Below are 48,571 nucleotides of genomic sequence, written 5' to 3'. Positions count from 1 at the left end.
ACAGGCAACGACGATACCCGAACCGGCCAGCACGCCCTCAGGCTGCTCTTTCGTCTGGATCTGTCAGCGTTTCTGGGTCAGCGCGCGGCGCTCGAACTCGACGATACGCTGGCGGTAGTGCTCGATGGTCTGGGCAGTCAGCACGCTGCGCTGGTCATCCTTGAGCTCACCGTTCAGTTCGTGGGCCAGCTTGCGTGCCGCGGCGACCATCACATCGAAAGCCTGCTTCGGATGACGCGGGCCCGGCAAGCCGAGGAAGAAGCTCACCGCGCGAGTGCTGAAGTGATCGATGTCGTCCAGGTCGAACACGCCAGGCTTGACTGCGTTGGCCATCGAGAACAGCACCTCGCCGTGACCGGCCATGCTCTCGTGGCGGTGGAAGATGTCCATTTCGCCGAAGCGCAAGCCGCTTTCCAGGATGTTCTGCAACAACGCCGGGCCCTTGAAGCCACCCTCGTCGCGCGAGATCACGCTGATGACCAGCACCTCTTCGGCAGGTGGCAACTCCTTGACGCTGTTGCTGGCAGGCGCTGCGCCGCTGCTACGGTTGTTGTCGGCGGCAAAGTCGTCATCGCTGTCGGCAAACAGGTCGGGCTCGCGCGGCTCTGCGCTCAGGTTCAGGTCACCCTGCTGCACATCGGCAGCCGCATTGGCACGCTTGCCGCGCTTGCTGGCCTTGACCGGCTTGGGCTCACGCTCGCGATCACGCGCAGACGCGCTGAGCGACGGCAGGTCGCTTTCGTCCAGCTCAGGCTCCTTGTGGGTATCGAGCACTCGCGACGGGCCGAGCACCTCGGCACTGCCACCCTCTTCGTCCGGCAGGTTGGAATAACTGCGATCCAGACGGAATTTCAACTTGCCTTTCCCGCCGCGCATGCGGCGCCAGCCGTCGAAAAGAATCCCGGCGATAACAATGATGCCGATGAGGATCAGCCACTCGCGCAGACCGATTTCCATGTAATCCCGTGCCTCTATAAAAATATGCTTGAAAACAAAGGGTTCAAAGCCCTTTAACACGTGGCGCCAACTCTATGTTCTGACAGGCGTTTTACCCACGCAAAAAACGAGTGACATTAAGCTAGCACGACCAAAGACAACTTTACACCGTCTGTCGCACACGGCGGGGCATTTCGCTGCAGAATGTGCCCCTATCGTCGTGCATCAAGCGTCGACCATGGCCATGGCCGCCTCCACATCAACCGCAACAAGGCGTGAACAACCTGGTTCATGCATGGTCACCCCCATCAATTGGTCCGCCATCTCCATGGCAATCTTGTTATGGGTGATGTAGATGAACTGCACGCTTTCACTCATTTCCTTGACCAGACGCGCGTAGCGCCCGACGTTGGCATCGTCCAGCGGCGCATCGACCTCGTCGAGCATGCAGAACGGTGCGGGGTTCAACTTGAAGATGGCAAACACCAGCGCCAAGGCGGTCAGTGCCTTCTCGCCGCCGGACAGCAAATGGATGGTGCTGTTCTTCTTGCCCGGTGGGCGCGCCATGATCGTCACCCCTGTATCGAGTAAATCTTCGCCCGTCAGTTCCAGATAAGCGCTGCCACCCCCGAAAACTTTTGGGAAAAGTGCCTGTAATCCGGCATTTATCTGATCAAAGGTATCCTTGAAGCGGTTGCGGGTTTCCTTGTCGATCTTGCGGATGACGTTTTCGAGGGTCTCCAGCGCTTCGACCAGGTCGGCGTCCTGGGCGTCCAGGTAACGTTTGCGCTCGGACTGCTGCTCGTATTCTTCGATGGCCGCCAGGTTGATCGCCCCCAGGCGCTGGATGCGCGCTTCAAGCTGTTCCAGCTCCTGCTCGGTGCCCTGCTCGCTGGCCTCGGCTTCCAGGGTGGCGAGCACACCTTGCAGGTCATAGCCGTCGGCCAGCAACTGTTCCTGCAAGGTCTTGCGCCGCACATCCAGGCCCTGGCACTCCAGGCGCAGCTGCTCCAGTTGACCACGCAGCAGCTGGGCCTGCTGCTCGGCCTGGGTGCGGCGTTTTTCGGCATCGCGCAGTTCGCGGTCAGCTTCGTCCATGTGCAGGCGAGCCAGGCGCATTTCCTCGTCGACGCTCATGCGCCGCTCCAGCAGCTCCTCCAGCTTCAGACGCAGTTCTTCCTGCGGGGCTTCACCCTCCTCCAGGTTCAGGCTCAGTTGTTCCTGGCGTTCGGTCAGGCGCGCAGCTTGCTGCTCCAGACGCTCCAGCGCCTGGCGGGTAGAGTCGTGCTGGGCACGCAGCGACCCCAGACGCACCGCCAGCTGGTGAGCGTGGTCCTTGTGCTGGCGGGCCTCCTGACGCACCCGGTCAAGGCTTTCGCGCAGGGTGTCGCGGCGGGCCATCAACTGTTCGCGCTGCTCGGTGTCCTGGGCCATGAGCTCCAAAGCCTCTTGCAGCAGCAGGCGTGCTTCGCCCAGTTGCTCGTGTTCCAGGGCGCGCTGTTCTTCCAGCTCGCTCAGCTCTTCCTGCAGGCGGCGGCGTCGCAGCTCGACCTGCTCGGCGCGCGCGCGGCTGGCCGAAAGACTGGCCTTCAGCTCGCCGTGCAGGCGGTTTTCATCCTGGGTGCGGCGGCGCAACTGTTCGCGCTGCTCCTCCAGGTCCAGTTGCTGCTCGCGCAGGGCCTGCAACTGTTGATCGAGTTGCTCCAGCGCCGCTTCCTGTTCCAGTTGTTCCTGGCCCAGGCGTTCGATTTCCTGGCCACGCGCCAGCACGCCGCCTTCGGCCTCGCCACCTCGGCGTACCCGCAGAAAGTGCCGGCCGACCCAGTAGCCATCGCGACTGACCAGGCTCTGCCCTTCGCCGAGCGATCCGCGCTGCTCCAGTGCCTGAGCCAGGTCTTCCACAGGCCTGACCTGGCCCAGCCAGGGCGCCAGGTCGATACGGCCCTCGACCTTCTCCAGCAAGCTGCCGGTCAACGTCGCCCCCGCGCCGACGGCCAGCAGCAAGCGCAGCTCACCCTGTTCCAGGCCGGCAAAATCGAGGTCGTTGAAATCGTCCACCAGCACAGCCTGCAGATCGGCGCCAAGCACCGTCTCTACCGCCAGCTCCCAACCCGGCTCCACCCGCAAGCCCTCGGCCAGCCGCGGCTGTTGCTCCAGCCCTTGGCCGTGCAGCCATTGCGCAGCACCTGCGCCCGGCTCCAGGGCGGCCTGCTGCAAGGCTTCAAGCGAGGCCAGGCGCCCACCCAGGCGCTGCAGGTCGCCCTGTGCCTGCTGTTGCGTCTGGGTGGCCTGCTGCAGTTGCTCGCGCGCGCTTTCCAGGCGCTCGATCACCTGCTCTTCGGAGAGCTGCAGTTCTTCCAGCAGCATTTCGCTGCTGGCCAGTTGCTCGGCCAGTTCGAGCATGGCGGCATCCTGCGGGTCGCTGCCCAGTTGCTCGCGCTCCTCGACCAACTTGCGCTGGCGCTCGGCCTGGCGCTCAAGGCTGGTTTCCAGCTGCTGCAGGCGCGCCTGCTGCACTTCGGCCTGACGGCGCGGTTCGGCGGAGCGGCTGTTGAAGCTGTCCCACTGTTCCTGCCAGCCGTGCATGCCCAGCTCGGCCTCTTCAAGCGCGGCAGCGGCTTCCTCGGCAGCAGCCAGGGTCATTTCCTGCTCGGGTTCGAGCATGGCCAGCTCTTCGCCCAAAGTCGCCAGCAGGGTACGGTCGTGCCCCAGGTGCGATTCGGTTTCCAGGCGTGTGCGCTCGGCTTCCTTGAAGTCGTCCTGCAACTGCCGCAGGCGCTGCTGGCCGTGCTGAATGCTCTGCTCGACCCGGGCGATGTCACCGGCCACCGAGTAGAAACGGCCCTGCACCTGGTTGAAGCGTTCGGACAGTTCGTGATGACCGTCGCGCAGGCGTTCGATACTGGCATCGGCATTGCGCTGCTCGGCCACCAGTGCCTCGTGAGAAACGCCCTGATCGCCGATCACCGATTCGCGCTGGCGTACTTGTTCGTCCAGGTCTCGCCAGCGCAAGGCAGACAGGCGCGCTTTCATCTGCCGCTCCTGAGCCTTGTACTCGCGGTACTTTTCGGCCGCCTGGGCCTGGCGATGCAGACGCTCCAGCTGGCGCTCGAGCTCTTCGCGCAGGTCGGTCAGGCGCGCCAGGTTTTCCTGGGTGCGGCGGATGCGGTTCTCGGTTTCGCGGCGGCGCTCCTTGTATTTGGAAATGCCAGCCGCTTCCTCGATGAAGTTGCGCAGCTCCTCGGGCTTGGCCTCGATCAGCTTGGAGATCATGCCCTGCTCGATGATCGAGTAGCTGCGCGGCCCCAGCCCCGTCCCGAGGAAAATATCCGTGATGTCACGCCGTCGGCACTTGGTGCCGTTGAGGTAATAGCTGTTCTGCCCGTCGCGGGTAACCTTGCGGCGGATCGAAATCTCGGCGTAGGCGGCATACTCGCCGACCAGGGTGGTTTCGCTGTTGTCGAACACCAGTTCGATACTGGCCTGACTGACCGGCTTGCGGCCACTGGAGCCGTTGAAGATGACGTCGGTCATCGACTCGCCGCGCAGGTTCTTCGCCGAACTCTCGCCCATCACCCAACGCACCGCGTCGATGATATTGGACTTGCCGCAGCCGTTTGGCCCAACCACCGCCGCCATGTTGCTGGGGAAGTTGACCGTGGTCGGGTCGACGAACGACTTGAACCCGGCCAGGCGAATGCACTTCAGGCGCATCGGTCAGCCTCTGGCCAGTGCCGCCAGCACCAGTTCGCAGCTGCGCTGGCCATAGGCGGTGAGCACCTCGCGAATGCGCGGCAGGTCACGCGAGACCACGGCTTCGAGCAAGCGGGCGAACAGGTCGAGATAGTCGATCATGTTGGCCTGGCGCTGGTCCAGCGACAGGTAATAGGCACGGCTCATGGCCGGCTGCAGGTTTTCCACGGTTTCCTGCAGGAACGGGTTGTCGGCGAACGGATAGGCCGCACGCATGACCGCAAAACTGTCGGCGACGAAGGTCTTGATGTCGAGCTGGTCATGGGCACGCTGCAGCCGCTGCTGGATTTCCAGAAACGGGCGCAGGTCGGCTTCGGTGCGCCATTTTTGCGCAACCGCATTGCCCAGCAGGATGTAAAACTCGCCCATCAGTGAGCACAGGCTGCGAACGCTGCGTTCGTCCAGCTGGGTCACATGGGCGCCCCGGCGCGGCAGGATCGCCACCAGATGGCGGCGCTCGAGGATCAGCAGTGCTTCGCGCACCGAGCCGCGGCTGACGTTGAGCGCCTGGGTAACTTTCTGCTCCTGGATACGTTCGCCTGGCGCCAGCTCGCCGCGGATGATGCGTTCGGCCAGGTAATCGGCAATCTGCTCGGAGAGGCTGTCCGGGGCCTTGAACGTCATGGTTTTCCTTCAAAATCATTGAACTGGGCACAAGGGGCGAATTGTAGCGTACTTGGGCGGTAATCGCGCAGAGGGGCCAGGTGGTTTATTTGACCTGTCAGACAGCCTCGCGCCCGGCGCGATCTATGCTTGTAATAGAGGCAGTGTGTGCGGCTGGGCATGGACATGTGCATTTTCTTGACCCTTGAGTCAGAAAAATATTGACCTGCTAGACAGGTCTTGCTTAGAGTCCGCCCAACAACAATAAAACCATTGCGAGGCCTTCCCCGTGATCCAGTTTCTCGTCAACCAGGAGCTGCGTAGTGAGCACGCCCTGGACCCTAACATGACGGTGCTGCAGTACCTGCGCGAGCACCTGGGCAAAATCGGCACCAAGGAGGGCTGCGCCAGTGGAGACTGCGGCGCTTGCACCGTGGTGGTCGGCGAACTGATCCAGGACGACCTGGGTAACGACAGCCTGCGCTACCGCAGCCTCAATTCGTGCCTGACCTTTGTGTCGTCGCTGCACGGCAAGCAACTGATCAGCGTCGAGGGGCTCAAACAACAGGGCCAACTGCACAGCGTTCAACAAGCGATGGCAGACTGCCACGGATCGCAATGCGGCTTCTGCACGCCCGGCTTCGTCATGTCACTGTTTGCCCTGCAAAAGAACAGCAGCGGCCCCGACCTGCATCAGGCCCAGGAAGCCCTGGCTGGCAACCTGTGCCGCTGCACCGGTTACCGGCCGATCCTCGACGCCGCCGAGCAGAGCTGCCACCAGCCCTGCCGCGACCAGTTCGATACCCAGCAGGCGCAAACCATCAGCCGCCTCAAGGCCATTGCCCCGACCCAGACCGGCGAGCTGAACAGCGGCGACAAGCGCTGCCTGGTGCCGCTGACCGTGGCGGATCTGGCCGACCTGTACAGCTCGCACCCCGAAGCGCGACTGCTGGCCGGTGGTACCGACCTGGCGCTGGAAGTCACCCAGTTCCACAAGACCTTGCCGGTGATGATCTACGTCGGCCATGTGGCAGAACTCAAGCGCATCGAGAAAACCGCCAGCCACCTGGAGATCGGCGCCGCCACGCCACTGACTGACTGCTACGCCGCGCTGAACGAGGAGTACCCTGACTTCGGGGCACTGCTGCACCGCTTTGCCTCGCTGCAGATCCGCAACCAGGGCACCCTCGGCGGCAACATCGGCAACGCCTCGCCAATCGGCGACTCGCCACCCCTGCTGATCGCCCTGGACGCGCAGGTGGTGCTGCGCCAGGGTGAACGCCAACGGGTTATGCCGCTGGAAGACTACTTCATCGACTACCGCATCACGGCTCGCCAGGACAGCGAGTTCATCGAGAAGATCATCGTGCCGCGCGCCACCAGTGACTGGACGTTCCGCGCCTATAAAGTGTCCAAGCGCCTGGACGATGACATCTCCGCCGTGTGCGCAGCCTTCAACCTGAGCATCGAAGACGGTGTGGTCAGCGGTGTGCGTATCGCCTTCGGCGGCATGGCGGCGATTCCCAAGCGCGCCCGCGCCTGTGAGGCGGCGCTGCGCGGCAAGCCGTGGGACCAGGCTGCCATCGAGCGCGCCTGCCAGGCCCTGGCCGAGGACTTCACCCCGCTAAGCGACTTCCGCGCCAGCAAGGAATACCGCCTGCTGACCGCGCAGAACCTGCTGCGCAAGTATTTCATCGAACAGCAAACACCGTACATCGAAACCCGGGTGACCGCTTATGTCTAACCATCACGTAGCCAAGAGCCAGGCCGAGATGGCCGAACTGTTCAGCCAGGACCTGACCACCGGGGTCGGCCGCAGCGTCAAGCACGACAGCGCCGACAAGCATGTATCGGGGGAGGCGCTGTACATTGACGATCGCCTGGAATTCCCTAACCAGTTGCATGTATATGCGCGTACCGCCGACCGCGCCCATGCGCGCATCCTGCGCATCGACACCACGCCGTGCTATGCCTTCGAGGGTGTGCGTATCGCCATCACCCACGAAGACATCCCCGGCCTGAAGGACATCGGCCCGGTGGTGGCCGGCGACCCGCTGCTGGCCATCGACAAGGTAGAGTTCTTCGGCCAGCCGGTGCTCGCTGTCGCTGCCCGCGATCTTGAAACCGCACGCAAAGCGGCCATGGCCGCCATCGTCGAGTACGAAGACCTGGAACCGGTGCTGGACGTGGTCGAGGCGCTGCGCAAGAAGCACTTCGTGCTCGATAGCCACACCCATCAGCGCGGCGATTCGGCTGCCGCCCTGGCCAGCGCCCCGCATCGCATTCAGGGCACCCTGCACATCGGCGGCCAGGAGCACTTCTACCTGGAAACGCAGATTTCCTCGGTCATGCCTACCGAAGACGGCGGCATGATCGTCTACTGCTCCACCCAGAACCCCACCGAAGTGCAGAAACTGGTCGCCGAAGTACTCGACGTGCCGATGAACAAGGTGGTGCTGGACATGCGCCGCATGGGCGGCGGTTTTGGCGGCAAGGAAACCCAGGCCGCCAGCCCGGCATGCTTGTGCGCGGTAATTGCGCGCCTGACCGGCCAGCCAACCAAGATGCGCCTGCCCCGGGTCGAAGACATGACCATGACCGGCAAGCGCCACCCGTTCTACGTCGAGTATGACGTGGGCTTCGACGACAACGGCCGGCTGCACGGTATCAATTTCGACCTGGCTGGCAACTGTGGCTATTCGCCCGACCTCTCCGGTTCGATCGTCGACCGTGCCATGTTCCACTCCGACAACGCTTACTACCTGGGCGATGCCACCGTCCACGGCCACCGCTGCAAGACCAACACCGCCTCCAACACCGCCTACCGCGGCTTTGGCGGCCCACAGGGCATGGTCGCCATCGAGCAGGTGATGGACCATATTGCCCGTCATCTGGGCCGCGACCCGCTGGCCGTGCGCAAGGCCAACTATTACGGCAAGACCGAACGCAACGTCACCCACTACTACCAGACCGTCGAGCACAACATGCTCGAAGAGATGACCGCCGAGCTGGAGGCCAGCAGCGACTACGCCGAGCGACGCGAGTCGATCCGCCGCTTCAACGCCAACAGTCCGATCCTGAAGAAAGGCCTGGCACTGACACCGGTCAAGTTCGGCATTTCGTTCACCGCCACCTTCCTCAACCAGGCCGGTGCACTGATCCATATCTACACCGACGGCAGCATTCACCTGAACCACGGCGGCACCGAAATGGGCCAGGGCCTGAACACCAAGGTGGCCCAGGTGGTGGCGCAGATCTTCCAGGTGGATTTCAGCCGCATCCAGATCACCGCTACCAACACCGACAAGGTGCCTAACACCTCGCCTACGGCTGCTTCCAGCGGCGCCGACCTGAACGGCAAGGCGGCGCAGAACGCGGCTGAAATCCTCAAGCGCCGCCTGACCGAGTTTGCCGCACGGCACTATCAGGTGACCGAGGAAGACGTCGAATTTCGCAACGGCCATGTGCGGGTGCGCGACCAGATCGTCAGCTTCGAGCAACTGGTGCAGCAGGCCTACTTCGCCCAGGTGTCGCTGTCCAGCACCGGGTTCTACCGCACGCCGAAGATCTTCTACGACCGCAGCCAGGCCCGCGGCCGGCCGTTCTACTACTTCGCCTTTGGCGCTGCCTGCGTGGAAGTGATCGTCGATACGCTGACCGGCGAATACAAGATGTTGCGCGCCGACATCCTGCATGACGTGGGTGATTCGCTGAACCCTGCGATCGACATCGGCCAGGTGGAGGGCGGTTTCATCCAGGGCATGGGCTGGCTGACCACCGAAGAGCTGGTGTGGAACGCCAAAGGCAAGCTGATGACCAACGGCCCGGCCAGCTACAAGATCCCGGCCGTGGCCGACATGCCACTGGACCTGCGAGTGAAGCTGGTGGAGAACCGCAAGAACCCGGAAGACACCGTGTTCCACTCCAAAGCCGTGGGCGAGCCCCCGTTCATGCTCGGCATTGCTGCCTGGTGTGCAATCAAGGATGCCGTGGCCAGCCTGGCTGATTACCGCGCGCAGCCGCAGGTGGATGCGCCGGCAACGCCAGAGCGGGTGCTGTGGGGCTGCGAGCAGATGCGCAAGGCAGTGGCTGAAACACAGTCGCGCGAACGGGAACTGGAAACCATCACCCCCTGACAACGCAAGGCCCTTGTAGGAGCGGGTTTACCCGCGAATGCGATATCAGCTCCAGCGCTACATTCGCGGGTAAACCCGCTCCTACCAGGGTCGGCAGCATGGCTTAGAGAGGTTGCATCATGCACCAATGGATCAACGCCCTCGCCGACCACCAGTCCCGTGGAGAAGCCTGCGTGCTGGTGACCATCATCGAAGAGCGCGGCTCTACCCCGCGCAACGCAGGCTCGAAGATGGTGGTCAGCGCCAGCGGCCTGTTCGACACCATCGGCGGCGGCCACCTGGAATACAAGGCGTTGCACATCGCCCGGCAAATGCTCGAAGAGCAGCGCACCACCCCGCACCTGGAGCGCTTCAGCCTCGGTGCCAGCCTGGGCCAGTGTTGCGGCGGCGCCACCGTGCTGCTGTTCGAGCCGATGGCCGCGGTGCAGGCGCAGATCGCCGTGTTCGGCGCGGGCCATGTCGGCAGGGCTCTGGTACCCTTGCTCGCCGCGCTCCCCTGCCGGGTGCGCTGGATCGACTCGCGTGAACAGGAATTCCCCGAACTCATCCCCAATGGGGTGACCAAGGTCGTCAGTGAGGAACCGGTCGACGAAATCGCAGACCTGCCGCCCGGCAGCTACTGCATCGTCATGACCCACAACCACCAGCTCGACCTGGAACTGACTGCCGCCATTCTCAAGCGCAACGATTTCACCTGGTTCGGCCTGATCGGCTCGAAGACCAAACGGGTCAAGTTCGAGCACCGCCTGCGCGAACGAGGCTTCGACGAGGCCGTGATGGCACGCATGCGCTGCCCGATGGGCCTGGCCGAGGTCAAAGGCAAGCTGCCCATCGAGATCGCCGTGTCCATCGCCGGTGAAATCATTGCCACTTACAACGCCTGCTTCGGCCAGCACGACGCTGCCGCCAATGCTGGCCCCATTGCCCAGTTGCTGCCGCCCTCCCGGCGCAGCCAAGCCATTTGACGAGTGTGTTATGACCGTTACCCGCAAAGCCTACCGTGCCGCCATCCTGCACAGCATTGCCGACCCGGCCGAGGTGGGCCTGGAGGCTTCCCATGAATACTACGAAGACGGCCTGCTGGTGGTCGACGATGGCCGCATCAGCGCCGTGGGGCACGCCAGTGAACTGCTGCCGACGCTGGATGCCGGCATCCCGGTCGAGCACTACCAGGACGCGCTGATCACCCCGGGCTTCATCGATACCCACATCCACTTCCCGCAGACCGGCATGATCGGTTCCTACGGCGAGCAGCTGCTGGATTGGCTCAATACCTACACCTTCCCCTGCGAAAAACAGTTCGCCGACAAAGGCCACGCCGACCAGGTGGCGAAGATCTTCCTCAAGGAACTGCTGCGCAACGGCACCACCACTGCGCTGGTATTCGGCAGCGTGCACCCGGAGTCGGTGAATGCCCTGTTCGAAGAGGCTGAACGCCTGGACCTGCGCCTGATCGCCGGCAAGGTGATGATGGACCGCAACGCGCCGGACTACCTGACCGACACCGCCGAATCGGGCTATGCCGAAAGCAAGGCACTGATCGAGCGCTGGCATGGCAAGGGCCGCCTGCATTATGCCGTTACCCCGCGGTTCGCCCCAACCAGCACGCCGGAACAATTGACCCTGGCCGGCCAATTGCTCAAGGAGCACCCGGGCGTGTACATGCACACGCACCTGTCGGAAAACCTCAAGGAAATCGACTGGGTCAAGTCGCTGTTCCCCGAGCAGAAGGGTTATCTGGACGTCTACGATCACTTCGAGCTGCTGGGCGAGCGCTCGGTGTTTGCCCACGGCGTGCACCTGTGCGACGAAGAGTGCCAACGCCTGGCCGAAACCGGCTCGGCCGTGGCCTTCTGCCCCACCTCCAACCTGTTCCTCGGCAGCGGCCTGTTCAACCTGCCCCAGGCCGAGCGGTTCGGGGTCAACGTGGGCCTGGGTACCGACGTTGGCGCCGGCACCAGCTTCTCTCTGCTGAACACCCTGAACGAGGCATACAAGGTGATGCAGCTGCAAGGCGCGCGCCTGCATCCGTACAAATCGCTGTACCTGGCCACCCTCGGCGGCGCCCGCGCACTACGCCTGGACGACCGTATCGGTAGCCTGCGCCCGGGCAACGATGCCGACTTCGTGGTGCTGGACTACAAGGCCACGCCACTGCTGGACTACCGCATCCAGCAGTCCAACAGCATCGAAGAAACCTTGTTCGTGCTCACCACCCTGGGCGATGACCGTACCGTACGTGAAACCTACGCCGCCGGGCGCTGCGTGCACCAGCGTTAAGGTTCTTTCGCCAGGCCCCGATACAGCGCGCCGCCGATAGCAGCACCGATCAGCGGCGCCACCCAGAACAGCCACAGCTGCTGCAGGGCCCAGCCACCGACGAACAAGGCCGGCCCCGTGCTTCGCGCGGGGTTGACCGAGGTATTGGTCACCGGGATCGAGATCAGGTGGATCAGGGTCAGGGCCAGGCCGATGGCGATGGGTGCAAAACCTGCCGGTGCGCGGGCGTCGGTCGCCCCCATGATGACCACCAGGAACATCGCCGTCATCACCACTTCACTGACAAAGCCCGCACCCAGCGTATAGCCACCGGGCGAGTGGTCGGCGTAGCCGTTTGAAGCCAACCCCGCAGACAGCTCGAAACCGGCCTTGCCGCTGGCGATGAGGTAGATCACACCGGCCGCCAGAATGGCACCGATCACCTGGGCGATCACATAAGGCAGCAGCTCTTTTGCCGGGAAGCGCCCGCCCACCACCAGCCCGAACGACACGGCAGGGTTTAGATGGCAACCAGAAATATGGCCGATGGCGAAGGCCATGGTCAGTACGGTGAGGCCGAAGGCGAAGGCGACACCGAGCACACCGATGCCGAGAGGGGAACTGGCTGCGAGTACCGCACTGCCACAGCCACCAAGGACCAGCCAGAAGGTGCCGATCAGTTCGGCCCCCATGCGTTTACCCAGGGACATGCTCATGAATCCATTCCTCAAGAAGTTGAACGCAACGAATGCGCAAGCCCAACTGCTTGATGAAGGTTTGCTCACAAGAATTTAGCAGACCTTTGGGTTATGGCCAGTAGTGGCTGGAAGGGCTGCCTTGCAGCCCGTCGATCACGCAGGCAAACGATCAACCCTTGACGGAAACCTTGGGTTTTTTCAACAGATGCGAGAACACGGCATGCAAATCGTCCGAGGCGCTCTCCTCGTCCAGGTTCAGCTTGCTGTCGATGTGGTCCATGTGATGCATCATCAGGCTCACCGCCTGTTCGGCATCGCGTGCCTCGATGGCATCGATGAGCTGCATGTGTTCATCGTAAGAGCAGTGGGAGCGGTTGCCGCTTTCGTACTGGGCAATGATCAGCGAAGTCTGCGAGACCAGGCTGCGCTGGAAACTCACCAGCGGTGCATTGCCCGCCGCTTCGGCCAGCTTGAGGTGGAACTCACCGGAAAGGCGGATACCGGCACCCCGGTCACCGCGCGAGAAGCTGTCGCGCTCTTCGCGCACCATCTGCCGCAGCTCGTTGAGCTGCTCGGGGGTGGCATGCTGCACCGCCAGCTCGGTGATGGCGCGTTCGACCATGCGCCGCGAGAAGAACACCTGGCGCGCCTCTTCGACGGTCGGGCTGGCCACCACCGCGCCGCGGTTCGGTCGCAGCAGCACCACGCTTTCGTGGGCCAGGCGCGACAAGGCGCGGCGGATGATGGTGCGGCTGACGCCAAAGATCTCGCCCAGCGCTTCCTCGCTCAACTTGGTGCCCGGAGCCAGACGCTGCTCGAGGATCGCCTCGAAAATATGCGCGTAGACGATGTCGTCCTGGGTACCGCTGCGGCCGGCCTTGCCGACTCGTGCAGGTTTCTTCAGAGGTTGCAGCTGTTCGTTCATGGGCTCTCGAGGCACGAAGAGAAAGTATGGCGCCATTGTACACAGGCTGAGGCGATTCCGCAGGGGGCGTTTTACCTATATAGCCGTTGTACGACACATTGCGCATACAAAACATAAAACATTATTTGCTTTATTTGTACACAAAAGCATAATCCACCGAGCAACTTCTTGACCCATAAGTCAACAAACGGTCAGACGTCTGCCTTCCCGCGGAGCCGCCAAGTGCATCGCTCAGGAAACTGGCTCCATAACAACAAGAACGACTTGAGGAGTACTCGCTGTGGAAAGCCGCAAATCCGAAGCCCCTACGCTGGATCTTGCCCCACCGCTCGAAACGAGCTGGCTGGAGCGGATTTTCAAACTCAAGCAACACGGCAGCACCGTCAGAACCGAAATGATCGCTGGGGTGACCACCTTCATCACCATGGCCTACATCATCTTCGTCAACCCCAACATCATGGCCGACGCCGGCATCGACCATGGTGCCGCTTTCGTCGCCACCTGCATCGCCGCCGCGCTGGGCTGCCTGCTGATGGGCCTGTACGCCAACTGGCCGGTGGGCCTGGCGCCGGGCATGGGGCTCAATGCCTTCTTTACCTACACCGTGGTCGGCACCATGGGCTACAACTGGGAAACGGCGCTGGGGGCGGTATTCGTCTCGGGCGTGTTGTTCATGTTCCTGACCTTGTCGAAAGTGCGCGAATGGCTGCTCAACAGCATTCCGGTCAGCCTGCGCCATGCCATGGGGGCCGGCGTCGGATTGTTTCTCGGGCTGATCGGCCTGAAGACTGCAGGCATCATCGTCGACAGCCCTGCCACCCTGATCAAGCTGGGCTCGCTGCATGAGCCGGGGCCGCTGCTGGCGGCCGTGTGCTTCCTGCTGATCGCCATCCTCAGCTACAAGCGGGTATTCGGCGCGATCCTGATCAGCATCATGGGTGTCACCCTGGCCGGCTGGGGCCTGGGCCTGGTCAAATTTGGCGGGGTGATGTCGATGCCGCCGAGCCTGGCGCCCACCTGGATGGCCATGGACGTGGCTGGCGTGTTCAACGTCAGCATGATCAGCGTGGTGCTGGCGTTCCTCTTCGTGCACATGTTCGACACTGCCGGCACCCTGATGGGCGTCGCGCAACGGGCCAACCTGGTGGCGCCGGACGGGCGGATCGAGAACCTGTCGAAGGCGTTGAAGGCTGACAGTGCCTCGAGTGTGTTCGGCGCGGTGGTCGGTGTACCACCGGTGACCAGCTATGTGGAGAGTGCAGCGGGGGTTGCCGCAGGTGGCCGAACTGGCCTGACGGCTGTGGTGGTAGGCCTGCTGTTCATCGCCGCGATGTTCTTCGCACCGCTGGCCGGGATGATTCCGGCCTATGCGACAGCAGGTGCACTGATCTATGTTGCAATGCTGATGATGGGCAGCATGGCGCATATCCATTGGGATGAGGCCACCGACAGCATTCCGGCGATCGTCACGGTGATCATGATGCCGCTGACGTTCTCGGTCGCCGATGGTATTGCCCTGGGCTTCATCAGCTATGTGGCATTGAAGGCGGGTACCGGCAAGTACAAGGAAATCTCGGCCAGCCTGTGGGTGCTGTGCGCGATCTTCATTGCCAAGTTCGTGTTCCTCTGACCGAGGGCGCTTCTACCCCGGGGGTGGACAGTTGGATACAGCCCGTCGTAGGAGCGGGTTCACCCGCGAAGAGGCCGGCCCTGCCGGCCAATCCCCACCCGCCGTTCACCGTTGCTGCCGCCACCGTATTCGCGGGTAAACCCGCTCCTACCACGGGGGTGGACAGTTGGATACAGCCCGCCGTAGGAGCGGGTTCACCCGCGAAGAGGCCGGCCCTGCTGGCCAATCTCCACCCGCCGTTCACCGTTGCTGCCGCCACCGTATTCGCGGGTAAACCCGCTCCTACAACGGTGGACAGTTGGATACAGCCCGCCGTAGGAGCGGGTTCACCCGCGAAGAGGCCGGCCCTGCTGGCCAATCTCCACCCGCCGTTCACCGTTGCTGCCACCACCGCATTCGCGGGTAAACCCGCTCCTACCACGGGGTGGACAGTTGGATACAGCCCGTCGTAGGAGCGGGTTCACCCGCGAAGAGGCCGGCCCTGCTGACCAATCCCCACCCGCCGTTCACCGTTGCCGCCACCACCGTATTCGCGGGTAAACCCGCTCCTACCACGGGGGTGGACAGTTGGATACAGCCCGTCGTAGGAGCGGGTTCACCCGCGAAGAGGCCGGCACAGGCAACGCAAAAAACAGCAGACGAAAAAAAGCCCGCCAGTGTGAGAGCGGGCCAAAGGACCTACGAAGATTCTTCTAGCGACCAACTAGCTTCCACGATAGGTCGAATAGCTGTACGGCGAAATCAGCAGCGGCACGTGGTAGTGCTCCTGCGACTCGTCGATGCCAAAGCGCAGCACGACAACATCCAGAAACGCCTGGGCCGGCAATTGCACGCCACGGGCGCGGTAGTAATCCCCAGCGCTGAACTGCAACTGGTAAACGCCAGTGCGGTAATCGTCCCCCTGCAGCAGCGGCGCGTCGACGCGGCCATCGCTGTTGGTCAGGGCGGTGTTCACCAGCTCCAGTTGCTGGCCTTCGACGCGGTACAGCTCGACCTTGATCGAGCTACCCGGGCAGCCATGCGCGGCATCCAGTACGTGTGTGGTCAAACGTCCCATTGCGTGTCGCCTCTTGTTCAATCTGTGGGCAAAAAATACTCAGCCATCGCACCAGCTTAGCGCCTGCGGCAGGCGGGAATGACGTTATTAAGACATTCCATCCAAGGATTGTACACAATTTTTTGATCCCCTCTGTCACACCCTCCATTTGCTGCCCATAAACGACCCATCGGTCGCAAATACACGCACCATAACGATGCCAACCTCATTAGCTGACCAAACAGGCAGGTTTCTTGCACTGTATTTCCAGGTCGCTGCGAGGCGACAAAAGGGAAGAAATGCGGAAAAACAGGCTTACAAAAGATTTCAGAAGTTGTATACAATCAGCCCATCCGGTGGTGCGACATACCGACGCGGCCCGCCCACCCCCCGCACTAACGCACAAGAAGGAAGACTGCAGTGAGCGCTGATTACCCTCGCGACCTGATCGGTTACGGCAACAACCCTCCTCACCCGCAATGGCCGGGCAACGCCCGCATCGCGCTGTCTTTCGTCCTCAATTACGAGGAAGGTGGCGAACGCAACATCCTGCACGGTGACAAGGAATCCGAAGCCTTCCTGTCCGAGATGGTCGCTGCCCAACCCCTGCAGGGCCAGCGCAACATGAGCATGGAGTCGCTGTATGAATACGGCAGCCGTGCCGGTGTATGGCGCCTGCTGAAGCTGTTCAAGGACAGCGGCGTGCCACTCACCATCTTCGCCGTGGCCATGGCCGCCCAGCGCCACCCCGACGTGATCCGCGCCATGGTCGAAGCCGGCCACGAGATCTGCAGCCATGGCTACCGCTGGATCGACTACCAGAACATGGACGAGGCCCAGGAGCGCGAGCACATGCTCGAAGCCATCCGTATCCTCACCGAACTCACCGGCGAGCGCCCGCTGGGCTGGTACACCGGCCGTACCGGCCCGAACACCCGCCGCCTGGTGATGGAGGAAGGTGGTTTCCTCTATGACAGCGACACCTACGACGACGACCTGCCCTACTGGGAGCCGAACAACCCCACCGGCAAACCGCACCTGGTGATCCCCTACACCCTGGACACCAACGACATGCGCTTCACCCAGGTACAGGGCTTCAACTGCGGCGAGCAGTTCTTCCAGTACCTGAAAGACGCCTTTGATGTGCTGTACGCCGAAGGCGCCGAAGCACCGAAAATGCTTTCCATCGGCCTGCATTGCCGCCTGGTCGGCCGCCCGGCACGCCTGGCTGCACTCAAGCGCTTCGTCGATTACGCAAAAAGTCATGACCAGGTCTGGTTCGCCCGTCGCGTGGATATCGCCCGCCACTGGCACGCCACCCACCCGTACAAGAATGAGAACGCCTGATGACCGCCTTCAATACCCTCAAACCATCCACCCTGGACCGTGACGCCTTCGTCAAGGCCTTCGCCGACATCTACGAGCACTCGCCGTGGGTTGCCGAAAAAGCCTACGACCTGGGCCAACTGGGCGAGCTGGACGAGATCGAGGCGCTGCACCAGCGCATGAGCGACATCCTGCTCAGCGCCAACCACGCCGACCAGCTGGCGCTGATCAACGCTCACCCGGACCTGGCCGGCAAGGCCGCCATCCAGGGCGAGCTGACCGAATCGAGCACCAACGAACAGGCCGGCGCCGGCATTCACCAGTGCACCGCCGAGGAGTTCGCCCGTTTCACCGAGCTGAACGATGCGTATAAAGCCAAGTTTCAGTTCCCGTTCATCATGGCGGTGAAGGGCAGCAACCGGCACCAGATTCTCGCCGCCTTTGAAAAGCGCATCCACAACGATGCCGATACCGAATTCAAGGAAGCCCTGGCGCAGATCAACCTGATCGCCCTGTTCCGCCTGCTGCAGCTGTAAGCAACAGCCGAACCTTATTCAGAAAACGAACAATAGAAGAGATAAACGCATGCGCACCCTGATGATCGAGCCCTTGACCAAAGAAGCCTTCGCCCAGTTCGGAGACGTGATCGAAACCGACGGCAGCGACCACTTCATGATCAACAACGGCTCGACCATGCGCTTTCACAAGCTCGCCACGGTCGAAACCGCCGAGCCTGAAGACAAGGCGATCATCAGCATCTTCCGCGCCGACGCGCAGGACATGCCGCTGACCGTGCGCATGCTGGAACGCCATCCGCTGGGCAGCCAGGCTTTCATCCCGCTGCTCGGCAACCCCTTTCTGATCGTGGTCGCGCCCGTTGGCGATGCACCTGTATCAGGCTTGGTCCGAGCCTTCCGCAGTAATGGCAGGCAGGGCGTTAATTACCATCGCGGCGTCTGGCACCACCCGGTGCTGACGATCGAAAAGCGGGATGATTTCCTGGTGGTTGATCGCAGTGGTTCTGGCAACAACTGCGATGAGCATTACTTCACCGAGGAACAGATGCTGATCCTCAATCCCCACCAATAAGAAAAGGTCAGTCATCTTCTCGGTGACTGGCAGAGGTACATACTGTGGAAGCACACCTTCACGAATGGCTGAACCTGAGCATTCGCTGGGTTCACATGATCACCGGCGTCGCCTGGATCGGTGCATCGTTCTACTTCGTCTGGCTGGAGAACCACCTGAACCGAAGCAACCCGCGCGATGGGTTGTCAGGTGATCTCTGGGCGATTCACGGCGGTGGTATCTACCACCTGGAGAAATACAAGCTCGCCCCCCCGAAAATGCCCGAGAACCTGCACTGGTTCAAATGGGAAGCCTACTTCACCTGGATGTCCGGTATCGCCCTGCTGTGCGTGGTGTTCTACTGGAACCCGACCCTGTACCTGCTGGCACCTGGCAGCACCCTGAGCGGTGCCGAAGGCGTGGCCATCGGTATCGGTTCGCTGATCGCGGGCTGGTTCATCTACGACTTCCTGTGCGACTCGCCCCTGGGCAAGAAGCCAGCGCTGCTCGGTGCTGTGCTGTTCGTGCTGATCATCGCTGCCTGCTGGGGCTTCAGCCTGGTGTTCAGCGGCCGTGGCGCCTACCTGCACACCGGCGCGATCATCGGCACCATCATGGTCGGTAACGTGTTCCGCATCATCATGCCGGCCCAACGCCAGCTGGTGGCGGCGATCGAGAACAACCAGACGCCCGACCCGGTCCTGCCGGCCAAGGGCCTGCTGCGCTCGCGTCACAACAACTACTTCACCCTGCCGGTGCTGTTCATCATGATCAGCAACCATTTCCCGAGCACCTACGGTAGCCAGTACAACTGGCTGATCCTGGCCGGTATCGCAGTAGCCGCGGTTCTGATCCGCCACTACTTCAACACCCGCCACGACAGCAACAAGTACGCCTGGACCCTGCCCGTCGGCGCTCTGGCGATGATCTGCCTGGCTTACGTTACCGGCCCGAAACCGATGGCCGTAAGCCCTGAGCAAGCCGCAGCGAAGATCGAGTACCAACCGCTGCCGGCAACTGCGGTAGGCGGCAAGACGGCTGCCGAGCAGCGTGCCGAGGACGCCGCCAAGGCTGCCGAAGCACCCGCCGCACCTGCGCAAGCACCGGCCCAGGCCGCTGCCCAGGCCGGAGGTGGCGAATTCGACAAGATCCACAATGTCATCCAGGAACGCTGCACCGTGTGCCACTCGTCCAAGCCGACCAGCCCACTGTTCAGCACCGCCCCTGCCGGCGTGATGTTCGACACTCCGCAGCAGATCCAGGCCCAGGCCGCGCGCATTCAGGCGCAAGCGGTTGCCAGCCAGATCATGCCGCTGGGCAACATCACCCAGATGACAACCGAAGAGCGCAAGCTCGTCGGCGAATGGATCGCCAAAGGCGCCCAGGTCAACTGACAGCACCTCGCCAGGCAACCCGCCCCCAAGGGAATCACCTTCCCCTGTAGGAGCGGGCTTGCCCGCGAAGAGGCCGATAGCCCCAGCCTCAAGCTCCATGTGTTACGCAACAAGCAAGCATCGAGCGTGCAGGCATGAAGCCTGCCGCTTGGATCCGAGAATAAAAACAAAACTCGAGGTGCTGCATGTCCGAGTCACGCAAGGCGTATATCCCCATTGCGCCGCCGCGCGAACCCTTGCCCCTGTTCCAACTGATCCTGGTTGGCCTGCAACACGTTCTGCTGATGTACGGTGGCGCGATCGCCGTGCCGTTGATCATTGGCCAGGCCGCCGGGTTGTCCCGTGAAGAAGTCGCTTTCCTGATCAACGCCGACCTGCTGGTCGCTGGCGTCGCTACCATCATCCAGTCGTTCGGTATCGGCCCGGTGGGCATCCGCATGCCGGTGATGATGGGTGCCAGTTTCGCTGCCGTCGGTAGCATGGTGGCCATGGCCGGCATGCCCGGCGTGGGCCTGCAGGGGATCTTCGGCGCGACCATCGCTGCCGGGTTCTTCGGCATGCTGATCGCGCCGTTCATGTCCAAGGTTGTCCGCTTCTTCCCACCGCTGGTCACCGGTACGGTGATCACCTCGATTGGCCTGTCGCTGTTCCCGGTGGCTGTCAACTGGGCCGGTGGCGGCCATGAAGCAGAAACGTTCGGCTCGCCGATCTACCTGCTGGTGGCCGGCCTGGTACTGGCCGTGATCCTGCTGATCAACCGCTTCATGCGCGGTTTCTGGGTCAACGTGTCGGTACTGGTGGGCATGGGCCTTGGCTACATCCTGGCCGGCTCCATCGGCATGGTCGACCTGTCGGGCCTGAATGAAGCACCGTGGTTGCAGGTGGTCACCCCACTGCACTTCGGCATGCCGACTTTCAGCCTGGCGCCGATCCTGTCCATGTGCCTGGTAGTGGTGATCATCTTCGTCGAGTCCACCGGCATGTTCCTGGCCTTGGGCAAGGTGACTGATCGTGAAGTAACCCCTGGCATGCTGCGTCGCGGCCTGCTGTGCGATGCCGGTGCGTCGTTCATTGCGGGCTTCTTCAACACCTTCACCCACTCCTCGTTCGCCCAGAACATCGGCCTGGTGCAAATGACCGGGGTGCGCTGCCGCTACGTCACCATCGTGGCCGGTGCACTGCTGATCCTGCTCAGCCTGCTGCCCAAGGCGGCCTTCCTGATTGCCTCGATCCCGCCCGCAGTACTGGGCGGCGCGTCCATCGCCATGTTCGGCATGGTCACTGCCACCGGGATCAAGATTCTTCAGGAGGCGGACATCGGCGACCGCCGCAACCAGCTGTTGGTTGCCGTGAGCGTCGGCTTCGGGTTGATCCCCGTGGTGCGTCCGGAGTTCTTTGCCCAGATGCCACAGTGGATGGAGCCCATCACCCACAGCGGTATCGCCATGGCCACGGTCTGTGCCCTGGTGTTGAACGTACTGTTCAACATCCTTGGCGGTGCCGACCGCGCAATGCACAACGACGTCTGTCACCAGCATTGAGCCAAGGGGGGCGGTGCATGGCTGCCCCTCGTTCACCTCTGCAGTAACCGCTACGCCGTCGACCCGCCGGAATGGGTCGCCCGGGGCGCCTGCGCGCCAAAAAAACGCCAACAAAAACAATAAGTCCGGGAATCACAACATGAAGCGCATCACCACGTCCCTGTTGTTGGGCAGCAGCCTGCTGGCCACCCTACCCTCGCACGCAGGCGAATGGCTGCAATGGCACGGCGAAAGCCTGACCTACCTGTACGGCAAGGACTTCAAGGTCAACCCTGATATCCAGCAGACCATCACCTTCGAGCACGCCAACAAATGGAAGTACGGCGACACCTTCATGTTCGTCGACAAGATCTTCTACAACGGCAAGGCCGACCCCGGCAAAGGTGTGACCACCTACTACGGCGAGTTCAGCCCACGCCTGTCATTGGGCAAGATCTTCGACCGCAAGCTTGCCTTCGGTCCGATCAAGGACGTGCTGCTGGCCATGACCTACGAGCGCGGTGAAGGCGACAACGAGGCCTACCTGATCGGCCCCGGCTTCGACTTGAACATCCCCGGCTTCAACTATTTCACCCTCAATTTCTACGTGCGTAACACCGAAGGCAGCCGCCCCGGTGACAACGTCTGGCAGATTACCCCCGGCTGGTCTTACACCCTCCCCGTAGGCCGGTCAGACATTCTGATCGACGGTTACATGGACTGGGTTACCGACAACGACCAGACCCGTCGTGGCACCTATCACGCCAACCTGCACTTCAACCCGCAGGTCAAATACGACCTGGGCAAGGCGCTGAACCTGGGCGCCAAGCAGCTCTACGTCGGCTTTGAATACAGCTACTGGAAAGACAAGTACGGCATTGACAGCCGTGGCAACCTGGACAGCAACCAAAGCGTCGCCAGTGCGCTGATCAAGGTGCACTTCTAGGAAGTTGACCAAACGCACAAGTTTGAATCACCCCGCTCCAGGACGGAGCACTTGAGGCGCGGCGCGCAAGCCAGTAATCTGCGCGCCCCCTCGATCAGGGCAGAACGGATTCTGCCTGCGTTTACTGACCGCTCAGTCAATGAATTCGGGCGGTTGGCCAACGTGTTGCCAGCCTGAAATACCCTTTTCATCCGTTCAGAACGAAGTCGAGCAGGAAGGTTTTGCCAACCCGGAAAAGTTGGCCCAACCCTTGCCAAACAGCTGTGGCCTATCGAAAAAAGCTGACTCAAAAGACAAAAAAAGCGCCGACACCGAGCGCTGACAACAGATCAATCAAGGGAGCGACACTCGCAATGCGTACTATCAAGAGCCTGATCCTTGCCGGCGGCCTGCTGGCCTGCGGCACCACCTTCGGCGGCGACCTGCTGCAATGGCAGAACAACAGCCTGACCTACCTGTGGGGCAAGAACTTCAAGGTCAACCCGGCGATTCAGCAAACCGTCACCTTCGAGCACGCCGATGGCTGGAAGTACGGCGACAACTTCATTTTCGTCGACAAGATCTTCTACCAGGGCCAGAAAGACGCCGGCAACGGCCCGAACACCTACTACGGTGAGATCAGCCCACGCCTGTCGTTCGGCAAGATTTTCGACCAGAAGATCGAGTTTGGCCCGGTCAAGGACGTGCTGCTGGCAATGACCTACGAGTTTGGCGAGGGTGACACCGAGTCCTACCTGATCGGCCCGGGCTTCGACCTGGCCATCCCGGGCTTCGACTACTTCCAGCTGAACTTCTACAACCGCACCACCGACGGCAGCCGCGCCGGCGACAACGTGTGGCAGATCACCCCGGTGTGGTCGTACACCATTCCGGTCGGCGATTCCGACGTGCTGATCGACGGCTTCATGGACTGGGTGGTGGACAACGACGAGAACCGCCGCGGCACCTACCAGGCCAACCTGCACTTCAACCCGCAGATCAAGTACGACCTGGGCAAGGCATTGCACCTGGGTGAGAAACAGCTGTACGTGGGTGTGGAGTATGACTACTGGAAGAACAAGTACGGCATCAAGGACAGCGATGCCTTCACTACCGACCAGAACACCATGAGCTTCTTGGTCAAGGTTCACTTCTGACCTGAGTTAGCGGGGCCGCTTTGCGGCCCATTCGCGGGTAAACCCGCTCCTACAGGGGACGCGCCGGGTGCAAGGCAAACGCGGTACCTGGTAGGAGCGGGTTCACGCGCGAACCGGGGCAAAGCCCCGGCCAGGCGCCTCAATTGGCAGGTCTGAGCGCCCGCCACAACTTCCCCGCAGCACTGACCACCGCCAGCACCATGGCACCGGCCACAACCCCGACCCCAGCGTTGAGCAACGCCCCGGTAAGCGCCCCGCCACGCCCTTCGCTGAACGCCTCGATGGCATGATGCAGCGGCTCGATGCCATGCACCAGGATCCCACCGCCAACCAGGAACATCGCCGCAGTACCAATCACCGACAGGCTTTTCATCATGTACGGCGCCGCCCGCAGGATGCCGTTACCCACTGCCTGAGTCAGCCTGGAGGTTTTGCGGGCCATCCACAGCCCAAGGTCGTCAAGCTTGACGATCCCGCCTACCAACCCATACACACCAATGGTCATCACCACCGCAATGCCCGACAGCACGATGATCTGCTGGGTCAGCGGCGAGTCAGCCACGATACCCAAGGTAATGGCGATGATTTCCGCCGACAGGATGAAGTCGGTACGCACCGCCCCCTTGATCTTGGCTTTTTCAAAAGCCACCAGGTCAACGCTGGCATCGGCAACGGCCTCCTTGCGCGCCTCGTGCTGTGCCTCATCCTCTTCCTTGCTGTGCAAGAACTTGTGCGCCAGCTTCTCGAAACCCTCGAAGCACAGGAACGCGCCACCCAACATCAACAACGGCGTAACCGCCCAGGGTATGAACGCACTGATCAGCAACGCGGCCGGTACCAGGATCGCCTTGTTGACGAACGACCCCTTGGCCACCGCCCAGACGACCGGAAGTTCGCGATCGGCGCGCACGCCGGTGACCTGCTGGGCATTCAGCGCCAGGTCGTCACCCAGCACACCCGCTGTCTTTTTCGCCGCGACTTTGGTCATTAGCGAGACGTCATCCAGCAGCGTGGCGATGTCGTCGATCAGTACCAGTAGACTGCTTCCTGCCATGTTTGCTTGTATCCAAATAAGTCAATGTGCCGGATTCTAGCCCAAAGCCGCTGCCTTGAGCGCCCGTCGAGGCCGGTGCTACCATGCCCGATCCCTCTTAGAGGTGGCCAGACACGAGGAAGATCCCTGACCATGAGCACCATTCGCGAGCGCAACAAGGAATTGATCCTGCGCGCGGCCAGCGAGGAATTCGCCGACAAGGGCTTCGCCGCCACCAAGACCAGCGATATCGCGGCCAAGGCCGGCCTGCCCAAGCCGAACGTGTATTACTACTTCAAGTCCAAGGACAATCTCTACCGCGAGGTTCTGGAGAGCATCATCGCGCCGATCATGCAGGCATCCACGCCGTTCAATGCAGACGGCGACCCGAAGGAAGTGCTGAGTGCGTACATTCGTTCGAAGATTCGCATTTCGCGTGATCTGCCCCATGCGTCCAAGGTGTTCGCCAGCGAGATCATGCATGGCGCGCCGCACCTGTCTCCGAACCAGGTCGAGCAGTTGAACGAACAGGCCCGACACAACATCGAGTGCATCCAGCGCTGGATCGACCGCGGGCAGATCGCCCATGTGGACGCGCATCACCTGATGTTCAGCATCTGGGCAGCGACCCAGACCTATGCCGACTTCGACTGGCAGATTTCTGCGGTGACCGGCAAGGCCAAGTTGGCCGACAGTGATTATGACGCGGCGGCCGAGACCATCATTCGTATGGTCTTGAAAGGTTGTGAGCCTGAGGCAGCCTGAACCATCTCGAAGGGCCATTCGCGGGCAAGCCCGCTCCCAGAGGATCCACATGCCTGAAGGTTGTGGAGTCCCTGTAGGAGCGGGCTTGCCCGCGAATGGGCCAGAACAGGCAATAGAGATTTAGGCCGCTACCCCAGCATCTGCCCGCAACCCCACCTCCTCGATCGCACTGATCGCACACTGCTCGTCGATATCCGACGTATCGCCGCTGATCCCCACGGCACCCAGCACCTTGCCGTCCTGATCACGAATCAGCACCCCACCCGGCGCCGGCACCACCGGCCGCTCACCCATCCCGTTCAACGCGGCAAAAAAAGCCGGCCGCTGCTGCGCATCCAGCGCCAGCAAGCGCGAGCCCTTGCCCAGGGCAATCGCACCCCAGGCTTTGCCAGTGGCCACTTCAGGCCGAATCAGGCTCGCGCCATCCTCGCGCTGCAGCGCCAGCAGGTGCCCGCCGGCATCCAGCACCGCCACGGTCAGCGGCGCGGCATTGATCTTGCGGCCCGCCACCAGCGCGGCATTCACCAGGCTGACGGCGACTTTCAGGTTAAGAACGTTCATGGAAAGGTCCTCTTCTTGTTGTGAGAAGCCCTAAGGGCAGTTGAAAACCGATCGAACAAATAGAACACAACGAGAGATATTTTTGTATACAATATTTTGAAACGATCGTATGCGATGGCGCAAACCCCCGTTTTCACGGGCGCTCTGACGAAAGCCAGCTTAGCCGATGAAAACCCATTGACCTAAGCCGTCAGGCGTGAATACACTCTGTCGCAAAGCAAGTTGTATACAATTACAAAATCAATGAGGCACAAACCATGAGCAAAATGAGAGCAATCGATGCAGCCGTTCTGGTCATGCGCCGTGAAGGTGTAGATACCGCGTTCGGCATCCCGGGGGCTGCCATCAACCCGTTGTATTCGGCCCTGAAGAAAGTCGGTGGCATCGATCACGTCCTCGCTCGTCACGTCGAAGGTGCCTCGCACATGGCCGAGGGCTACACCCGCGCCAACCCGGGCAACATCGGTGTGTGCATCGGCACTTCCGGCCCTGCCGGCACCGACATGGTCACCGGCCTGTACAGTGCCTCGGCCGACTCCATCCCGATTCTGTGCATCACTGGCCAGGCGCCACGTGCCCGCCTGCACAAGGAAGACTTCCAGGCTGTCGACATCACCAACATCGTCAAGCCAGTAACCAAGTGGGCGACCACCGTTCTGGAGCCAGGCCAGGTGCCTTACGCCTTCCAGAAGGCCTTCTATGAAATGCGTACAGGCCGCCCAGGCCCGGTGCTGATCGACCTGCCGTTCGACGTGCAGATGGCCGAAATCGAATTCGACATCGACGCCTACGAACCGCTGCCCGTGCACAAACCGTCCGCCACACGCGTACAGGCCGAAAAAGCCCTGGCCCTGCTCAATGACGCCGAGCGCCCACTGCTGGTAGCCGGTGGCGGCATCATCAACGCCGACGCCAGCGACAAGCTGGTCGAATTCGCCGAACTGACCGGCGTACCCGTGATCCCGACCCTGATGGGCTGGGGCACCATCCCGGACGACCACGCCCAGATGGTCGGCATGGTCGGCCTGCAGACCTCGCACCGCTATGGCAACGCAACCCTGCTGAAATCAGACCTGGTATTCGGTATCGGTAACCGCTGGGCCAACCGCCACACCGGTTCCGTCGATGTCTACACCGAAGGCCGCAAGTTCGTGCACGTCGACATCGAACCGACCCAGATCGGCCGCGTGTTCACCCCGGACCTGGGCATCGTTTCCGATGCTGGCAAGGCACTGGACGTGTTCCTGGAAGTGGCCCGCGAGTGGAAAGCCGCCGGCAAGCTCAAGTGCCGCAAGGCCTGGCTGGAAGAGTGCCAGGAGCGCAAGTCGAGCCTGCAGCGCAAGACCCACTTCGACAACGTGCCGGTCAAGCCGCAGCGCGTCTACGAAGAAATGAACCAGGTGTTCGGCAAGGACACCTGCTACGTCAGCACCATCGGCCTGTCGCAGATTGCCGGCGCGCAGTTCCTGCATGTGTACAAGCCTCGCCACTGGATCAACTGCGGCCAGGCCGGCCCGCTGGGCTGGACCATCCCTGCTGCGCTGGGCGTGGTCAAAGCCGATCCGAAGCGCAAGGTTGTGGCGCTGTCGGGTGACTACGACTTCCAGTTCATGATCGAAGAGCTGGCGGTAGGCGCACAGTTCAACCTGCCGTACGTCCACGTGCTGGTGAACAACGCCTACCTGGGCCTGATCCGCCAGGCGCAGCGTGGCTTCGACATGGATTACTGTGTACAACTGGCGTTCGAGAACATCAACTCGACCGACGCTGCCACCTACGGTGTCGACCACGTCGCTGTGGTCGAAGGCCTGGGTTGCAAGGCCATCCGTGTGTTCGAGCCAGCAGAAATCGCCCCTGCCCTGCTCAAGGCTCAGAAGATGGCCGAAGAGTTCCGCGTGCCGGTGGTGGTTGAAGTGATTCTCGAGCGTGTGACCAACATTTCCATGGGCACCGAGATCAACGCGGTCAACGAGTTCGAAGACCTGGCCCTGGTCGGCAACGACGCGCCAACCGCCATCTCGCTGCTGGACTGATCGCCTGACGCCCCCAGGCACGCCCTGGGGGCCTTCATCGCAAGGAGACAACTCATGCCTCGCTTCGCTGCCAACCTGTCCATGCTGTTCACCGAACAGGACTTCCTGGCCCGCTTCAAGGCTGCCGCCGATGCTGGTTTCAGCGGCGTCGAATACCTGTTCCCGTACGACTTCAGCGCTGCCGACATCAAGCAGCAGCTGGAGGCCAACGGCCTGACCCAGGTGCTGTTCAACCTACCGGCCGGCGACTGGGCCAAAGGTGAGCGCGGTATCACCTGCCACCCCGACCGCATCGAAGAGTTCCGTGCCGGTGTCGACAAGGCCATCGAATACGCCAAGGTGCTGGGCAACACCCAGGTCAACGCCCTGGCCGGCATTCGCCCACAAGGCCCGGACTGCGCCACCGTGCGCAAGACCTTCGTCGAGAACCTGCGCTACGCCGCTGACAAGCTCAAGGGCGCCGGGATCCGCCTGGTCATGGAAATGATCAACACCCGCGACATCCCCGGCTTCTACCTGAACACCACCCAGCAGGCCCTGGAAATCCAGGCCGAAGTGGGCAGCGACAACCTGTTCCTGCAATACGACATCTACCACATGCAGATCATGGAAGGTGACCTGGCTCGCACCATGGAAGCCAACCTGAAGCTGATCAACCACATCCAGCTGGCCGACAACCCAGGCCGCAATGAACCAGGCACCGGCGAGATCAACTACCGCTTCCTGTTCGAACACCTGGACCGCATTGGCTACCAGGGCTGGGTGGGCGCGGAGTACAAGCCGCTGACCACCACCGAAGCGGGCCTGGGCTGGCTGAAAACCCACAACGCAATCTGAGGAACAACTCGGGACCCTGTGGGAGCGGGCTCGCCCGCGAACACCGGCAAAGCCGGTGCCATCCACCGAGTTGTCTGCTTCGCGGGCGAGCCCGCTCCCACAGGGGGCCAAAGCTTGCTTGAGATATCACAATTACAAAGAGGTAATTTCTCATGGCTAAAATCGGTTTCATCGGCACCGGCATCATGGGCAAGCCCATGGCTCAGAACCTGCAAAAGGCAGGTCACAGCCTGTTCATTTCCACCCACCACGACGCCGCGCCAGCCGACCTGATCGCTGCCGGTGCCGTGGCCCTGGCCAACCCGAAAGAGGTTGCCCAGGAAGCCGAATTCATCATCGTCATGGTCCCCGACACCCCGCAGGTCGAAAGCGTCCTGTTCGGTGAAAACGGCGTGGCCGAAGGCGTTGGCCCGAACAAGGTGGTGATCGACATGAGCTCGATCTCGCCAACCGCCACCAAAGCCTTCGCCGAGAAGATCAAGGCCACCGGCGCCGCCTACCTGGACGCCCCGGTGTCCGGTGGTGAAGTCGGTGCCAAGGCGGCGACCCTGAGCATCATGGTCGGTGGCTGCCCGAACGCCTTCGAGCGCACCCTGCCGCTGTTCGAAGCCATGGGCAAGAACATCACCCGCGTCGGTGGCAACGGTGACGGCCAGACCGCCAAGGTCGCCAACCAGATCATTGTCGCCCTGAACATCCAGGCCGTGGCCGAAGCCCTGCTGTTCGCCGCCAAGAACGGCGCCGACCCTGCCAAGGTGCGCGAAGCACTGATGGGCGGCTTTGCTTCGTCGAAAATCCTCGAAGTGCACGCCGAGCGCATGATCAAGGGCACCTTCGACCCAGGCTTCCGCATCAACCTGCACCAGAAGGACCTGAACCTGGCCCTGCAAGGCGCCAAGGAACTGGGCATCAACCTGCCCAACACCTCCAATGCCCAGCAAGTGTTCAACACCTGCCAGGCCCTGGGCGGCGGCAACTGGGACCACTCGGCGCTGATCAAAGGCCTGGAGCACATGGCCAACTTCTCGATCCGCGACGACAAATAAGTTAAGTCGTTTTTAGCCTCACTGGCCTCTTCGCGGGTAAACCCGCTCCTACCAACGACCGCACAATCGCTCAGAGCTGTGCATTTAGGAGCGGGCTTGCCCGCGAAGAAGCCAACGCCGTTGAACCTGCGACCACAGGCCCAATGGTGGCATCGAGCAACACCCGCCCCTGGTTCGGCCTGCACGGAGGCAGTTCCAGGGGCGTTTTTGATTCTGCAGAACAACAATAATTGGGAGCCTGCCATGTCGGTCGATCCGCAAAAACTTCTCCGCGAGCTGTTCGACACAGCCATCGCCGCCGCCCACCCCCGTCAAGTCCTCGAACCCTACCTGCCCGCCGATCGCAGCGGCCGGGTTATCGTCATCGGCGCCGGCAAGGCCGCAGCCGCCATGGCCGAAGTGGTCGAGAAAAGCTGGCAGGGCGAAGTCTCCGGCCTGGTCGTGACCCGTTACGGCCACGGCGCCAACTGCCAGAAGATCGAGGTGGTCGAAGCCGCCCACCCGGTCCCGGACGCTGCCGGCCTGGCTGTGGCCAAGCGCGTGCTGGAACTGGTCAGCAACCTCAACGAAGAAGACCGCGTCATCTTCCTGCTGTCTGGCGGTGGCTCGGCGCTGCTGGCCCTGCCTGCCGAAGGCCTGACCCTGGCCGACAAGCAGCAGATCAACAAGGCACTGCTGAAATCCGGCGCCACCATCGGCGAGATGAACTGCGTGCGCAAGCACCTCTCGGCGATCAAGGGCGGGCGCCTGGCCAAGGCCTGCTGGCCGGCCACGGTCTACACCTATGCCATTTCCGATGTACCGGGCGACCTCGCCACGGTAATCGCCTCCGGCCCCACCGTGGCCGACCCGAGCACCTCGGCCGACGCCCTGGCCATCCTCAAACGCTACAACATCGAAGCGCCCAAAGCGGTCATCGACTGGCTGAACAACCCGGCCTCGGAAACCGTCAAGGCCGATGACCCGGCCCTGGCCCGCAGCCACTTCCAGTTGATCGCCAAACCCCAGCAGTCGCTGGAGGCTGCCGCGGTCAAAGCCCGTCAGGCCGGTTTCAGCCCGCTGATCCTCGGCGACCTGGAAGGTGAATCGCGCGAAGTGGCCAAGGTGCATGCCGGTATCGCCCGGCAAATCGTTCAGCACGGCCAGCCGCTCAAAGCGCCCTGCGTGATCCTGTCGGGTGGCGAAACCACCGTGACCGTGCGCGGCAATGGCCGTGGCGGGCGTAACGCCGAGTTCCTGCTCAGCCTCACCGAAAGCCTGAAAGGCCTGCCGGGCGTGTACGCCCTGGCCGGTGACACCGACGGCATCGATGGCTCGGAAGAAAACGCCGGTGCCTTCATGACCCCGGCCAGCTACGCCAGCGCCGAAGCCTTGGGCCTGTCGGCCAGCGACGAGCTGGACAACAACAACGGCTACGGCTACTTCGCCGCGCTGGATGCGCTGATCGTCACCGAACCGACCCGCACCAACGTCAACGACTTCCGCGCCATCCTGATCCTCGAGACTGCCCAATCATGACGCCTGATAAAAAAGTAAAGATCCTCGCCACCCTTGGCCCTGCGATCAACGGCATCGACGATATCCGCCAGCTGGTCGAAGCCGGGGTGAACATCTTCCGCCTCAACTTCAGCCATGGCGAGCATGCCGACCACGCCCTGCGCTACCAGTGGATCCGCGAAGTCGAGCAACAGCTGAACTACCCGCTGGGCATCCTCATGGACCTGCAAGGACCGAAGCTGCGCGTTGGCCGCTTCGCCGAAGGCAAGGTGCAGTTGCAGCGCGGGCAGTCCCTGCGCCTGGACCTGGACAAAACCCCGGGCGACAGCCGCCGGGTCAACCTGCCGCACCCCGAAATCATTGCCGCCCTCGAACCCGGCATGGACCTGCTGCTGGACGACGGCAAGCTGCGCCTGCGCGTGACCGCCAAGCACAGCGACGCCATCGACACCGAGGTGCTGAACGGTGGCGAGCTTTCCGACCGCAAGGGCGTCAACGTACCGCAAGCGGTGCTCGACCTCTCCCCGCTCACCGAAAAAGACCGCCGCGACCTGGCCTTTGGCCTGGAGCTTGGCGTGGACTGGGTCGCCCTGTCGTTCGTCCAGCGCCCTGAAGATATCGTCGAAGCGCGCCAGCTGATCGGTGACCGCGCCTACCTGATGGCCAAGATCGAGAAGCCATCGGCCGTCGAGCAACTGCAAGCCATCGCCGAACTGGCAGACGCGATCATGGTGGCCCGTGGTGACCTAGGCGTGGAAGTACCGGCCGAAAGCGTGCCGCAGATCCAGAAGCGCATCATCGGCACCTGCCGCCAGCTGGGCAAACCCGTGGTGGTGGCCACGCAGATGCTCGAGTCGATGCGTTTCTCGCCAGCGCCAACCCGTGCCGAAGTCACCGACGTGGCCAACGCGGTGGCCGAAGGTGCCGATGCAGTGATGCTGTCGGCCGAAACCGCCTCGGGTGATTACCCGCTCGAAGCCGTGCAGATGATGAGCAAGATCATCCGCCAGGTGGAGAACGGCCCGGACTACCAGGCCCAGCTCGACGTCGGCCGGCCAAAGGCCGAAGCGACCGTGTCGGATGCCATCAGCTGCGCCATCCGCCGCATCAGCGGCATCCTGCCGGTGGCGGTGCTGGTCAACTACAGCGAGTCGGGTGCCTCGACCCTGCGCGCGGCACGCGAGCGGCCACGGGCACCGATCCTCAACCTGACGCCGAACCTGAACACCGCACGCCGCCTGAGCGTGGCTTGGGGTGTGCATTCGGTGGTCAACGACCGCCTGCGTCAGGTCGACGAGGTGGTTTCCACCGCCCTGGAGATTGCCCAGGCGCAAGGCATGGCCAGCCGTGGCGACACGCTGCTGATCACCGCTGGCGTGCCTTTCGGCAAGCCGGGTACGACTAACACGCTGCGGATCGAGACTTTGATCTGAGATTGCCAGGGGCGCGTTGCGCCCCTTTCGCGACACAAGGCCGCTCCCACAGGGCCGCGCTGGCACAAGGGAATGGGATCCCTGTGGGAGCGGCCTTGTGTCGCGATTGGAGGGCAAAGCCCTCCCCGAATACCGCTCTACCTGACCGCGGAAAACCGAGGCCCAAAGAGGCCCACCGCTCCCCCATCAACCTCACTGACTGCCCCATGTACACCAAAAATTTCGTCAACCCGTGCCCCGACTGGGCCACGGCGTTACTCAACGGCTTCAGCCAGGTGCTGCTGCTGCGCAACCCCCTGTGCGGCCTGTGCTGCCTGCTGGCCATCCTGCTGACCGCACCCAACCTGGTCGGCGGCGCGCTGCTTGGCGCCCTGGCCGGCCTGCTCACCGCCCAGGCACGCGGCTATGACCGTGCCGACCGCCAGGCCGGGCTGTACTGCTACAACGGCGTACTGATCGGCATCCTGATCAGCGCCGTGCTGCCCTGGTCGGCCATATTGCCCCCCCTGATCATCGCCGCCGGCGGCTTGTCCAGCATCATCACGCACCAGTGGCGCAAGCGTGGCGGCAAGTTGCTGGTCGCCTACACCGCCCCCTTCGTCATGCTCGGCTGGGCCACACTGCTAATCGCCAGCCCCTCGCCCAGCGCCTTCGTCGAAGCTGACCCGCTGTATGCGTTGGCCCGCGGCATAGGCCAGATCTTCCTGCTCGACCAGCCCTTGGCCGGGTTGCTGATCATCGTCGGCATGTTCATCGCCAACCCCTATGCGGCGCTGTGGGCGGTGATCGGTTCGGCTATTGGCGGCGGGGTGGCGCTGCTCGCCGATCAACCGCAAGCTGCCTGGTTGGGGCTATACGGTTTCAACGCAGCCCTGGCGGCACTGGCCTTCAGCAGGCGAGGTGAAAAACCCTGGGTGACCCTGCTGGCGATTGCCTTGGCCTTGCTGCTGCAACCGCTGTTCAAGCTGATGCCTGTGCCCGGCCTGACCGCGCCCTTTGTCGCCGCCTGCTGGCTGATGCATGTAGCTGATCACCTAGGTCATAGGACACAGAAAGACAGCTCACATCGATTACCGAACTAACGGGGGGTGCAGATATCCACTCCGCCTCTGGCAGCCTAATGGGAGCTGGATCGGGTGCCGAGGAAATACCCTTTGGCGGGCGCGGGGGCGGAGACGGAGGTAGAGGACGAAGAGGCTTCGGAAGAGAGCGTAGCGCTAGCTGCTCATCTAGCCTGCTCTGCAGCACTTGATTCTGTTCTTGAAGGAGAACGTTGTCTGCTTGAGAGCGCTCCAACTGTTTCCGAGTAGCGCCCAGACCATCAACCTTGACCACCGTAAACCGACCATCCTTACCTCTGGAAATTTCGTATCCAGCACTACCAATACCCAAGCTGTAAGCTTCAGAGCTGTTCGCGAAATGATTCTTCACTCCCCTTTTGAAAATTTTCGGTATGCCAAAGCGCTTAAACTCAGCAGTTAGCCCAGTTTTCACACGTTTCATCTGACCTGACGGGTCAGAGCTGTTTATCGGATCACCCTCACAATAACAGTAAGCATTCAGCCCACCATTCCCAAAAGGGCTTAAACCATCCGGGCTGTAAAAACGCATAAAAATGGGGCTATAGAATCGGTGACCATTGCCCAGCGCATAGGCTTGCAAGATGCCATCGTGCCGTTCGCCATTGAAACCCAATGAAGGAATCGGCCAATTCAGTGAATACCCATAAGCTGCGTATGACCGTATCCACTTCGTCTGAGCACGCTCAACAGCAATTTGCTCGGGTAACTGTCCACTCTGCAGTTTCATGCTCGCCTCCCCCCTGACCCTACGGGATTCTGCCCCAGCCAATCCGATCCGGAGAACTAGCAATTTTAACAGTTCATTCGTTGCAGCCTTGGGCAAAGACCCTCTAGGCTTTCCGCTTTGCCTTCGGAACCCGCTACATCATGGTCTTCCAGACCGACACCCTAGCCGGTCGCCGCTTCGACAAGATCCTGCTGTTGATCATCCTGGCCAGCCTGGTCACGGTGATCCTCGACAGCATCGACGAAGTGCACCAGAGCTAAGCCGGCTTACTGGCCGCCATCTGTACTCAAGCTCAGCCCGCACCTCAAGCAGGCCCATTACCTGATGGAGGCGCTGCGCGGCAGCAAGCAGAAGAACATCGTGTTCCTGGTGAGGCGGCGTTCTGTTCTCGCTGTGGGAATGGGTTGTTTCCCAAAGCGTGATAGCGCCTGCGCCGCCTATTCGCGGGCCGCTCCGACAGGGCCGCGCTGGCACAAGGAAATGCAATCCCTGTGGGAGCGGCCTTGTGTCGCGATTGGAGGGCAAAGCCCTCCCCGAATACCGCTCTACCCGACCGCGGAAAACCGAGGCCCAAAGAGGCCCACCGCCCCCCATCAACCTCACTGACTGCCCCATGTACACCAAACATTTCGTCAACCCGTGCCCCGATCGAGCCACGGCGTTACTCAACGGCTTCAGCCAGGTGCTGCTGCACACCCCCCTGGCCATCCTGCAGACCGCGCCCAACCTGATCGGCGGCGCCCTGTTTGTTGCCCTAGCCGGTCTGCTGGCGAACGCCCTGGCCTTGCTGCCGCAACCGCTGTCCGGCCTTCTACCTATGGCAGCGCTGATCGCACCATTTGTAGTTGCCTGCTGGTTAATGCATGTAGGTGACAGTGCGTTTACTCAGCTAAGCCTCAGAAGAATCAATCGTCGCGTCGATAGGCAAGTTAGCTCTTAAATTCGCCCCTGCAGCCGGTAGTTGAGGGTGTTGTGGAGTAATCGGTGGCATTGCGCTGGTTTTTTCTTTAGGAACAAGATCCATTGTTGATGAAAAACCCCTGCCAACCGGCATCATAGGAACATGGTCGAGACTCACTTCAATGCCATTTTTTTGGTATTTAGCAGGATTCGACAGCAAATCGAAACTGGTTCTAGACGCATAAGAGAAGCTCCCGTCCACTACATTCACCTCAATATAAGATGAACCTACCTTTACCGTAAATCTAAACGTTCCTTTCTGCTCGGCAATCGCCTGCATCGGCTCGCGTAAGAACTTCTTGGCTCTCGTCCGCTGCGCCAAGTTCACATTCTTCTGCTTCATGAACTTACCGAAACCGGTTTTTACTCCTGCGTTGCCTGAGGGGTCGGTATGGTTCACAGGATCTCCACCGCAATACATGTATGCATTCACGCCACCTCTGCCAAAGGGGCTCAAACTGTCTGGACTGGAAAAACGCATAAGTGCAGGATTGAACAGCCGCTTCCCACTGCCCAGCAGATACCCCTGCGTTCCTCTCTCCAACCACTGCCCATTGAACGCCAAGCGCGTTGCGCTCTCGATGCACTGTAAAAAACCAAATGGTGTGTAAGCTAACAAAGTGTGCCCCAAACGCTGCCGGCTTACTGCTTTTGACTGGTCGTTCATTTCCCGCCTCGCTGTCAATGAAATACCCAGTCTTATACTGAGGCCTCGACGAGAACCTTAGTACTGGCATTTTTAGCAGGTGACATGATTCACCTTTCCGTAGCAGGCCCTGTGCATCTAGTCTTGCATCTCAAGCTTTCGGAACCTGCACTTCATGACCGCACCTCTGCCTTTACGCGAACGCCTCTACATCATGGTCTTCCAGACCGACACCGTAGCAGGCCGCCGCTTCGACAAGATCCTCCTGCTGATCATCCTGGCCAGCCTGGTCACCGTCATTCTCGACAGCATCGACGAGGTGCACCAAGGCTACGCCGGCCTGCTGGCCGGCATCGAGTGGGGCTTTACCGCGATCTTCCTGGCCGAATACATCACCCGCCTGTACTGCTCGCCCAAGCCGTTGCGCTATGCCTTCAGTTTCTACGGTCTGGTCGATTTACTGGCGATCGTGCCGGGGATCCTCGCGCTGTACTACAGCGACGCCCAGTACCTGCTCATCATCCGGGTCATCCGGATGCTGCGGATCTTCCGTGTACTCAAGCTCAGCCCGTACCTAAAGCAGGCCAACTACCTGATGGAGGCACTGCGCGGCAGCAAGCAGAAGATCATCGTGTTCTTGGTCAGCGTATCGACCCTGGTAACGGTGTTCGGCACGCTGATGTACGTGATCGAAGGGCCTGAGCATGGCTTTACCAGCATCCCCAAAGGCATCTACTGGGCCATCGTTACCCTGACCACAGTGGGCTTTGGCGACATCGTGCCGAAGACCCCGCTGGGGCAGGTGCTGTCGTCGCTGGTGATGATTACCGGTTACTCGATCATTGCCGTGCCGACCGGCATCTTTACCGCCGAGCTGGCCAATGCCATGCGTGGGGAGCAGCTGCAGCATGATTGCCCGACCTGCCACAAGAAGACCCACGAGCATGGGGCGGCGTTCTGTTCTCGCTGTGGGAATGGGTTGTTTCCCAAAGCGTGATAGCGCCTGCGCCGGCCTCTTCGCGGGTAAACCCGCTCCTACAACAGGCGCGGACCGTGCGCGGTCCCCCGTAGGAGCGGGTTTACCCGCGAAGAGGCCGGCACAGGCAGAAGCATAACCAAAGCATTTTTTGTTCTTTAACCCGTATAAACCCACCCGTTATAGTCGCTGGCAATCTGCCCCAACATCCTTCAAGAACAAGGAAGCAACGTGAAAAAACTCTTCACCGCCTCGCTGCTCGCCGCAGGCCTGGCCCTGGGCAACCTCGCCCAGGCCGCCCCTACCCTGCTCAACGTTTCCTACGACGTGATGCGCGACTTCTACAAGGACTACAACCCGGCCTTCCAGAAGCACTGGGAAGCCGAGCACAACGAGAAGGTCAACGTGCAGATGTCCTTCGGCGGCTCGAGCAAGCAGGCCCGTGCAGTGATCGATGGCCTGCCGGCCGATGTCATCACCATGAACATGGCCACCGACATCAACGCCCTGGCCGACAATGGCAAGCTGGTACCCGACAACTGGGTAACCCGCCTGCCGAACAACAGCGCGCCGTTCACCTCGGCCACTGTGTTCATCGTGCGCAAGGGCAACCCGAAAGCCCTGAAAGACTGGCCCGACCTGCTCAAGGACGGTGTACAGGTGATCGTGCCCAACCCGAAAACCTCGGGTAATGGCCGCTATACCTACCTGTCGGCCTGGGGCTACGTACTCAAGCAAGGCGGCGATGAAAGCAAAGCCCGTGACTTCGTCGGCAAGCTGTTCAAGCAGGCACCCGTGCTGGACACCGGTGGCCGTGCCGCCACCACCACGTTCATGACCAACCAGATCGGTGACGTGCTGGTCACCTTCGAGAACGAAGCCGAGATGATCGCCCGCGAGTTCGGCCGCGATCAGTTCGAAGTGGTCTACCCAAGCGTATCGGCCGAAGCCGAGCCACCGGTGACGGTGGTCGACAAGGTGGTGGCCAGGAAAGGCACCCAGGCCGTGGCCGAGGAATACCTGAAGTACCTGTGGTCACCAGCAGCCCAGGAGATCGCCGCCAACAACTACCTGCGCCCGCGTGATGCAACGGTACTGGCCAAGTACACCGACCGCTTCCCGAAAGTGGACTTCCTGTCGGTGGAGAAAACCTTCGGTGACTGGCGTACCGTGCAGAAGACCCACTTCAATGATGGTGGGGTGTTTGACCAGATCTATACCGGTCAGTAACGCACAAGCAACATCAAACCCGGCGGAACACCAAGGCCTTCAGCCCCCCCGCCGGGTCAACATCCGGAAACTCCGGCGGGTTTTCCAGGCGCTCGACATAAGCCAACGAAGGCGCCTGCTCCGCCATGCCTTCAATCAGAAACTCAGGCCCGATCCCCGGGTCGTTGACACACGCCAGCACCGTCCCGCCTTCGCTCAACAACTCCGGCAAACGCCGCAGGATCTTTGCGTAATCCTGGGTCAGCACAAAGCTGCCACGCTGGAAGGTCGGCGGGTCGATGATGATCAGGTCATAAGGCCCGTACTTGCGCACCTTGCCCCACGACTTGAACAGTTCATGCCCCAGGTACGCCACCCGTGATGCATCGTGGCCATTGAGGCGATGGTTGTCCCGGCCCCGCGACAGGGCCGATTTGGCCATGTCCAGGTTCACCACCTGCTCAGCGCCACCGGCAATCGCTGCCACGGAAAAGCCGCAGGTATAAGCGAACAGGTTCAGCACGCGCTTGCCCGCCGCCTGCTCGCGCACCCAGCGGCGGCCATAGCGCATGTCGAGAAACAGGCCATTGTTTTGCCGCACGCCCAAGTCCAGCAGGTAGGTCAGGCCGTCCTCAATCACTTCGCGTTGCTGGCAGGGCTCACCCAGCAGCCACTGGCCCGGGCTGTCGGGCAGGTAGCGGTGCTGGATGATGACTGCCTGACCCGTCCACTGCGGGCGCTCGGCCAAGCTGCGCAGCATGGCTTCCAGTTCGGCGAGCTGGCCCTCGGGCGGCTCACGGAACAAGGCGACCGACAGCACGCCCTGCAGCCAGTCGACGGTAACCTGCTCCAGGCCCTGCCAGCAGCGGCCGCGGCCGTGAAACAGGCGGCGGGTTTCCCGTGGTGCAGGGTCAAGGGCGGCAAGCAGGTGTTGCTCAAGGGTGTCGATGGGCGAGGTCATGGCGGATCGCAGGCTGGCAAAAAGCGGCATTCTACCTTGCGGGCCTCTTCGCGGGTAAACCCGCGCCTACAGGATGCTGCGCCGATCGGAACCACCACCCCTGCTGCATGCCCGCTGCCGCCAGCAGGATCAACCCCACGCCCAGCCACTGCAGCGGCACCAGGCGGTGCCCGAACGCCACCCAGTCCACCAGAATTGCCGCAATCGGGTAAATGAACGACAGCGCACCGGTCAAGGCCGTGGGCAAACGCTGGATGGCGCTGTACAACAGCACATACATCAGGCCGGTGTGCACCATCCCCAATGTCAACAAGCTGGCCAAGGCCGGCACTTCGACCGGCAACCCGCCAAGCGTGCCCCATGGCGCCAGCAGCAACACACCCGTGGTTACCTGAATCAACGCAATCAGGTGCGGGGGCGTGCCACTCAGGCGCTTGATGATCAAGGCCGCGATTGCATACAGAAACGCCGCCCCCAGCGCCAGGGCAATCCCCAGCAGATAGTCCTCGCCATTACTTTGCCCTGCGCCGTGGGCACTGACGATGGCCAGCATGCCGAGGAACGCCACACTCAGCCAGGTCACCTTGGCCAACGTGATCTTTTCGCCCAGAAACAGCGCCGCCAGCCCCACCAGAATGAATGGCTGCACGTTGTAAACCGCCGTGCCGATGGCAATCGACGCCCGTGCGTACGAGGCGAACAACAGCAGCCAGTTGCCGACAATGGCCACCCCGCTGGCAATCGCCAGCAAAAATGCCGTGCGGCTGATCACGCCCGGTCGCAGAAAGCCAAACGCGGCGCAAATCGCCAGCAAGGTCACGGCACCGAACACGCAGCGCCAGAACACCACATCCAGCACCGGCTGGCCGGACACCAGCACGAACCAGCCAATGGTCCCGGAAATCAGCATGGCGGCGACCATTTCCAGCGAGCCACGGCGCAATGAACTGTCCATCTCAAACCTCCCTTTGATAATGGCAACAGTATGCAAAGGCTGCAGGCGGGCCATCCAGCGGATAACCAAGGCATTTTCGCCAACCTACCTTTACTATCAAGGCAGATAACACGAATTACCTGATGAGGTGAGCATGACCGATGCCATTGACCAATTATTGATCAACGCACTGATGGAGGACTCGCGCCGCTCGCTCAAGGCTCTGGCGCAGGTCAGCGGGCTGTCCGCACCCAGCGTCAGCGAGCGCCTGCGCCGGCTGGAAGAGCGTGGCGTGCTGCGCGGCTACACCGTGGAGGTCGACCCACGCGCCTTTGGCTACCAGTTGCAGGCGATCGTGCGTATCCGTCCGTTGCCGGGGAAGCTGCAAGAAGTGGAGCGCCAGATCATTGCCATCCCTGAGTTCACCGAATGCGACAAGGTCATTGGCGAGGACTGCTTCATAGCCCGACTGCATGTGCGCTCGATGGAGCAGTTGGACACGCTGCTCGACCTCATGAATGTGCTGGCTGAGACCAATACCGCAATCATCAAGAAGACCCCGGTCAAGCGGCGGTTGCCGCCAATGGATTGATCGGCCCCTGTACTGGCCTCCTCGCAGGCGTGCTCGCGAAGAGGCCAGCACAGGAAAAGCTGACTATTTTTTGTACACAAAAACGTAACCATAGGTGCCATTTTTGTGTGCACTTTCTTCAGTAGCGCCCCAATTCGTTACACACTTTCCTCCCGTTATTTTGACCAAATGATCAACTAATCAATCTTTCAAAAATTTAAACTTGTTCATACGGTCAACTTATATTCTCTGTATTTCATTAACTTACCTTTTAACAAGATAAGTTCGAAATCATCGCCTGTTGAAACCTGCTCTTCCCTTGGCATGGAACTCGCTTTTGTGTGTTCGTGTTTTGTATACAACTTAAACAAAACATAGATACACAAGAATCCGCGACGCCGACCCAATGTCAGCCGCCGCGCCCACAACCCTGTGATGCCAACGCTGCACCGACGAGATGGCGAGCCCGTGCGCATGCCCGCTCATCGCAGTCCAAGTGCATCAGGAGCCCGCCGGAATGAGTAGCAGCCTCGACCTTGCCCCTGAACTATCCGTCGCCAGCACACACCCCGCGTCCACGCTTGCCGGCCACCAGCCGGACCTTGTTCTCAGCCCGCGCCTGCATAACCGCGACCTGGCGCCAACGCGTATGGAAGGCCGTCGCTGGGGCGGCTACAGCATCTTCGCGCTGTGGACAAACGATGTGCACAATATCGCCAACTATTCGTTCGCCATGGGCTTGTTCGCCCTCGGCCTGGGCGGCTGGCAAATTCTGCTGTCGCTGGCCATCGGCGCGGCACTGGTGTACTTCTTCATGAACCTGTCGGGTTACATGGGGCAGAAAACCGGGGTACCGTTCCCGGTCATCAGCCGCATTGCCTTCGGCATCCACGGCGCGCAGATCCCGGCGCTGATCCGTGCCGTCATCGCCATCGCCTGGTTCGGCATCCAGACCTACCTGGCATCGGTGGTGCTGCGGGTGCTGCTCACCGCCGTGTGGCCGCAACTGGCAGCCTACGATCACGACAGCATCCTCGGCCTGTCCAGCCTGGGCTGGGTGTGTTTCGTGTCGATCTGGCTGGTGCAGCTGGTGATCCTGGCCTATGGCATGGAGATGGTGCGCCGTTACGAGGCCTTTGCCGGGCCTGTGATCCTGCTGACCGTCGCCGCACTGGCGGTGTTCATGTACTTCAAGGCCGATGCGCGCATTGCCTGGTCGGTGGCAACCCCGCTGACCGGCTACGAGATGTGGCGCAACATCTTTGCCGGCGGCGCACTGTGGCTGGCGATCTACGGCACCCTGGTGCTGAACTTCTGTGACTTCGCCCGCTCCTCGCCTTGCCGCAAGACCATCCGCGTGGGCAACTTCTGGGGCCTGCCGGTAAACATCCTGGTATTCGCCGTGATCACCGTGGTGCTGTGCGGCGCGCAATTCCAGATCAACGGTCAGATCATCGACAGCCCGACGCAGATCGTTGCCGCCATACCCAGCACGCCATTCCTGGTGCTCGGCTGCCTGGCCTTCCTGATCGTCACCGTGGCGGTGAACATCATGGCCAACTTCGTCGCCCCGGCCTTCGTACTCAGCAACCTGGCGCCGCGCCACCTGAACTTCCGCCGTGCCGGGCTGATCAGCGCCACCCTGGCGGTGCTGATCCTGCCCTGGAACCTGTACAACAGCCCGCTGGTGATCGTGTACTTCCTGTCGGGCCTGGGCGCCCTGCTCGGCCCGCTGTACGGCGTGATCATGTCCGACTACTGGTTGCTGCGCAAAGGCTGCATCAACGTGCCGGAGCTGTATACCGAGCACCCGGCCGGCGCCTATCACTACAGCAAGGGCATCAACCTGCGCGCCGTGGCCGCCTTCGTGCCGGCCGCACTGCTGGCCATCGTGCTGGCCCTGGTGCCCAACTTCCAGGGCATCGCGCCGTTCTCCTGGCTGATTGGTGCCGGCATCGCCGCCGCCCTGTACCTGCTTATCGCGCCACGTAACCGCCATTACCACGACGTCAGCGGCGAGTGCATCGCCGTCGACCACAGCGGCCATTGATCAAGGAGGACTGCCCATGCGTATTCTGATCGCCAACGTCAACACTACCGAAGCCATCACCCACGCCATTGCCGAACAGGCCCGTGCGGTGGCCGCACCCGGTACCGAAATCGTCGGCCTGACACCCTGGTTTGGCGCCGAATCGGTGGAGGGCAATTTCGAGAGCTACCTCGCGGCCATCGCGGTGATGGACCGGGTACTGGCCTTTGAAGGGCCTTACGATGCCGTGATCCAGGCCGGTTATGGCGAGCATGGCCGCGAAGGCCTGCAGGAACTGCTCAACGTGCCTGTGGTGGACATTACCGACGCCGCCGCCAGCACGGCAATGTACCTGGGCCACGCCTATTCCGTAGTAACCACGCTCGACCGCACCGTGCCACTGATCGAGGACCGCCTGAAGCTCTCGGGCCTGTATGACCGCTGCGCCTCGGTGCGAGCCAGCGGGCTGGCGGTGCTGGAACTGGAAGCCGACCCGCTGCGGGCCGTGGAGGCGATTGTCGAGCAGGCCGAACGCGCCGTGCGCGACGACAAGGCCGAGGTGATCTGCCTGGGTTGTGGCGGCATGGCCGGGCTGGACGAGCAGATTCGCCAACGCACCGGCGTGCCGGTGGTGGATGGTGTGAGTGCAGCGGTGACCATTGCCGAATCGCTGGTGCGCATGGGTTTGAGCACGTCCAAAGTGCGCACCTATGCGACGCCACGGGCGAAGAAAGTGGTGGGATGGCCGATGCGCTTCGGCCGCTAGACATCCTTCGCCTGTACCGGCCTCTTCGCGGCTGAAGCCGCTCCTACCGGACCAGCACAAGCCTGAATACCGTGGGGTCCTCGTAGGAGCGGCTTTAGCCGCGAAGAGGCCGGCCCGCTTAACGCATCATCCTGGCCAGACGCTGCGCACTGCCACAGGCCAAGGTGAATCCCAACGCCCCATGCCCCAGGTTCAGCCACAGGTTGCGGTACACCGTCCCACCTATGATCGGCACCCCGGTCGGTGTCGCGGGTCGCATCCCCGCCCACTCCACCGCCTGGCCATAATCCGCCGCCCTTGGCAGCGTCTCCAGCGCCAGCCGCCGCATGCTCTGCAAACGGCGCATGTCCACCGACTCGTTGAAGCCGACAATGTCCACCATCGCCGCTACCCGCAGCTGCTGCCCCAGGCGTGCATAGACAATCTTGCGCTCATAGTCGGTAAGGCTCACCTCCGGGGGCAGGTGCCCGGCGCTGATCGGTGCGGTCAGGCTGTAGCCCTTCAACGGGTAAACCGGTATCTGCACCCCCGGTAATGCCAAGCCTGGGCCGCGATGCCCGGCACACAGCACCAACTGCTCCACGTCCAGCTGCTGATCGCCCAGTTGCAGTGCCACGACCTGGCCCTGGCGCTGAACCAATTGCGTCACCGGCCGGCCAAGCAGGAAACGGCACTGGCCCGACGCGCGCAACAGCGCTTCCAGCCGCAAGCAAAACACGTGGCAATCGCCAACCTCTTCGCCCGCCGTGAACACGCCACCCACAAACGGTGCGCCATCCAGGGCAGGCTCCAGCCCGCGCAGCTCGGCAGCCGCCAGCACCTGCTGACTGGCCGGGTCCGTCAACTGTTCCCGGCCTTGGGCAAAGGCCCGTTCACTGCGAAAAGCCACCAGCTTGCCATTGCGCCGCCAGGCGAAATCCCCAAGGTTCTGGTCTTCGCGCCACTGCGCCAGAACGGCCTGGCTGTACAGCGCCAGCTCAAGCAATTGCCCGGCATTACGGCGATTGACGCTACGCCGGCAAGCCAGGGTGAATGCCAGCAGCCAGCGCCACTGGGCCGGGTCCATGCGCAAGCGCAGGCGCAATGGCGACTCGCCCTGCAACAGCCAGCCCAGCGCCTGCCACGGCACCCCGGCATCAGCCAGCGGCGCCACATAGCGATAGGACAATTGCCCGCCATTGGCGAAGCTGGTGGCCGACGCCAGGCTGTCGCGGGCCTCGATCAGGTCAACCGACCACCCTTCCCGCACCAGCGCGTAAGCCGTCGCCAGGCCCACCACTCCACCACCGATCACTGTTACCCGCTGCTTCATCGCTCATCCCTGTTCCGGCTTCCTTGCCAAACAGTACCAGCGGATCAGGTCGGGCAGCTATGCGCACCGTCATTCAGGCCCTGGCGCACATTGCGGCTCAGCAGGCTGGCTTTGCCATCGCGCCAGGTCAGGGTCAATACGTAGAGGGTGTCGAAGTCTTCGCCGCTCCAGTCCTCGGTGATCACCCGCTCCTCCCCCAGGGCCTTGCCGGCCACGGTGTTGATCAGTTCCGGCAGGTAGCCGTGGGACCAGGCCGTGTAGATGGTCGCATTGCGGTATTTGTCGCTCAGCAACTCATCGGCCAGTTCAGCGGTGTCGTTGGCGCCGTAGTCGATATTCACCGGCAAGCCGAGGCGGATGGCACTGGGGGTGATGGTCATCAATGGGCGGATATAGCTGTAGCTTTCGTCCCGGCTGCCTTCCTCGACATGCCGCGTGGGGTTGGCGGCAAACACGTAGTCGGCCTTGCCAAAGCGCTCGGGCAGTACACTGGCCAGGTCCAGCGCACGGTTGAGGCCTTGGCAGTTCAACTGCCCGAGCCCCTCGCCCGGCTTCTCGCCATGACGCAGAAACACCAGGGTCTGGGTGCCATCCACCGGTTGTGCCCGGCTTTCGACAGCCTCCAGCGCCAACGGCGCGGCGATGGCAGTGAGCACCAGGCTCAGCAGCAAGTGACGGCGACGGCGAAAGAATGTTGGCAACTTCATCAAGGCAGGCTCGTGTGGCAGAGAATATCGGGTTTACCCGCCACATCGCCCGGCCAGTTGCAGGGCGCCCGTGCAGTGAATGCCATCCTTGGCAACGCGTGAGGGTCAGAGTGCCCCGAACCCGTTTGGTTCCTCCCTGGAGGTGATTGCCGTTCCCTAGGCAAGGCCTAGGTTAGGGGCTAGGTGTTGCGCAATTGTGTAAGGTGCAAGAACCTCGGGTTGCAACGTGACCACTCAATCATCCCGCGTGAGCACTTCCAGCAGTTCGATCTCGAAGGTCAGGTCCGAATTCGGCGGGATCTTCCCTACGCTGCGTTCGCCATACCCCAGGTGTGCCGGTACCTGCAGCTTGCGCTTGCCGCCAACGCGCATGCCCATCAGGCCTAGGTCCCAGCCTTTGATTACCCTGCCGGTACCGATCACGCACTGAAACGGCTTACCGCGCGACCAGGACGAGTCGAACTCGCTGCCATCGGCCAGCCAGCCGGTGTACTGGGTGGTGATCAGGGCACCCTTGACGGCGGCTTTGCCGTCTCCCTCGACCAGGTCGATGATCTGCAGTTCTTGGCTCACGGGTACACTCCAAACGCTGAAAAACAAAACCGCCCTTTTCTCAGGAATGCACCGGTTTGACAAGTTCACGCAGAATTGTACGGAGGCATTCGCCGACGGAATGCCTCCGTACAGACATGACGTTGAATCAGCTGTTCTGCTCGAACACCTCTTGGCCGGACAGCTCCTTGGTCTGATTGGCGAAGCAGTACCACGCGGGTTTCTCTTCGACGAAGATCTGCAGGTCGAAATCCCAGGCTTGGTCGCCATCGAGTAGGCCGACCGGCACGGCATGGAAGTCGTTGGCCTTGAGCCGGTAGTACAGGTGCGTACCACAGCGGCCACAGAAAGCACGCTGGGCCCAGTCGGACGAATCATAGACGCTCGGCGCACGCCCCTCGATCAGCGGAGGCTTGCTGCAGTGGACCACCAGCAGCGGGCCGCCGGTCCACTTGCGGCACATGCTGCAATGACAAGCGCTGATATGGGTATTGTCGACGGTGACCGTCAGCCGCGTGTCGCCGCACAGGCAGGTGCCGTGTTTTTCCAGGGCCATGGGTGGCTCCTTGAACGGAAAGATGGGCCTGCAATTATAGAAGCCCCCCAGGGCATCGCACGCCGTACTAGATGTACACATTGCCCCGCAGGTACAACGCCGCCCGCCCACTGATGATTACGCGGCCATTGCCCGGCACTTCGCACTGCAACTGCCCTTTGCGTGCCCCGCCCTGCTCGCAGCTCAGCACGTTCTTGCCCAGCCTTTGGGCCCATAACGGCGCCAGCGAGGTGTGTGCCGAACCGGTTACCGGGTCTTCATTCACACCAACCCGCGGGCCGAACCAGCGGGTGACGAAGTCAAAGCCACGCCCTGCCGCGGTCACGGCAATGCCACGGACGTCAAAGGCCGACAGCGCAACAAAGTCTGGTTTCAACGTATCGAGCAGCAAGGCGTCGTCGATCACCACCACATAATCGTCGCTACGGTACACCACCTGTGCCTGGCTCAAGCCCAGCGCCTGCAGCAGACCCGCCGGTATGTCCACCTCTACGGGTTGCTTGGCCGGGAAGTCCATGGCCAGCAGGCCATCAGTGCCACGGCTGACGCGCAACTCGCCACTGCGGGTGTTGAAGCGCAGCACTTGCGCCTGCTCCCCTAGTTGCTCGAACAACACATAGGCCGAAGCCAAAGTAGCGTGGCCGCACAGGTCGACTTCCACGGCGGGGGTGAACCAACGCAAGTCGAACGTTTCGCCGTTGCGCACGAAGTAGGCTGTTTCTGACAGGTTGTTTTCTTCGGCAATGCGCTGCAGCACATCGTCCGGCAGCCAGCTTTCCAGCGGGATTACTGCGGCAGGGTTGCCACCGAACGGTTCAGTGGAAAAGGCATCGACCTGGAATATTTCGAGTTGCATGCACACACTCCTTGTTGCCCGGGCGCTGCCGGGCAGATATCTGGAAAAGGTTACGGGCGTACCGGGGTCAAAACTGGCTCACCGGCAAAGAACGCCTGCAGGTTGCGCAGCACCAAGTCCACCGTGTCGCGCGCGGCTTCTGGCGATTGGCCAGCCACGTGGGGTGTGAGCACGGTGTTGGGCAAGGCCTTGAGTGCATCGGGCACTGCTGGCTCGTCATCGAAAACATCCAGCGCAGCGCCAGCCAGCTGGCCACGCTGCAATGCAGCAATCAGGGCCTGGGTGTCGACCACGCTGGCACGGGCGATGTTCACCAGATAGCCGTCAGCGCCCAGGGCCTGAAGGACGTGGGCATCGACCAGATGCCGGGTGTTGGCGCCACCGGGGGTGGCCACCACCAGGATGTCGACGGCTTCAGCCAAGTGTCGGGGGCTGTCGTACCAGGCATAGGGCACATCCTGGCGTGCTGTGCGGCTGTGGTAGCTGACGTGCATGTCGAAGCCCAAGTGGGCCCGCTTGGCGATTGCCAGCCCTACTGCGCCGAGGCCGAGAATGCCCAGGCGTTTGCCGCTCACCGAGGGGCTGATCACCCGGTTCCATTCACCGCGCCGCGTGCTGGCATCGGCACGGGGGATGTCGCGCAGCAGCGCCAGCAGCAGGGCCAGGGTGTGGTCGGCGACGGCTGCGGCATTGGCCCCGGCGCCATTGGTGACGGTTATGCCGCGTGCGGCGGCGGCGGCCAGGTCGACCTGCTCGTAGCCGGCGCCGATCACGCAGATGATCTGCAATCTGGGTAATGCATCAATTTCGGTGGCGGATAGCCCCAGCGGCCCACGGGTGAGTACCGCATCGATTTCTTCGGCGTGGCGATGAATGGCATCGGCGCGCAGTTGCGGCGAAGGGGCACGGATCAGGTGGTAACCGGCCTGCTCCAGCATGGGCAGGTAATCGTCGACGGTTTCCACCAGTACCAGGACTGTCTTGCTCATGCCACCTCCGGGTGAATTCGAGGCGTCATTATGCGGAGTCACCGGCCGGTACAGTCAATGGAAATAACAAGGCAAAACTGTACTGTACTGTGCTGTTGCTGTTGCTGTTGCTGTTGTTGTTGCTGTTGATCTTGATCTTGATCTTGATCTTGATCTTGATCTTGATC

At 61.9% G+C, this 48,571-nt stretch carries 40 protein-coding genes and 4 pseudogenes; 26 read left to right on the top strand and 18 right to left on the bottom strand.

Annotated features, from left to right (window positions below):
* Nucleotides 1–63: 63 nt before the first annotated feature.
* From zipA to N5D53_RS23005, 3 genes are all read right to left on the bottom strand, one after another.
* The gene (gene zipA, locus N5D53_RS23015; protein ID WP_121161249.1) at nt 64–957 is read right to left on the bottom strand and encodes a cell division protein ZipA; all 894 of its coding nucleotides are present in this window, start codon (nt 955–957) and stop codon (nt 64–66) included.
* 204 nt (nt 958–1,161) lie between these two features.
* On the bottom strand, nt 1,162–4,650 hold the full coding sequence (gene smc, locus N5D53_RS23010; RefSeq protein ID WP_104961079.1) for a chromosome segregation protein SMC: 3,489 nt from the start codon (nt 4,648–4,650) through the stop codon (nt 1,162–1,164).
* Between the two features lie 3 nt (nt 4,651–4,653).
* Complete coding sequence (locus N5D53_RS23005) at nt 4,654–5,313, bottom strand: GntR family transcriptional regulator (protein ID WP_010955022.1); 660 nt, start codon at nt 5,311–5,313, stop codon at nt 4,654–4,656.
* 268 nt (nt 5,314–5,581) lie between these two features.
* On the opposite strand from N5D53_RS23005, the gene xdhA reads away from it, so the two are divergent.
* The 4 genes from xdhA (at nt 5,582) to guaD (ending at nt 11,708) form a co-directional block, all read left to right on the top strand.
* Entirely contained in the window at nt 5,582–7,036 is a 1,455-nt protein-coding gene (gene xdhA, locus N5D53_RS23000; RefSeq protein ID WP_274140623.1) for a xanthine dehydrogenase small subunit, read from the top strand.
* Nucleotides 7,029–9,428 carry a xanthine dehydrogenase molybdopterin binding subunit gene (gene xdhB / locus N5D53_RS22995; RefSeq protein ID WP_274140622.1) on the top strand — a complete coding sequence of 800 codons (2,400 nt, stop codon included), beginning with the start codon at nt 7,029–7,031 and terminating at the stop codon, nt 9,426–9,428. Before xdhA ends, xdhB begins: the two co-directional genes overlap by 8 nt.
* Before the next feature lie 119 nt (nt 9,429–9,547).
* On the top strand, nt 9,548–10,393 hold the full coding sequence (gene xdhC / locus N5D53_RS22990) for a xanthine dehydrogenase accessory protein XdhC (RefSeq protein WP_064493458.1): 846 nt from the start codon (nt 9,548–9,550) through the stop codon (nt 10,391–10,393).
* 10 nt (nt 10,394–10,403) lie between these two features.
* Nucleotides 10,404–11,708, top strand: coding sequence for a guanine deaminase (gene guaD / locus N5D53_RS22985; protein WP_010955026.1), 1,305 nt, complete (start codon nt 10,404–10,406; stop codon nt 11,706–11,708).
* Here the strand turns inward: guaD and aqpZ are convergent.
* Nucleotides 11,705–12,403, bottom strand: coding sequence for an aquaporin Z (gene aqpZ, locus N5D53_RS22980; protein WP_014590205.1), 699 nt, complete (start codon nt 12,401–12,403; stop codon nt 11,705–11,707). The genes guaD and aqpZ overlap by 4 nt on opposite strands.
* 151 nt (nt 12,404–12,554) lie before the next feature.
* Entirely contained in the window at nt 12,555–13,310 is a 756-nt protein-coding gene (locus tag N5D53_RS22975) for a GntR family transcriptional regulator (RefSeq protein WP_014590204.1), read from the bottom strand.
* Nucleotides 13,311–13,620: 310 nt separating this feature from the next.
* On the opposite strand from N5D53_RS22975, the gene N5D53_RS22970 reads away from it, so the two are divergent.
* A complete protein-coding gene (locus tag N5D53_RS22970; protein ID WP_223843640.1) occupies nt 13,621–14,940 on the top strand; it encodes an NCS2 family permease in 1,320 nt (439 codons plus the stop codon).
* Nucleotides 14,941–15,643: 703 nt separating this feature from the next.
* Here the strand turns inward: N5D53_RS22970 and uraH are convergent.
* Entirely contained in the window at nt 15,644–15,997 is a 354-nt protein-coding gene (gene uraH, locus N5D53_RS22965) for a hydroxyisourate hydrolase (protein ID WP_003254328.1), read from the bottom strand.
* A gap of 399 nt (nt 15,998–16,396) precedes the next feature.
* On the opposite strand from uraH, the gene puuE reads away from it, so the two are divergent.
* The 7 genes from puuE to N5D53_RS22930 all read left to right on the top strand — a co-directional run bounded on the left by puuE (nt 16,397) and on the right by N5D53_RS22930 (nt 23,366).
* Nucleotides 16,397–17,323, top strand: a complete 927-nt coding sequence (puuE, locus tag N5D53_RS22960; protein ID WP_020193280.1) for an allantoinase PuuE — start codon at nt 16,397–16,399, stop codon at nt 17,321–17,323.
* Nucleotides 17,323–17,838 carry a 2-oxo-4-hydroxy-4-carboxy-5-ureidoimidazoline decarboxylase gene (gene uraD, locus N5D53_RS22955; RefSeq protein ID WP_274140619.1) on the top strand — a complete coding sequence of 172 codons (516 nt, stop codon included), beginning with the start codon at nt 17,323–17,325 and terminating at the stop codon, nt 17,836–17,838. Before puuE ends, uraD begins: the two co-directional genes overlap by 1 nt.
* Nucleotides 17,839–17,887: 49 nt before the next feature.
* Nucleotides 17,888–18,391 (top strand): ureidoglycolate lyase, encoded by a 504-nt coding sequence (locus N5D53_RS22950; protein WP_003254333.1) that lies wholly within the window; start codon nt 17,888–17,890, stop codon nt 18,389–18,391.
* Nucleotides 18,392–18,435: 44 nt separating this feature from the next.
* Complete coding sequence (locus N5D53_RS22945) at nt 18,436–19,764, top strand: urate hydroxylase PuuD (protein WP_104886430.1); 1,329 nt, start codon at nt 18,436–18,438, stop codon at nt 19,762–19,764.
* 185 nt (nt 19,765–19,949) lie between these two features.
* A complete protein-coding gene (locus tag N5D53_RS22940; RefSeq protein ID WP_010955033.1) occupies nt 19,950–21,305 on the top strand; it encodes a nucleobase:cation symporter-2 family protein in 1,356 nt (451 codons plus the stop codon).
* A gap of 139 nt (nt 21,306–21,444) precedes the next feature.
* Nucleotides 21,445–22,230 carry an outer membrane protein OmpK gene (locus N5D53_RS22935; protein ID WP_003254337.1) on the top strand — a complete coding sequence of 262 codons (786 nt, stop codon included), beginning with the start codon at nt 21,445–21,447 and terminating at the stop codon, nt 22,228–22,230.
* A gap of 353 nt (nt 22,231–22,583) precedes the next feature.
* Nucleotides 22,584–23,366 (top strand): outer membrane protein OmpK, encoded by a 783-nt coding sequence (locus N5D53_RS22930; protein ID WP_003254339.1) that lies wholly within the window; start codon nt 22,584–22,586, stop codon nt 23,364–23,366.
* Between the two features lie 139 nt (nt 23,367–23,505).
* Here N5D53_RS22930 and N5D53_RS22925 read toward each other — a convergent pair whose 3' ends face one another.
* Complete coding sequence (locus tag N5D53_RS22925; RefSeq protein ID WP_020192148.1) at nt 23,506–24,420, bottom strand: DUF808 domain-containing protein; 915 nt, start codon at nt 24,418–24,420, stop codon at nt 23,506–23,508.
* Between the two features lie 132 nt (nt 24,421–24,552).
* Here N5D53_RS22925 and N5D53_RS22920 point away from each other — a divergent pair, with 132 nt between their 5' ends.
* Nucleotides 24,553–25,164 carry a TetR/AcrR family transcriptional regulator gene (locus N5D53_RS22920; RefSeq protein ID WP_010955036.1) on the top strand — a complete coding sequence of 204 codons (612 nt, stop codon included), beginning with the start codon at nt 24,553–24,555 and terminating at the stop codon, nt 25,162–25,164.
* A gap of 120 nt (nt 25,165–25,284) precedes the next feature.
* Here N5D53_RS22920 and N5D53_RS22915 read toward each other — a convergent pair whose 3' ends face one another.
* Nucleotides 25,285–25,725, bottom strand: coding sequence for a heme-binding protein (locus N5D53_RS22915; RefSeq protein ID WP_010955037.1), 441 nt, complete (start codon nt 25,723–25,725; stop codon nt 25,285–25,287).
* 257 nt (nt 25,726–25,982) lie between these two features.
* Here N5D53_RS22915 and gcl point away from each other — a divergent pair, with 257 nt between their 5' ends.
* The 6 genes from gcl (at nt 25,983) to N5D53_RS22885 (ending at nt 33,653) form a co-directional block, all read left to right on the top strand.
* Complete coding sequence (gcl, locus tag N5D53_RS22910; protein WP_014590196.1) at nt 25,983–27,758, top strand: glyoxylate carboligase; 1,776 nt, start codon at nt 25,983–25,985, stop codon at nt 27,756–27,758.
* A gap of 54 nt (nt 27,759–27,812) precedes the next feature.
* Complete coding sequence (gene hyi / locus N5D53_RS22905; RefSeq protein WP_010955039.1) at nt 27,813–28,595, top strand: hydroxypyruvate isomerase; 783 nt, start codon at nt 27,813–27,815, stop codon at nt 28,593–28,595.
* Nucleotides 28,596–28,747: 152 nt separating this feature from the next.
* Complete coding sequence (locus N5D53_RS22900) at nt 28,748–29,641, top strand: 2-hydroxy-3-oxopropionate reductase (RefSeq protein ID WP_010955040.1); 894 nt, start codon at nt 28,748–28,750, stop codon at nt 29,639–29,641.
* A 243-nt stretch (nt 29,642–29,884) separates the two neighbouring features.
* Nucleotides 29,885–31,159 carry a glycerate kinase gene (locus N5D53_RS22895; RefSeq protein ID WP_003254348.1) on the top strand — a complete coding sequence of 425 codons (1,275 nt, stop codon included), beginning with the start codon at nt 29,885–29,887 and terminating at the stop codon, nt 31,157–31,159.
* Complete coding sequence (gene pyk, locus N5D53_RS22890) at nt 31,156–32,571, top strand: pyruvate kinase (protein ID WP_104961073.1); 1,416 nt, start codon at nt 31,156–31,158, stop codon at nt 32,569–32,571. Before N5D53_RS22895 ends, pyk begins: the two co-directional genes overlap by 4 nt.
* Before the next feature lie 206 nt (nt 32,572–32,777).
* The gene (locus N5D53_RS22885) at nt 32,778–33,653 is read left to right on the top strand and encodes an urea transporter (RefSeq protein WP_104961072.1); all 876 of its coding nucleotides are present in this window, start codon (nt 32,778–32,780) and stop codon (nt 33,651–33,653) included.
* Between the two features lie 424 nt (nt 33,654–34,077).
* Here the strand turns inward: N5D53_RS22885 and N5D53_RS22880 are convergent.
* Nucleotides 34,078–34,311, bottom strand: a pseudogene (locus tag N5D53_RS22880) (RHS repeat-associated core domain-containing protein); the annotation flags it as partial.
* A 209-nt stretch (nt 34,312–34,520) separates the two neighbouring features.
* Here N5D53_RS22880 and N5D53_RS22875 point away from each other — a divergent pair.
* A pseudogene (locus tag N5D53_RS22875) lies at nt 34,521–34,776 on the top strand (hypothetical protein); the annotation flags it as partial.
* A gap of 217 nt (nt 34,777–34,993) precedes the next feature.
* Nucleotides 34,994–35,149: pseudogene (locus N5D53_RS22870) on the top strand (urea transporter); the annotation flags it as partial.
* 555 nt (nt 35,150–35,704) lie between these two features.
* Here N5D53_RS22870 and N5D53_RS22865 read toward each other — a convergent pair.
* Nucleotides 35,705–35,953, bottom strand: a pseudogene (locus tag N5D53_RS22865) (RHS repeat-associated core domain-containing protein); the annotation flags it as partial.
* A gap of 208 nt (nt 35,954–36,161) precedes the next feature.
* Between N5D53_RS22865 and N5D53_RS22860 the strand changes: the two are divergent.
* Together N5D53_RS22860 and N5D53_RS22855 are read left to right on the top strand one after the other, a co-directional pair.
* Complete coding sequence (locus N5D53_RS22860) at nt 36,162–36,983, top strand: ion transporter (protein ID WP_104961071.1); 822 nt, start codon at nt 36,162–36,164, stop codon at nt 36,981–36,983.
* Between the two features lie 210 nt (nt 36,984–37,193).
* Entirely contained in the window at nt 37,194–38,192 is a 999-nt protein-coding gene (locus N5D53_RS22855) for a sulfate ABC transporter substrate-binding protein (RefSeq protein WP_020193435.1), read from the top strand.
* 13 nt (nt 38,193–38,205) lie between these two features.
* Here the strand turns inward: N5D53_RS22855 and N5D53_RS22850 are convergent, their stop codons facing one another.
* Nucleotides 38,206–39,162: a class I SAM-dependent methyltransferase gene (locus tag N5D53_RS22850; protein WP_064493258.1), complete on the bottom strand. Its 957-nt coding sequence runs from the start codon at nt 39,160–39,162 to the stop codon at nt 38,206–38,208.
* Nucleotide 39,163: 1 nt separating this feature from the next.
* Entirely contained in the window at nt 39,164–40,087 is a 924-nt protein-coding gene (locus N5D53_RS22845) for a DMT family transporter (protein WP_104961070.1), read from the bottom strand.
* A 133-nt stretch (nt 40,088–40,220) separates the two neighbouring features.
* Between N5D53_RS22845 and N5D53_RS22840 the strand changes: the two genes are divergently transcribed.
* The 3 genes from N5D53_RS22840 to N5D53_RS22830 all read left to right on the top strand — a co-directional run bounded on the left by N5D53_RS22840 (nt 40,221) and on the right by N5D53_RS22830 (nt 43,432).
* On the top strand, nt 40,221–40,658 hold the full coding sequence (locus tag N5D53_RS22840; protein WP_064493259.1) for an Lrp/AsnC family transcriptional regulator: 438 nt from the start codon (nt 40,221–40,223) through the stop codon (nt 40,656–40,658).
* A 496-nt stretch (nt 40,659–41,154) separates the two neighbouring features.
* Nucleotides 41,155–42,687 carry an NCS1 family nucleobase:cation symporter-1 gene (locus N5D53_RS22835; protein ID WP_047604158.1) on the top strand — a complete coding sequence of 511 codons (1,533 nt, stop codon included), beginning with the start codon at nt 41,155–41,157 and terminating at the stop codon, nt 42,685–42,687.
* A 16-nt stretch (nt 42,688–42,703) separates the two neighbouring features.
* Entirely contained in the window at nt 42,704–43,432 is a 729-nt protein-coding gene (locus N5D53_RS22830; RefSeq protein WP_010955048.1) for an aspartate/glutamate racemase family protein, read from the top strand.
* A gap of 118 nt (nt 43,433–43,550) precedes the next feature.
* Here the strand turns inward: N5D53_RS22830 and N5D53_RS22825 are convergent, their stop codons facing one another.
* From N5D53_RS22825 to N5D53_RS22800, 6 genes are all read right to left on the bottom strand, one after another.
* Nucleotides 43,551–44,744, bottom strand: coding sequence for a D-amino acid dehydrogenase (locus N5D53_RS22825; protein WP_104961069.1), 1,194 nt, complete (start codon nt 44,742–44,744; stop codon nt 43,551–43,553).
* A 44-nt stretch (nt 44,745–44,788) separates the two neighbouring features.
* On the bottom strand, nt 44,789–45,451 hold the full coding sequence (locus N5D53_RS22820) for a histidine phosphatase family protein (RefSeq protein WP_010955050.1): 663 nt from the start codon (nt 45,449–45,451) through the stop codon (nt 44,789–44,791).
* 234 nt (nt 45,452–45,685) lie between these two features.
* On the bottom strand, nt 45,686–46,024 hold the full coding sequence (locus tag N5D53_RS22815) for an FKBP-type peptidyl-prolyl cis-trans isomerase (RefSeq protein WP_104961068.1): 339 nt from the start codon (nt 46,022–46,024) through the stop codon (nt 45,686–45,688).
* 127 nt (nt 46,025–46,151) lie between these two features.
* Entirely contained in the window at nt 46,152–46,559 is a 408-nt protein-coding gene (locus N5D53_RS22810) for a GFA family protein (RefSeq protein ID WP_004577113.1), read from the bottom strand.
* A 67-nt stretch (nt 46,560–46,626) separates the two neighbouring features.
* Complete coding sequence (locus tag N5D53_RS22805; RefSeq protein WP_104961067.1) at nt 46,627–47,415, bottom strand: PhzF family phenazine biosynthesis protein; 789 nt, start codon at nt 47,413–47,415, stop codon at nt 46,627–46,629.
* 50 nt (nt 47,416–47,465) lie between these two features.
* A complete protein-coding gene (locus N5D53_RS22800) occupies nt 47,466–48,404 on the bottom strand; it encodes a 2-hydroxyacid dehydrogenase (protein ID WP_279840875.1) in 939 nt (312 codons plus the stop codon).
* Nucleotides 48,405–48,571: the final 167 nt, after the last annotated feature.

Origin of the sequence: Pseudomonas sp. GD03862 (assembly GCF_029840855.1) — a bacterium.
Taxonomy (GTDB): Bacteria; Pseudomonadota; Gammaproteobacteria; order Pseudomonadales; family Pseudomonadaceae; genus Aquipseudomonas; species Aquipseudomonas alloputida.
The sequence above is the reverse complement of the archived record's forward strand: the minus strand, read 5'-3'. Positions and strand labels throughout refer to the sequence as shown.

Bases quoted from the DNA above. Each gene is read 5' to 3' on its own strand.
- zipA (WP_121161249.1), bottom strand. From the start codon at position 957: ATGGAAATCGGTCTGCGCGAGTGGCTGATCCTCATCGGCATCATTGTT.
- smc (WP_104961079.1), bottom strand. From the start codon at position 4,650: ATGCGCCTGAAGTGCATTCGCCTGGCCGGGTTCAAGTCGTTCGTCGAC.
- N5D53_RS23005 (WP_010955022.1), bottom strand. From the start codon at position 5,313: ATGACGTTCAAGGCCCCGGACAGCCTCTCCGAGCAGATTGCCGATTAC.
- xdhB (WP_274140622.1), top strand. From the start codon at position 7,029: ATGTCTAACCATCACGTAGCCAAGAGCCAGGCCGAGATGGCCGAACTG.
- xdhC (WP_064493458.1), top strand. From the start codon at position 9,548: ATGCACCAATGGATCAACGCCCTCGCCGACCACCAGTCCCGTGGAGAA.
- guaD (WP_010955026.1), top strand. From the start codon at position 10,404: ATGACCGTTACCCGCAAAGCCTACCGTGCCGCCATCCTGCACAGCATT.
- aqpZ (WP_014590205.1), bottom strand. From the start codon at position 12,403: ATGAGCATGTCCCTGGGTAAACGCATGGGGGCCGAACTGATCGGCACC.
- N5D53_RS22975 (WP_014590204.1), bottom strand. From the start codon at position 13,310: ATGAACGAACAGCTGCAACCTCTGAAGAAACCTGCACGAGTCGGCAAG.
- uraH (WP_003254328.1), bottom strand. From the start codon at position 15,997: ATGGGACGTTTGACCACACACGTACTGGATGCCGCGCATGGCTGCCCG.
- uraD (WP_274140619.1), top strand. From the start codon at position 17,323: ATGACCGCCTTCAATACCCTCAAACCATCCACCCTGGACCGTGACGCC.
- N5D53_RS22950 (WP_003254333.1), top strand. From the start codon at position 17,888: ATGCGCACCCTGATGATCGAGCCCTTGACCAAAGAAGCCTTCGCCCAG.
- N5D53_RS22940 (WP_010955033.1), top strand. From the start codon at position 19,950: ATGTCCGAGTCACGCAAGGCGTATATCCCCATTGCGCCGCCGCGCGAA.
- N5D53_RS22935 (WP_003254337.1), top strand. From the start codon at position 21,445: ATGAAGCGCATCACCACGTCCCTGTTGTTGGGCAGCAGCCTGCTGGCC.
- N5D53_RS22930 (WP_003254339.1), top strand. From the start codon at position 22,584: ATGCGTACTATCAAGAGCCTGATCCTTGCCGGCGGCCTGCTGGCCTGC.
- N5D53_RS22925 (WP_020192148.1), bottom strand. From the start codon at position 24,420: ATGGCAGGAAGCAGTCTACTGGTACTGATCGACGACATCGCCACGCTG.
- N5D53_RS22920 (WP_010955036.1), top strand. From the start codon at position 24,553: ATGAGCACCATTCGCGAGCGCAACAAGGAATTGATCCTGCGCGCGGCC.
- N5D53_RS22915 (WP_010955037.1), bottom strand. From the start codon at position 25,725: ATGAACGTTCTTAACCTGAAAGTCGCCGTCAGCCTGGTGAATGCCGCG.
- gcl (WP_014590196.1), top strand. From the start codon at position 25,983: ATGAGCAAAATGAGAGCAATCGATGCAGCCGTTCTGGTCATGCGCCGT.
- hyi (WP_010955039.1), top strand. From the start codon at position 27,813: ATGCCTCGCTTCGCTGCCAACCTGTCCATGCTGTTCACCGAACAGGAC.
- N5D53_RS22900 (WP_010955040.1), top strand. From the start codon at position 28,748: ATGGCTAAAATCGGTTTCATCGGCACCGGCATCATGGGCAAGCCCATG.
- N5D53_RS22895 (WP_003254348.1), top strand. From the start codon at position 29,885: ATGTCGGTCGATCCGCAAAAACTTCTCCGCGAGCTGTTCGACACAGCC.
- pyk (WP_104961073.1), top strand. From the start codon at position 31,156: ATGACGCCTGATAAAAAAGTAAAGATCCTCGCCACCCTTGGCCCTGCG.
- N5D53_RS22885 (WP_104961072.1), top strand. From the start codon at position 32,778: ATGTACACCAAAAATTTCGTCAACCCGTGCCCCGACTGGGCCACGGCG.
- N5D53_RS22860 (WP_104961071.1), top strand. From the start codon at position 36,162: ATGACCGCACCTCTGCCTTTACGCGAACGCCTCTACATCATGGTCTTC.
- N5D53_RS22850 (WP_064493258.1), bottom strand. From the start codon at position 39,162: ATGCCGCTTTTTGCCAGCCTGCGATCCGCCATGACCTCGCCCATCGAC.
- N5D53_RS22845 (WP_104961070.1), bottom strand. From the start codon at position 40,087: ATGGACAGTTCATTGCGCCGTGGCTCGCTGGAAATGGTCGCCGCCATG.
- N5D53_RS22840 (WP_064493259.1), top strand. From the start codon at position 40,221: ATGACCGATGCCATTGACCAATTATTGATCAACGCACTGATGGAGGAC.
- N5D53_RS22835 (WP_047604158.1), top strand. From the start codon at position 41,155: ATGAGTAGCAGCCTCGACCTTGCCCCTGAACTATCCGTCGCCAGCACA.
- N5D53_RS22830 (WP_010955048.1), top strand. From the start codon at position 42,704: ATGCGTATTCTGATCGCCAACGTCAACACTACCGAAGCCATCACCCAC.
- N5D53_RS22825 (WP_104961069.1), bottom strand. From the start codon at position 44,744: ATGAAGCAGCGGGTAACAGTGATCGGTGGTGGAGTGGTGGGCCTGGCG.
- N5D53_RS22820 (WP_010955050.1), bottom strand. From the start codon at position 45,451: ATGAAGTTGCCAACATTCTTTCGCCGTCGCCGTCACTTGCTGCTGAGC.
- N5D53_RS22810 (WP_004577113.1), bottom strand. From the start codon at position 46,559: ATGGCCCTGGAAAAACACGGCACCTGCCTGTGCGGCGACACGCGGCTG.
- N5D53_RS22805 (WP_104961067.1), bottom strand. From the start codon at position 47,415: ATGCAACTCGAAATATTCCAGGTCGATGCCTTTTCCACTGAACCGTTC.
- N5D53_RS22800 (WP_279840875.1), bottom strand. From the start codon at position 48,404: ATGAGCAAGACAGTCCTGGTACTGGTGGAAACCGTCGACGATTACCTG.